This is a genomic window from Funiculus sociatus GB2-C1, assembly GCF_039962115.1.
GTDB lineage: Bacteria > Cyanobacteriota > Cyanobacteriia > Cyanobacteriales > FACHB-T130 > Funiculus > Funiculus sociatus.
Genome location: NZ_JAMPKJ010000046.1, coordinates 1 through 49,322, shown reverse-complemented (window position 1 = coordinate 49,322; position 49,322 = coordinate 1). Strand labels below are relative to the sequence as shown.

The following is a 49,322-nucleotide window of genomic DNA, read 5'->3' as shown; positions in this document are numbered from 1 at the left end:
AATTAATCCCAGAATTCAAGCTTAGCAACAAATCTCACCTCTTACACCTATTTTGCATTTTCTATCTTGATTAGCTATTCTTAACATTTTTACATAGCAAGTTCGGTAGAACCTATTATTAACTCTACTGGGGCGTAGAGTTGAACCTAGCTTTGTATCTCAAACTACGGAATTTTGGTTTTTTGATTGCCTAAAATTAACCTCATGAACTATAGCTGGTTCATGACTCGATAAAATCTGTCCCTTTGAATAGGCACAATTTCCCCTCGCTCTCCCTTTGTGGAAGGTTGGAAGTTCTTGTGGGGGTATTTATTGTGAGTTGCCAAAATAAAGATACCGCTCATACTAATAACTAAAACACAATTAATTTTTATGTAACTTTTCTAACAGTTTTTCCGAGCAGCTATAGCTAAATATAAAACTACAATACTGTAATCAGCGGGGTAAAGTTATGGTCAGCACTGTAGGCGAAAAGACCATTGTACTCGGCGCATGTCCTCACGATTGTCCCGATACCTGTGCCATGCTCATAACGGTGGAGGATGGTAGAGCCACATCAGTAAGCGGCAACCCAGACCATCCTTTTACACGGGGTACTCTCTGTGGCAAAGTCAGCGACTACCTTGACCGAGTTTACAGCCCAGACCGAGTGCTTTACCCGATGCGACGAATCGGCCCCAAAGGTAGCGGTCAATTTGAGCGTATTAGTTGGGACGCTGCCCTAGACGAGATTACCAGCCGTTTCCAAGAAATTATTGCTGAGTATGGAGCCGAGGCTATCCTACCATGCAGCTATCTGGGTCACGAAGGACTTCTCAACGGTTTGACTGTTGGTGATGCCTTCTTCAACAGGCTAGGTGCTTCCATCAGCGAACGCACCTTCTGCATTTCTGGAACTAGCACCGCTTGGCTGATGACTTATGGTGCAACGCACGGTACTGACCCAGACACCTTTTCCCACTCTAAATACATTATTTTGTGGGGTTGCAATGTACTCTCCACCAACGTGCATTTGTGGCCGTTTATCAAGGAAGCAAGGCAAAACGGGGCTAAGTTAGTTGTAATTGACCCAGTTCGGACAAAAACTGCAACGCAAGCAGATTGGCATATTCCGATTCGTCCCGGTACAGATGGTGCCTTTGCCCTAGGCCTGATGCACGTTATCATCAGCGAAAATTTAATTGATGCGGACTATGTAGAAAATTACACCGTTGGGTTTGCAGAACTTAAGGAAAGAGTTAGCGAATTTCCACCAGAACGAGTTGCTGAAATTACGGGTATTCCTGCTGAAGACATCGTGACTCTTGCTAGGGAATACGCCACAACGCAGCCATCCGTTATTCGCCTGGGAGTTGCGCTGGAGAAGCAAGCAGGAGGCGGCCAGGGGATACGGGCAATTTGCTGTTTGCCTGCCTTAGTAGGTGCGTGGCGATACTTGGGGGGTGGTATGCTACAGGCTCCCATGTGGCCTTTCCCCATTCGCTGGGAGGTGGTGCATCGCCCTGAGTTTATCAAATCGGGTACGCGAGTTGTTAATCAGTGGCAGATTGGTCAAACTTTAACTGGAGAACTGAATCCACCCATCAAGGCTTTATTTGTCTACAACTGCAACCCAGTTACTCAAGCAGCGGAACAGGACAAAATCGTGGCAGGTTTGTCTCGCGAGGATTTGTTTACTGTCGTGAGCGAGCAGTTTATGACAGATACCGCTGATTATGCAGACATTTTGCTGCCTGCTACTACTCAAGTTGAGAATTTGGATTTGATGTTTTCATGGGGACACACCTATGTAACTTTAAATATGCCAGCGATCGCGCCTTTAGGAGAAGCCATCCCAAATATCGAACTTTTCCGGCGCTTGGCAACTCGTATGGGGTTTGAGGAAGAGTGCTTTAAACTTAGCGATGAACAGATGGCAATGGAGGTTTTGGACTGGTCTGCACCTGCGCTAGATGGCATTGATATGGATTTGCTGAAAACTAAAGGGTTTGCCAAGTTGAAAATCGACTTGGTTCCTCACGCCGCTGGAAACTTCCCTACCCCTTCCGGGAAATGCGAGTTCCTGTCATCTATGGCTGTGGACAGCAACTATGTGTTACCGGCATTTCGCCAAGGCTGTGAAGAATTTCAACCTGGAACGCCAGTAGACCCGTTGCCTACTTATACTCCGCAGCGGGAGTCACCGATTAGCAATCCGACGCTAAAAGAGCGTTATCCTCTAAGTTTGTTATCAGCTAAACCGCATCAGTTTATTAATTCCTGCTTCGCCAATTTGCCTAAGCACCGCAAACTACAGAGAGAACCAAGGGTAATTGTCCATCCATCCGATGCCGCGGCTCGTGGTATCGTCGAGGGGCAGTTAGTGAAAGTGTTCAACGACCGGGGAGCGTTTCAGGTTCCGGCTCATGTTAGCGACATTACGCGACCGGGTGTAGTAGTTGCGCCTCTAGGTTACTGGCGCAAGCTTTCTCACGCAGCGAATACTGTAAATGCGGCAACTTCATCTGCTTTTGCTGATTTGGGTCGAGTGGCGGCGGTGGGAGATTCTTTGGTCGAAGTTGTGAGTGTTAACTGAGTTGTTTAACTTTATGCTGTCTTAGCCTATCTGCTTAGGTAGTTCACGCAAGTGCTTCAATCACTGCCTTAGCTACACTAGCACTCGATTGGGGATTCTGACCTGTAATTAGCTTGCCATCTACAACTACATAGTCACTCCACATAGATGCCTTTTCAAACTTAGCACCGAGTTCCTGTAACCGCGATTCGAGTAAGAAAGGCATCAAGTGAGCTAACTTAACTTCCTCTTCTTCTTCGTTGGTAAAACCAGTGACTTTTCGCCCTTTTACAATCGGCGTACCATCTGATTGCGTTGCTTGCACAAATGCAGCAGGGCCATGACAAACCGCCGCTACCACCTTTTGAGCATCGAAAAACTGGCTGACCACCCGACCCACTTCAGGAATAGGTAAGTCATACATTGTCCCGTGTCCGCCAGGGAAAAAGACTGCATCGTAGTCGTCAACGTTTACGCTATTCAATGGTTCCGTATACTGTAGAGCTTGCAGTGCATCACCATGAGCTTCAGCTGGCTCAGATGTAGACAAGCTACGGGGATCAATTGGTGCCATCCCGCCTAGAGGACTGGCAACTGTGACTGTATATGTGTGTTGGCGAAATAATTGAAAGGGAATCGCGAACTCTTCTAACCACAATCCTGTTGGATGGTCAGCATCAATTTGTTTGTGGTTTGTCACAATTATCAGGATATTTTTCTGGTCGCTCATAAAAGCTGCTCTTGATAGGGAGATCAGGTTGCTGTCAATTATAAAGCCTTGACCTTCTTCTGGGCGTATGCCTGAGAAGTGTTAATTAAAAGCAGGTGATTTTTTCTATCTGGTGCAATATCTACCGCAAGCAAGCTACTGACTGCTAGTTCTCATCCTTGCCTAAAAGTAGACAGGAATTTTTAATCGCTCACCCTAGATACTTTAATATCAGTCTGTAACCTGTGTCACAAATATAGCCTTATTCTGTCACCATGAAGGTGCATTTATCATCACAACTATCAGCCAGTAATTATCACAACTTACCGATTGAAACGATCACACTATTTAGAGAGAGAAACGCGCGATATTAGAGAATAGTAGATTTATAGCTTTTTGTGAGGTTAGCCTGATGTTTTATGAGGTTTTATGAGGTTTATATTTTTCACATCAATTATTTCGCCCAATTCTTGGGAACTAATTTGCTAAAAGCTAAAAATCGATGAGTTTTTCTGGTTGCTTTCTTATGAACTAGGCGTCAATATTTTAATAAGGGTTTCCCTCTTAACCACTTGAATGAAAAGAATTACCCAATAGCCTATTTAAAAGATTGACAGCGTAAGCGTGTATTTATTTCAAAAGTTACTAATTCAGTCAGGGGAAGAGCAATGTTTAGTCTCACAAAGGCAATGATTGGTACTTGCGTTGAATGCCTCCAAGCAGGTTATTGTCAGGCTTACGGAAATCTCAAACCAGATTATGTTGACCTGATTAGTTGGGTCGCAAATATGGCGCTGGAAAACATTGCTACTAGCAACGCCTTGTATCACAACGTTGAACACACTATCCTTGTGACTTTAGTAGGACAAGAAATTTTGCAAGGAAAGCACCAAAGTGAAGGAAGTGTTTCCTGTGAGGATTGGTTGCATACAATAATTTCTTTGCTGTGTCATGACATTGGCTATGTTAAGCGTGTCTGTCGTCAAGACCAACTTAATGAGAGGTTGTATGCTAAGGGAATAAAAGGTGAGATAATTTCTTTACCACTCGGTTCCACCGATGCAAGCCTAACTCCTTATCATGTAGACCGGGGGAAATTGTTTGTTGAGGAGTGTTTTTCGGGTCATCCACTGATTGATGTGGAAGTGATTAAGCACAACATTGAGTTGACCCGTTTTCCAGTCCCCCCTGATGAGGAACATCAGGACACTGTTAACTATCCCGGTCTAGTTCGCGCTGCTGATTTAATCGGTCAGCTTTCAGACCCGCAATACTTGCAAAAAATTACAGCGCTGTTCTACGAGTTTGAAGAAACTGGTGTCAATAAAAATTTGGGCTATCATCATCCAGAGGACTTGCGTTTAGGTTTCCCAAATTTTTTCTGGAATGTTGTTTATCGTTATATACAACAAGGGGTACGCTACTTGGAGGTAACGCCCTCTGGTAGACAAATCATTACTAACCTTATGGAGAATGTGTCTGTAGTAGAAGATGAAATTCTTGGGAATACTCTCAAAGTACCAGTGGGCAAGCCTTATACGAGTTTCCCCAACTTGAAGAAAGTCTCTCGTGACACAATTGGGTATGAGGCTAATCAACTAGCAACTAACCAAGGGTCGGTTGCTATTAATAAATTAGTTTCCTCAAAAAGCGTGTTTGTGAATGCTAGGTAGAACTTACGCTTTAGTAAGCGCTGTTGTTGAATTTGAGAATGATAGGATTGAATAATCCCTTATTATTTACTCAAGGCAGTTTTTTAACTGCTGTTGAATTTGGGCTATGTTCAAGTTACGCCCGATAAATACCAGCTGATTGCTTTTCTGAGAAGACCACTTATCAGTTTTCAACTCAATTCGTTTGCCGCACAGTTGGAAGATGTGACGTAAACTGCTTTCCTTAAACCAGAGTAACCCTTTGGCGCGAAAGACATCATCGGGCAATTGGTCAGTTAAAAGGTATTGAAATTTCTCTAAGAGGAAAGGGCGATCGCTTTGAAAAGAAAATGACATGAAACCATCATTTTCTAAGTGGTGGGAATGATCGTGATGATGATCGTGGTGATGATGATGGTGGCTGGATTCCTCTTTAGCTGCATAAGATTCCGCTTGGGAAAATCCCACATCTAAAATTAGTGGCAGAGGAACTTGTCCGTAGGAGGTTCGCAAAACTCTCGCGCCTACTTTCACTGTGCGAATGTATTCTTCTAATTCCTTGACTTTCTCTTCTGGAACCAAATCGGTTTTATTTAGCAGAATGATGTCCCCATAAGAAACTTGATTGAGGGCGGCATCGCTTTCAAAATGCACCGGTGTAAAGGTTTCAACATCCACCAAAGTTAAGATAGAATCAATCCTGGTTAAATCCCGCAAATCTGTACTAATAAAGGTTAAGGCAATCGGTAATGGATCGGCGACTCCGGTTGTTTCAACAATTAAGTAGTCGATGCGATCGCTTCTTTCCATCACCTTGTGAACTGCATCGAGTAATCCATCGTTAATCGTGCAGCAAATACAGCCATTAGTTAATTCCATCATGGTTTCATCAACCGAAATCAACAACTGGCTGTCAATATTAATATCGCCAAACTCATTCACTAAAACTGCCACCTTCAAGTCTTGGCGATTTTGTAAAATATGGTTTAGCAGCGTTGTCTTTCCACTACCCAAGAAGCCTGTAATAATCGTTACTGGCATTCCCCGTTTAGGAATATTCAGTATTGCGTCTGGTGTTGTTGCTGTGATATTTGTCATTACTCTTTCTTTGTTAATTGAGCTGATCGGACATTTGTAATTGATATTCCCAAGCCTTTTTCTGCATAGTTTGGAAAATGTTGTAAAAACCATTGGCGCGAGAAGGTGTCAAGCTTACGTTCAGCCCAGTATCTTGAATAAAATCTGGAGATACTTGTAACACTTCTGATGGACTTAGCCCATTAAGTCCTTCTATTAAAAGCGCCACTAGACCTTTTACTAAGTGGGAATCGGAATCTCCCTGAAACCAAATTTTCTCTTCATTTAGTGTGGCAGTTATGTAAACCTGAGAAACGCAACCAGGAACTTTATTTTCCGGAATTTTATTAGCTTCTGGAAATTCTTTTAGCCGCTTGGCGTACCAAATTAGTTGCTCATAGCGTCGCTTGGGATCGGCTTGGCGTTGAAAGCGTTCTACAATTCGTGCTAGGGAATTTGGTAACGGGGAAGCGGTGGATGACATGACAGAGGCTTTTGATAAAATTCTTATCTTACTTAAAAACTAGCCTGGGTAGCGTGGGGTAAAGGCGGAATTCGAGCAAGAATACCTTTTTTTAGTGCTTCTGGTCGTTCTTGTCGTGGGATGATACCTGTGGCACTGGTAAAGTATTTTTCGCTGAATTTAAGGATTTCTGCTGCACTCTCTAAAGGTGGTAAATCGCCAAACATGAGGGTAGCTTTATTGGGAGCAGAAAAGGCAATAGTACACGAGCGATCGCATCCACTTAGACACTCAACTTCTTGAATTGCAAACTCTGATTGTAAAGACCAATTTTCATACAAATCCGATAGCTGAGTCAGCAAATGATCGCCCCCAGTCTGGTTCATGTATTTTCGTTCGGTTGATGAAAATGAACAGGATTTGCAAACAAATAAAACGTGTTCAGTCATGGGAATAATATTATTGGAGAAACTAAACTGGGTGGAATATAGTGTTTCTCAGTTGCGTGAAGTACATCAGAATAACCTAACCCCCAACCCCTTCCCTACTAGGGAAGGGGAGTAAGAATCAAAGCCTATCTCCTTGTAGGAGATAGGTGAGAGTGTACCTCATCCAACCGAGAACCGCTATGTATCGCGGTTTGGACACTATCGCCACCTTGCTAGGGACATAGGAATGTCCCTACAGGTGTATCGCACCCAGCCCTCGAATTACTATAGACGATGCAGGAAAGCGATCGCATATTTTTATGATAATGATTATCATTATACCATTAAACTGATTTCGGGCAGGGGATTTTACAGTTTCGAGCGCAATAGATTGCTACATTGCCTCTAGCCGTTGACGCAGCTTACTACTCAGGGCATCAATTGCGGTGACGACTACCAACAGCACCAACATCATCGTCGTTGCCTTGTTGTATTCAAAGCCACGGATGTAGTTAACCAACTCAAAACCAATGCCACCCGCACCAACGACACCCAACACCGAGGCGGCGCGAATATTATACTCAAACATATACAAGGTATAGCCTAATCCCAAAGGCATCACTTGCGGCAAAATTCCATATTGGGCAATTTGCAGCCAAGAAGCACCAGCAACTTGCAAAGATTCGATAGAGCGTTGATCGACAGCTTCAATTGCTTCTTGATAAAATTTACCCAGATAGCCCACAGTGTAGATGCCTAATGCTAAAGTTCCGGCTGGTGCGCCTAGTCCGGTTGCGGCTACAAAAAGTAGTCCCAGAACAATTGAGGGAATAGAACGCACAGCATTTTGCAGAAAATTAGCCCAGAATCGTAACCAACCAGGTGCCAAATTTCGGGCGGAGAAAATCGCAACTGGCAAGGAAATAATTGCGCCGATAGTGGTTCCCCATAACGACATTTGAATTGTCTCAATTAGCCTCTGAATCGCCACATCTAAAACGTCAAAATTGGGAGGCCATAAACGGGTTATAAAATCAGTTACGTAGGGCCAGCTATCCTTAAGGAGTGCTAAATCTACTTTTAAGCCTTGCAACGCCCAAGCATATACCAAAACAATAATAATCAGTATAATTAGGCGATTAACCCAGGTGTAGCGTTTCCAGAAAGCCGCAAATTTCATAAATTTGTTTTTTAACCGCTCTAGGTAGCCAAGGAAAGCGCAAAGGTACGCGAATACCTGTGCGTACCTTTGCGTTTAATTTCTTTATCTTGAAAATTGGAATGGTAAATTTTCGCAGTCGCCATCGTGGACTATACGACCTGTATCAAGGATGATAGCTCTTTGGGCGTAGGCGGCGGCGATGCTCAAATCGTGCAGAACTACTACAATGGTCATTTGGCGATCGCGATGTAACTCGGCGAAGGTTTGCATCACTTGTTGGCAACCCATGATATCCAACCCGGCAATAGGTTCGTCTGCTAAGAGGATTTGTGGGGATTGGATAAGGGCGCGGGCGATCGCTACCCGTTGTTGCTGTCCGCCGCTGAGTTGACCAGTTTTTTGATAAGCCTGATCCTGCAACCCCAACTGACTCAGGAGTTCTAAAGCTTGACGGCGATCGCGTGGCTTAAATCCCCACAAGCTTTGCCAAGTTGACAACGTTCCCAAACGTCCCACAAGCACGTTTTCCAGGGCGGTGAGTTGCCGAATCAGCCCTCCGCCTTGAAAAATCATGCCTACGTCTCGCCGAATTCTAGGCAAGGTGCGGGGAGTCACCGCTACACCGTTGATGCGAATTTCTCCCCGCTGCACTGGAACTAACCCAACTAGCGATCGCAACAATGTGGACTTTCCCGCCCCATTGAGTCCTAGCAAAGCGACAAATTCACCCTGCCCAATCTTGCAATTAATCCGGTTTAGAATCGGACGATTCAAAGATGCTGCATAGGGCGTTTCTAAGTCTTGGCATTCAATGGTCATTGCAGGATTGCTAATTGCTAATTGCTAGTTGCTAGTTGCTAATTGCTAATTGCTAATTGCTATTAACTATTAGCAATTAACAAATTTCTATGGTTCAAATCCAGCACGACTGAGAGCTTCGCGCATTGGTTGTAAATGCTGATTGCCGTTAACTCTAACTAATTCAGTAGAGTTATACAGGTTTTTTAGCAGTTGATTATTCGCTGGCTGATTCAACTTCAGCATGGCGTTGATGATTCTTTCCCGCATCGGGTTTGGTACGTCATCATCAATGGCGACACCGTGAGCAGGTACGCCAGAAATTCCATGAAGAACCCGCAGTTTTTTGGATTCTTCTGCGGTGATATATGGAGGGAAAAGGGCGTATTCTGAGACGGCGGCTACATCTGCCTGACCTCTGAGAACAGCTTGCAAAGCTCCGCTGTAGTTGTTACCGTATGAGATTTGTCCGAAGAAATTGTTTAAGCGATCGCGATTCGGCACCAATCCCTGTTTTACCATCTCACCGACTGGGAAAATAAACCCAGATCCAGAGGTGGGAGAAGTGAAAGCCATTTTTTTGCCCCGCAGTTGTCCCAGCGTCTGCTTAGCTGTTGCTTGGCTTTTCAGGGTGCTATTAGTCGGTACTACAAAAACAGATTTATAAGTGTGTCTTCCAGAATAATTTGGACGCACCTCAGCTAGGTACAATCTGGCATTTGCCAGCTGCTGAGCTTTCAAAGCGGGACGACTGCTTAAGAAGGCAACATCAGCTTTGTTGGCTCTCAAGGCTTCCACAGCAGATGTATCATCAGCAACAAATGCGTCAACTGGCATTCCCAGCTCTCTTGACAAAAACTGTGCTACAGCATTTGCCTTATTTTGTAAATCTGCGGTATCTCCTCGGCCGGGGAAAGCAATTGTCAAACGCCTAACACGACCCTGAGCAATGGGACTTTGCACTTGGTTGTTGGCGGAGTTGTCTGCCAACGCCTGTGGCACTTTTTCAACCGTGTTGATAGCCAAACCTGCCAGTGCTAATACCGCTACAGCACCTGCACCAAGTAAAATGTTCTTCTTCACGATTATTTTTAACGCTCCGTTGCAAAATAAAGACTATGCCACTGTTTATAGAGAAATAGTGGCAACAAGCACTTAGTAAAGTCTTAAACGTTTGACAACAAAAGTCAATAACTTTTAAGAAAAAAGTCAATAAGATTAAATATATTATTACGGTGCGATCGCTAAAAGATACCCACAGTATATATATCCCACAGATCGCCTACAGGCTAAAGCCTCGATGCTCCAAAAACTAAGTCCGCCTTGGCGGACTTAAAAAAGCAAAAGCCTGGGTCGGGAGGCTTTGTTTATGTAGCGCCACCCTTTAGGGCGAACGCACCATTTAAATCACGGCAATACAGTCAATTTCTACCAGTACATCTTTGGGGAGACGGGCTACTTCTACGCAAACACGGGCGGGAGCTGTTTCGGCATCAAAATATTTACCATAAACCGCATTCATCGCGGCAAAATCATTCATATCTTTGAGAAAAACGGTGGTTTTTACCACATTTTGCCAGCTAGCACCGCCAGCGGTGAGAATAGCTTCAAGATGAGCCATTACCTGTTCTGTTTGTTTAGCTACATCGTCGGTGTAGACAATATCGCCTATTCTGGGGTCGATGGCAATTTGACCAGCGACGAAGATCATTTGACCAGAAGCAGCGATCGCTTGATTATACGGCCCGACTGGTGCTGGTGCGTTTTCTGTACGAATTACTTTGCGAATCATTGCTATTTGTGTTGGTAACGATGTTTCCTGTTTGCGGGATTCTGTATCGGAGGCTTCCGGCTTGTAGCGTTCTCCATCGGGCATTATTGCATTGCTAAAGTCCGCATTCTGGATGTTCGCTCCATAAATGTTGGCATTAGTTAAGATTGCCTTTTTCAAGTTGGCTCCATCCAGGTTAGCCTTTATTAAATCTGCTTCTTGGAGTATTGCTCTCTCTAGATTTGCTCCTCGCAAACAGGTTTTTCTAAGGTTCGCCTCTGCCAGGTATACTCCAGCCAAATCCGCATCAGCTAAATTCAAGCTTGACAAATCGAGTTTACTTAGGCTTACTCCCCGGAGTTTAGCTCCCTGGAGATTTGCATTTTGCAAGTTTACATTAGTTAAGTCTGCCTGAGTTAAGTCTGCCTGAGTTAAGTCTGCTCCACTCAGATTTGCATTATTCAAGTTTGCACCACTTAAGGCAGCACCGCTGAGGTCTGCCCAACTTAGATTAAGTGAATTACCCTTCACCTTACTCAAATTTGCACCTGTTAGAGATGCCCTACTTAGGCTGGCGTTATTCAGATGCGCCTTGGTTAGAATTGCTCCACTCAAGTCAGCACCATTTAAATTTGCGCTCGATAGGTCTATGTCAATCAGTTCGGCATCTTTGAGGTCTACTCCTCTTAGATTTACCGAATGAAATTGTCTTTGTCCTGATGCGTATCTTTCTAAAAGTTCTTCAGCGTCCATTGTTGGTTTAGCAATTATCGCGCACTTGCATCAGTTTATAGCTTTGTTTCAGTCACAATAAGCCCTGGCGATTAGAAATCGCGGCTTCACAAACTAAGTCTGCCTGCGGAGACTATAAGACAAATCAAAGGTTTTGAAACCCGCGCAGGCGGGTTAAGTCTCGTATAGACGCGGTTTCAACCGCCCAGTTAAAACTAACTAGCAAAGTGAACTTATTTCGCCAACACACCATTGAGGAAAATATCAGCCAAACCTTCAGCCATTTCCTGCATTGCTTTAGGAGAAGAACTACCTCCCATCAGCGTATCTTGGCTAAAACCTGCAATTGTGAACATTCCTAAGAAAACTTGGGCGACAATTCTGGGATTTGTGCGACGATAAATCCCTTTATCCATTGCTGTTTGAAAAAAAGCTTCAGCAACGTCTGTCATTTTGACAATAACTTCAACTTGGATGCGATCGCGTAACTCTGGATGAAACTGCGCTTCCGTAAAACAAACCCGCAGCATATCTGCATTTTCATGCAAATTCATCATCCGGCGGTGCATCACTTGAGCCACAGCTTTATAGCTGCCCATTTCGCTCAATTCTGTCAACAAATCCGTGAGAATTTCCACCCAGCCTTGCGTCGCCACCTCAATCAAAATGGCTTTTTTAGTCGGAAAATGACGAAACAGCGTACCTTCGGCAACCCCAGCGGCGGCGGCGAGATCGCGAGTCGTTGTCCCCTCATATCCCTGACGGGCAAACAACCGCTGGGCTGCGCTCAAAATCTTGGTGTGCGTATCGTCCTCTGTACGAGCGACTTGCTTGGTCGCCCCTACGGATTTCCGGTTAAAAATTCCCATATTGAGAAGAATTAGATTAATGGATTGCCACTTACACGTTAATGCTATTGTGCAATGCACAGTTGCGCGATCGCTCAAAGCTTCACACATTGTTAACAGCACGCAATCCACGTTAAAGTCAATATCTTGGAATTAGCGCTGCTTGATTTTTGTACCGTATGAGCCAGTTTTGTCGATTCCTGTTTATCCCAATCCCAAAAACCGAGCAACTATTACGGGAGGCTATGAAACCAGTCCCCAAATGGTCAACACAACGCCACTGTCCGGCTCTTTTGGCATTTTTGCTAGTTTTTCTCCTCTCGTGGGGAATGCTCCCAGAGGCGGCTTTGGCTCGTACCCAGACACCTCCATCTACTGCTCAATCTATCCAGCCCTACCTAGATCGCGTCATCGAGAAGGTGACTGAATTTAAGCTGGATAATGGTCTGAAGTTTATTGTGCTGGAACGGCACGAAGCGCCTGTAGTTTCGTTTTTCACCTACGCTGATGTCGGCGGTGCTAACGAACCCGATGGTCAAACGGGTGTGGCTCACTTTCTAGAGCATTTGGCTTTTAAGGGAACTACGCGCATCGGAACGCGAAATTACCAGCAAGAAAAGCCGCTTTTAGACCGCTTGGATGAGTTGGCTAAACAAATTCGGGCAGCCAAAGCTGCTAAAAAGGAGGCAGAGGTAGCATCTTTAGAAGCTGAGTTTGCCAAAGTTGAGGCTGAGGCTACTAAATTTGCCAAGCAAAATGAGCTGGGTCAAATTGTAGAGCAAGCTGGAGGCGTGGGGCTGAATGCAGCAACGTCTACAGATGCCACAATGTACTTCTTCAGCTTTCCTGCTAACAAGCTGGAACTGTGGATGTCACTGGAGTCGGAGCGGTTTTTAGATCCAGTTTTTCGGGAGTTTTATAAAGAGCAGCAGGTAATTCTGGAAGAACGACGGCTGCGGACTGATAATTCTCCGATTGGTCAAATGATTGAAGCTTTTATTGACAAAGCTTTCAAAGTGCATCCTTATCGTCGTCCGGTGATTGGCTACAACGAAGATATCCGCAATCTCACCCGCGAGGATGTGCAGAAGTTTTTCGATACCTACTACGTCCCCAATAATTTGACAATCGGGATTGTGGGAGATGTTGACCCAGCGGAAGTTAAACGGCTGGCTCAGACTTACTTTGGACGCTACAAGGCTGCGCCTGCGCCGCCGAAGTTAACAGCGGTGGAACCAAAGCAAACCCAAGCGCAGGAAGTGACTTTGCGGCTACCATCTCAGCCTTGGTATCTGGAAGGTTATCATCGTCCAGCAATGAGTCATCCTGATAATGCGATTTATGAAATTATCGGGCGTTTGCTGAGCGATGGGCGCACATCTCGCCTGTATAGGTCTTTGGTGGAAGAACAGCAAGTAGCTCTGGCGGCTCAGGGTTTCAGTGGCTTTCCGGGGGATAAGTACCCGAATTTGATGCTGTTCTACGCGCTTACAGCTCCCGGTCATACGGTTGACGAGGTGCAGCAGTCTTTGAGTAAGGAGATTGAGCGGCTTAAATCGGAACCTGTTTCAGCTAAAGAGTTGGAGAGGGTGAAGACTCAGGCTAGAGCTGAGTTGTTGCGATCGCTCGATTCTAATATGGGCATGGCTACTTCTCTGGTGGAGTATGAGGTGAAGACTGGTTCTTGGCGAAATCTGTTTAAGCAGCTAGATGCGATCGCTTCTGTGACACCTGGAGATATTCAGCGGGTGGCGCGGGAAACTTTCCAGTCGGAAAATCGCACTGTTGGGCGCATTTTGCCTAAAGAAGGATAAACCGCAGAGACACTGAGAGTGCAGAGGAAGAGGAAAAATTAGTATGCAGTGGTTTGGGCATTTGAGGGGTAAGGAAGGAAGAAGGAAACATTATTTCGTGTTTCTTTTTTCTTTTGCTTTTTTACTTTTTTCTTTTTTGTTGCCAGCTGTGGCGGACACGGCGCGGCATTACACTGAGTTGAAGTTTTCGCCTGTACCAGAAGTTAAGGTGCCGGAATATACCCGGTATCAGATGGACAATGGGATGATTGTTTATTTGATGCAGGATCGGGAGCTTCCTTTGGTTAGCGGTACGGCGTTGATTCGCACGGGCGATCGCTTGGAACCTGGTGAGAAGGTCGGTTTGGCTGGTTTGGTCGGGGAAGTATTACGAACTGGGGGAACTGCGAAGCACTCTGGTAATGAGTTAAATGAGCTGTTGGAACAAAGAGCAGCTTCCGTGGAAACTAGCATTGATACTACTGTTGGTTCTGCTAACTTTAGTTCCCTCAGTGAAGATTTGAATGAGGTGTTTAGTTTATTCGCTGAGGTGATTAAAGAGCCAGTTTTCGCCCAAGAAAAGCTGGCTTTAGCTAAGACTCAGCGGCGTGGTGAAATTGCCCGTCGCAATGACGATCCTGGTGATATTGCTTCTCGCGAATTTCAGAAGTTAATCTACGGCGATAGTAGTCCTTATGCTCGCACTGTTGAGTATCAGACTCTGGATAATATCACCCGCGAGGATTTGGTAAGTTTCTACCAGAAATATTTCTTACCCAGTAATGTGATTCTGGGTATTGTGGGGGATTTTGATAAGTCTGCGATGCGCCAGTTGATTGAGGAAAAGTTTGGCAACTGGAAGCCGTCGGGAGTTAAACAGGAACCACCAATACCAAGTGCATCTCAAGCGAAGAAGGGCGGGATTTTTATGGTGAATCAGCCGCAGCTGACCCAGAGTAATGTTCTCATGGGTCATCTGGGCGGTCAGCTGAATAGTCCTGATTTTGCGGCGCTGGAAGTTCTCAATGGGGTATTAAATGGTTTTGGGGGACGGCTGTTTAACGAAGTGCGATCGCGTCAAGGTTTAGCATACTCGGTCTACGGTTATTGGAGTCCCCAATTTGACTATCCTGGTACGTTTCTGGCTGGCGGACAAACTCGATCTGATGCTACTGTGCCTTTTATTAAGGGTGTTCTAGCTGAAATTGAACGCATCCGCACGTCTGCCATTACTCCAGCAGAACTTGCTTATGCCAAAGAATCAGAACTCAATTCTTTTGTCTTCAAGTTCCAAGATCCCAGCCAAACTTTATCGCGGTTGATGCGATACGAATATTACGGCTACCCGCCAGATTTTATCTTCCGCTATCGGAAAGCTTTGGAAGCAACAACGATTGAGGATGTGCAGCAAGTTGCTCAAAAATACCTCCAGCCAGAGAACATTGTTACTCTGGTAGTTGGAAATGCTGCCGAAATTAATCCGCCTCTGACAAGTCTTACACCAAATGTCACGTCGGTAGATATTTCGATTCCAACGCCAAAGAGCAGTAATCGTTGAGTTAAAAAGCATAAATGCAGAATCCAGAAGAAATATTTTCCCTTCTGAATTCTGCATTCTAAAACTACTCGCAATACTTTTGAGTTAACCTTTAAAAATATAGCGCCTACTTCATGAGTAGACGCTAAAACATAGGAATGTTTAACTCAGCCCGATCGCTTTCTTACAAGCGACAACAATATGCAATCGGCAATTGATGCACTAAATTATTGAATCTTCCCGACTGATCTGACGCTCAATGGTTTCAATCGCAGCATTGAGTCCTGCCAATCTCGCCTCTAGATCATTTCGCATCGATTTCAGGAATCGAAGTTTGCGTTCCTGATAGGCTTTACTGGAAACAGGTTCAGATCCCCAGCAGGTACTACCCCAAAACGGAAACATAGCGTTCATCCTTAAGAGAAATGTAAATATACTTCTATCTTGACCAAATTTTTTAGCAGTGGGATAGCCGGGAGTGCAGTGATTACCGTATCTCCAACCAAAAAGAGCGCAATCTCATTTACGATCGCATCCCTACACAAGTCAGCGAAAGAATGCGATCGCTCAATCTATGATGTCTCTCGCCGCACTCCACTTTGGTTGAAAGGGCATTGATTGAGTTGAATCATTGATGCCTATTTAATCTACATCTTAAGGACTAAGATATAGCCATAAACATAGCCATTTAGCTGGAAAACTAAACGATGTCTGACCAGTATTCAATTGCCCAAGCTCGCGATCGCTTTGCTGAAATTATTCACGATGCAGAAAATGGTAAGTCTGTTCAGATTATGCGACAAGGCAAGCCTGTAGCTGTCGTGTTATCGCTTGACGAATATCAACGCCTAACCTCCCAGAAGGTAGGATTTGGTGGGGATTTAGCCCAATTTCGTCAGAAGTACCAGATCCAGAAATTGGATATCGATCTGGATGCAGTATTCAACGATGTTCGCGATCGCTCCCCAGGTCGAGAGGTCAGCTTTTGAGCAATCCTCAATTTTTATTGGATACCAACATCTTGTCCGAACCTTTGCGTCCAATCCCAAACCCTCGCGTGATGGAGTTGTTGGTTATGTATAGCGGTTTGACTGCAACAGCTACGGTTGTATTTCATGAGATGCTCTATGGCTGCTATCGTCTACCTAATTCTCGAAAACGTCAAGCCATAGAAGCTTATCTTAGAGAAGAAGTTGAAGCGAAGTTGCTACTTTTGCCTTACAGCACAGACGCCGCCAAATGGCACGCTTTTGAGAGAGCAAGATTAGTCGGGTTAGGCAAAACTCCATCTTATGTTGACACCCAGATTGCAGCGATCGCTGTTGTCAATAATCTTGTTTTGGTTACAAATAACGAGACAGATTATGCTGATTTTCAGGGAATTCAGATAGAGAACTGGTTTGTCAACTTGTGACGTTTACATTAACTTATTAAACGTCCGAATCTGATAAATTGAGATCGCATCTAAACCAAGGAGAGGAAAAGAATGCGATCGCTCTAATCAGGTAAGTAGTCAGAATCAAGGGTTTCTTCGGGAGTAAAGGGAGTTTCAACCGGAAACCTCTCAATTTCTAGCCCCGTTTCAGCAGATGCTAATTCCCTCGCATCCTGATAGCACTCGTTAAATATCTCCGTAAAGTACGGTTGCAAACTTGGGCTTTCTTTAAATGCTTTTTTGAGTCTCTGGCGATGCTCAACGATGCTTGCTAGCCAACTGGAGGAGCGTTTCTCCGATTGATAGCTGTACTTGAGAAGATGTATCAATAAAATTTTGAGGTTGCTGTAAACTGCGCGTTTCTCACTCCTTCCCATATCTTCAATTTCTTCTAGCAAGTTAGCGACATCAAGCACCGAGAGTTGTCCTTCTTGCAAGAGTCTAGCGGTTGTTTCCAACCAGAGATAATAGTCCTGTTCATATAGGGTGGAGAGATTGTTGGCAGCTGTCGGTAAGGATGATGTCATATAGAAATACTTCAGTTAGCTCTGCTCTTGAATCTGTTTTAGCGCTTCCTTAGCCGCTTGTCGAACACTTTCATCTTCATCTTGGCAGGCTTCTTGGAGAGCAGCAATGACCTCTACTCTAGGATCAACTTTGATTAATTCATGAGCCGCACTAGAACGCACAACATAAGATTCATCTTGCAGAGCATCAATTAAAGCAAAGGCCACTTCTTCGGCTTCAGGAGAAATTTTTACTAGAGATTCGATAATACTCTTACGAGCGAGATGAGAATTAGATCCTTGTGCTTTAGTAGTGTTTTTTATTGCTTCAGCTAGTGCATGAATAGCAACTTCCGCGGCAGAACCAATATCTCCTAGGGCATGAGCAGCGTAGCCACGTACAAAGTTATCCTCATCGCTCAGAGCTTCAATAAGAGCGGGAATTACAACTTCTATATCTGAACCGATTTTTCCCAAAGCACGGGCAGAAGCTGAGCGAACCAAGTCATACTCATCCTTCAATGTTTCCAGCAGAACGGGAACAGCATCTCTTGCTCCTGAACCAATTTCTTCTAAGGACGATGCAGCACCATAGCGTGTATTTTTTGATTGTTCGTTCTTCAGTGCTTCGATAAGAGCTGGAACAGCATCCGAACCAATTCCTCCCAAGGCAGAGGCAATCATGTCAGTGTTGAACCGTAACTCCTCATCCTCAAACATTGCGATTAAGGCAGGGATGGCTTCTTTTGCCCCTAGACCAATTTTTCCCAGAGCAGTAACAGTATCTCGGCGTACACTTGCGTCTGGATCTTCTAATGCGTTAATTAAGACAGGAACAGCAGGCTTTGCGGCTGCACCAATTTCTCCTAAAGCAGCGACAACTTTTTGACGAAAATATGGAGGATTTTCACTCTTGAGCAACTTCTTGAGTAACTTAACGAGAGCAGGAACAGCAGGCTCCGCTGACGAGCCAATTTTTTCCAAGGCAGAGACAACGCCGAAGAAAGACCTTCCATCGTCTAGAGCTTTAATGAGTGCGGGAACAGCAGCTTTAGCTTCTGAACCAATCTCTGCCAAAGCATAAGCCGCTGGTTCTTGTACGTACCACTCTCCAAGCCTTAAAGCATCAATCAATGGGAGAACCGCTGCTTGACCAATTTTTCCCAATGCAGATGCAGCTACCCTCGCACTTATTTGCTCTTTTTGCTTAAGGAGTTCAATTAAATCTGGTATTGCTGCCTCTGCTACTGAACCTATATCGCCTAACGCTTGTGCGGCTTTCCGATGGACATGACGCTTCTGATCTTTCAAAAGCTCAACTAGGGTTGGAATTGCTGCTTGACCAATTTGGGCTAGTGCAGGAGCAGCATTGCTACGACGATTCTCACTTTCCCTCTTCAACCGCTTAGCTAATGCAGGAATTGCTTCTTCTGCTGCCGAACCAAATCTTCCTAGTGCAAAACCAGCGCAGTCACAAACAAATTCATCCTCATCCTCTAAAGCTTGACTTAGTACAAAAATCACATCTTTGGTTGCTAAACCAATATTTCCAAGAGCAGAAGCAGCATTTCCACGAACTCTCTCGTCCTCATCCTCTAAAGCTTTAATTAGTGCAGGGACTGCTTTTTGAGCTGGCATTCCAATCTTTTCTAGAGCTTCAGCAGCAGCATAACGATCTTCAACATCTGGGAGCGAGAGATGAGAAATCAAACGCTGGATGCGTTGGTTCAGCTGCTCTTGCTTAAGAGTTTCTGAATTCAAGATCAAAGGCTGCGTTGAAGAATTAATCAATCCAATCCACTCTTTTACGGACTGTGGACGATCTTCTGGTTTCACCTCTAGTCCTTTGAGAATAGCAGAGTTAACCTGCTCACTGATATGTTGGTTGATCTCTTTGGGTGGCTTCAGTGGATAGCCATAAATCGCTCTAGATATGGCACTTTCAGGTTCTTGTCCTGTTAGCAATTTGTACAAAGTTGCTGCTAACGAGTAAACATCCGTGTACGAACCTCGTTTAGCACGTCTCTCATACTGTTCAGGTGGAGAATAAAAATCTGTCCGATGTTCTGTGTGAGTCTGTGTTAAATCAGGAGTAAACTCGCGGGCTATTCCGAAGTCAATAAGAACGGCTTCATCCTTTCCTGCCCGCACCATAATGTTTCGTGGCTTTACATCTCGATGTAATAAACCATTTCCATGAACAGTTATGAGAGCATCACCAACTTGTCTAATGTATTTTAAAGCTTCAGATTCAGCCAATACTCCTCTGTAAGCTAAATCTTCTCCCTCTATGTACTCCATCACCATCCCCCAGGTCATCCCTTCTGTGATGAGTTCGTGAACTCTTACCACGTGGGGATGCTGACACTTTTGCAGTCTTAGCGCTTCGTTCGCAAAATCTTGCTGCCACTTATCAAAGTCAGGGCTGTTTGGATCTATATCTTTAAGTGTTTTGATGACAACTAAGTCACCGTTTTTATGCCTAGCAAGATAAGTTATGCCAAAACCACCCCCACCAATTTTTTGCTCAATGGTGTATTTGCCGTTTTGCAAAATATGTCCTGGAGTCCACATGATTGACTATCTAGAGATGTCTAATTAGGTGAGAACAACTGCCAGAGCAGTTCACTACTTACGTCTTTTTACACTATGGAAAGAATAAAAATGGCGCTCACTTCAGCAACTAACTGCCAACATAGCCATTCTTCATAAAGTTATCTCCATTTATCATTACCTTTTTAATTTTGCGCCTGCTGAAACGCTTCTATCTTTTCCTTACCCCCAGGAAGGTCAGAGCCGACGACATAAAAATCTTGTGGGTAGATCCAGTGGGTGCCTAGAGGGCCATGAATTTGAATTCCGGTCATGACGGCGTAGTTAAACACAGAGCGATCCAAAGTGTTTAAGAGGGCTTCGACATCGTCGGAAATAATTTGAGACGCCAATTTTGTAACTTCTATCAAATCGGGTTTGTCGCCATAGGTAAGGGATGAAAGAATTTTCTGCCGGATAATTGTTTGTTCAATATCCTGCATATCCATTTCTAGTTTCAGATGACCAGATGCCAATTCTTTGACGACTGTTTCTAATGCTCCGCAGGCGTGGGAAACTTTTTGAACGCCATCTCGATAAACCTTACCAATCTCGCCATGTCTAGAAATAGCGATATGGGGCATGGCATAGAAGGTAAAACGACGGATACCATCAACGATAGGCGTATGGTCAGTCGCAGCGGCTAACCCAGTTTTCCCCATCATGACGAACCCGGCTAAGCTGCAACAATTAAAAGTTTTCCCCCAGTATCGAATCACTTCAATGAATAGAGGTTCGGCGACTTCATCCCGACAAATTGCTATCATTCCCATCGTGTTTTCGTCACAAAAACCGTAGGAACTCAAGCTTTGGAAAGTCTTTCTCATGTACTTGCTCATGGGGACTGCCCCTGGAAAGTGAGTTTGCAGCGTTTCATGAAATGCTGGAAACACGTTAGGGTCATATCCGTTGAGCGTTTGGGGGATAGTTTCGCCAAGCTGGTTGACGTGATGGGTCATCTCTTAATTTCTCCTAAAGAGCTTGCGAAATCCGTCATTGAGTAGCTTAAACTTAACTTCACACCCGTCCTTGAGGATTCGGGCAATATTATTGGTTTTAACACTAGATGAGTGAGAAAGCTTCTGCCCTTGCGGTTAAAAAGGTGAGCAAAGCCCCCTGATATCAAATGATACCCATAATAAAAGAACTCCAAGAAAGCTCTGCGGTTCCGGCTCCCCGGTGACCTTGCTCTGTTGGGGGTGGGGTTCTTTGATTGTGACCAATTAGACGGATTTGATATGACAAACCCCTCCTGAAGACGGATCGCTTGCATGACTTCAAACACCCCAGCTGATGCGATCGCGTCTTATCTTCTTATCTGGCTTACTTCGATTCCAATCGCGCGGTTAAGGCTTTGTCGATGCGATCGCGTGTTTCTGCTAAATGGGCTTTCGTATAGGTATCGAGTTTGTCTTGCTTCCTCAGTGAAGCATCTAGCGATTTTCTCAGTTGTCGCAGTTCATACCATGCTAGGGTACGAGCATCTTCTGGCACAGCAGAAGTCCGCAACACCATTTCTAGCAAAATCTCCAAATGTTCGCGCTGCAAGGAACGGCGCAGGCTGGAAATATTCTCCTGTTTACCATCTTGTACCTCTGTCCAAATACTATTTTGCAGAGTTTCAAACAGTTCCGGTAATGTCAGCGCTTCTCCGGGCTTCGATTTGAGTTCAATGTCGCGCAGACGATTTAGGCGATCGCTACCTAAAAGACTTTGCAACACTCGACTTTGCTGCGACAGCAAGTTTTCATGAATTGGATAATCTAGTCGCAAAATCGGGATCGGATTTCCCCAGTGTCTCCAGCGCGACGGCGCTAACTGATTCAGCAGCTGCGGCGAAAAATTGAAAGCGTCTGCTGCAAATACATATTTTCCTATATTTGTCAATGCTTGACGTTGTTTTTCTAACGGCACGGGTGTAAACGGCAAACGTCCGTTCGGAGTCCCGGCGCGATCGCGACTGAACGACTGACCGCCAACGTATTGCGCCAACAGATTCGCGTTGTTGAAATAGTAGTTAAGTACGGTGTTGAACAACACCCGCATTTCTGTATAGTCACCACTGGACGGAGAACGCTTATTTAAACGCTCCCACATAGTACGAGCGTTGTCCATCTGCCACTGCGAGTAAAGTAGCACGTTGCCGCTTAAATCCCAAAGATTTGCACCCGGATCGAGATCCAAGATATCTTCATCGGTAGCATAAGCATATTCCGGTTTCGACGATTGTCCGGCAATTTGGTCTAGAAACCGTCTCTCGGCTATAGAACTTATTGCCCCACTGGGTTTATAGCCATACTCAATTGCCCATTCATCGTAAGGCCCAATATTAGCCGGGTAATAGTCGCCTTGCTTGGTGCCTTGGGGGGCAAGGTTTACCGGAACGTAGTCCATCACGGAACTAACCATTCCTCTAGTGCGGGTAATTTCTGTATTGTTTAATTCCTCCGGCCCATTTAAAGTGCTGCCGTGGAAGTTGTGCCGCAACCCTAGAGTATGTCCGACTTCGTGGGCAATGAGGTGACGCAAATATTGATTCACGTATTCTTTCATCTCGTTGCTTGTGGGCGAGACATTGTGGAAAAGGGATAATGCGATCGCTCCCATCGCTGTCTGCATTGTAGATTCCATCCCATAGCAGATATCCTGGTCTTGCAGAAGTTGCAAGAATTTGGAATTGCGACTTGTGTCTCGCCTGCCCAAATTACTTCCCTCTCCCTGTACAGGAGAGGCGTTGGAGGTGAGGTTACATATATTTCCTTGTCCGAACAACCCCATTTCCTGCGACTGCGTAGGTTCTATTAAATTGCGATATCTTTGCTTAATAGAGCGCAACATATTAGCATCCACAATAATATCTGCATCTAAGATTTCCCCAGTCAGGGGGTTAACCCGTGATGGGCCTCTGGCAGAAAATCCATCCAAAGAATTAATCCAGCGAATCGTGTTGTAACGCACATCACCCGGACTCCAGGTGGCATTATCAGGCATCTGCCGCACTTCAATCGCATCCTTAAATCCTGCTTTCTCAAAAGCTTTGTTCCACATTAGAATGCCTTCGCGGACAGCATCGCGGTATTCCAACGGCACAGTGTTCTCAATCCAGAAAACAATCGGTTTCTTGGGTGGGGCCAGGGGTGCTTTTGGGTCTTGCTTTTCCAGATGCCAGCGATGGATATAACGAACAAAAGGCTCTCTAAAATTGTCGTTAGAAAAGTCTTTGTAAGCTGTGATAAAGTAGCCAATTCTGTCGTCAGCTAAACGGGGAATATAGCCGTTATTTTCTGGTAGCTGGGACAAACTGTAATGTACTTTGATGCTGAGCGCACGGCTATCAGGTAGGGTGTCTAAATTGGGCGGTAGATCCTGGCCATTTGCAGACGAGAAGCCGTAAATTGAGGAAACTTCTATATTTAGGGGGAAGGCTTTCACGGTGTCGAAAGACGACTTGCTGCTGTCGAGTCGGTAGGGACTGCCCAAAAATTCCTTTAAAATTGGGGTCAATCCAGGCAAATCTGCAAGTAGTAAGTCACTCAGATCGATGAGTAGAGTTTTGCGTTGCGGGTGGGTGCTTTTGATGTCTAGGGAGTAGAGGACGGAATCGCTAAATGCTCGATCTAGCGATCGCTCTTGCGGATCGCCGGGAGTGGTGCGAAAATTCACATTGCGAATAACAAACTGTAAATTATTGTTTACGTGGCGAAAGTAGAATAAAAAATCATTCAGCGGTAGTCCGCTGTAAATCCCTCGTTCACCGATACCGGATTCCATCGTCACAGTTCCAAGGAAGTTTTTATTTAGCTGTTCCGGCTTTATTTCTAGATAAACTTTTCCTTTTTCCTTGTTGCGGTAAAGGGTGAACATCCCCTCTAACTTCTCGGTATCTTTTACGATTTCATCGAACCCCGATGAAGCTGGCTTTTTGGGGTCTTTGGGTTTTGACCCTGTCTGACTAGCCTCTGGCTTGTTGATATCTTTAAGAAGTCGCAACTGCTTGTTGGTATCTTTAACTATCCATAAGTAGGGTTGCTGTTCTGGCTGTTCTTGGCTATCCTTGATTACCCATACGTAGGAATTGGGAATCAAGTCAGAAGGCTGAGTCTTGGGGACGCGATCGCCTAACGAAACCTCCATAGGTAACGGCTGCGCGGCTAGCTGTGGCTCAGCAAACAATAATCCTTGTAGAGCAAATATAAATATTGGCAATCTTCTCATTTTCTCGGTCATCTAATTACGGCTATTAATTTACACAATCTTCAAACTCTTTTTCCGCATACTTACTTTAGCTTTACATTAAATATATTATTCTGGCATTAGTATGATTACTTAAATATTTCCCTCTGGTGTTACTAGCTATATAGCAATCCTAAATGATTCGTGAAGGCGAGATCCCCGACTTCTTTAAGAAGTCGGGGATCTGAACCCCAGACATCTCACAACTCAAATAGGATGGCTATATTGCATTAGCAATTTCCGCACCAGTCCTTTTCCATTGACACAATTTAATTTTGATAATAAAACTTACATCTGCTCTTGAAACTGTTCATCCGAACCGATGACAGTCTTGTGCTTATACCGCTGTTTTTCAAGGCTGCGCGTGCAAGCTTAGACTGCTTGTAATACCTCAATATCTGAAATTAAAAAAGAGAATTATGCTATTAAACCGCAGCATTGTCAAACAATTATTGCTGTTCTTTACACCATTAGTAACTAGCTTAAGCGTCGCCGCCTCGCCTAGTTTAGCTGCTACTCTTGCCTTTTCCAGCGGGACGTTAGTCATTAATAACTACAGCCAAAATCCTGACGTTGCTAAGACTTCCACTGATACTAATACTTGAGTAAATGCAAAACATGGTTCAGTGGATGCTTTTGCTGATGCTGAAGCAATTTTTTCGGACGAGCCACTTTTCTCATTTAATACATCTCTAAGCGAATTTTCCGGAACAGGTAGAATATACAGAGGTAATGCTAAAAGTCAGGTGGGAATTGTCGAGGAATTTTTGATAAGAAAGAATTAATTTTTTTCTTTTAATTTTATCGCTTATTTAATTTTATTAACCTCAACTGATACTTCTCCCAGTGAGGTTACACGTGCTGATAGAAAAATATCTTTTTCCTTGTTCTATATCACAAACCGTAAGCAGCCTGTCCTCTTAGATTCTTTTAGCATATTGGCTGGTTTAAGAAATCTATCAGATAAGTTTTTTAGTACCGAAAAAAAAACATACGTCAGCTTTGATTTAGAAGATAAGGTTCTGGATAATAGTTTAGAAGGAGAAAAACTTGTTAGTGGTTCTGTTGTGGGTAATTATTCGCGTAATTTCGCTAACAAAACCCGTTTAAAGTTAATAGGAAACCAGCTAAATTATGCCGAAGTTAAAGCTCCTGAACCTTCCGGCAATCTAGCTTTAAGCTGCGTCGGGTTGCTAAGTATGGTGGGAATTAGGTCAAAACGGAGAAAGCAAGTTTCCGAAAGAGATGCTTTGCGATCGCAGGCTAATTAAACTCACGCAACTCACAACCTGTCAAGGTTTCAGCGGTTATAATTCCTTTTTAGTGTTTTAATTATCATTTTCTAAAAAAATGATAACCATTGCCTATGGAGGGAACAGCAGGGAAGACATCATTTTGGCGGTTCATGGAGCCTGGTAAGAAAGATTAGGATGAAGCTCCCCATTGTCCTTGAATGATGCAAAATATCAGTTTAAATAGAGATAGAAATTTCGATACAGCGTTGGGTTACAAGCATGAGAGTGTGGCTGGTTAGTTTTGTGGTGCTGTTTGGCTTGGCAGAAATGTACCAGTGGGCAAAACAGTTTACGCTGCCGTTACCCGTGTATATTTTGGGTGGGGCATTTTTAGCGATCGCATCCAACTTGGACAAACGCGGTCTCCTTCCGTTCCAGCAGACAGAGGACCCTACACTGGCTGCAATTAAAAACGAAACACCGCCAGTGGTATCTCCAGTCAATAGCCAATCTCAGCCAAATTCTACGACGCGATCGCGTCAATCAGTTTCTTTCAAAATTGAGAAGACAGCGAGAGATGCCATAAAAAGCAGCCGCCAGTCAACAAAGTGATAACTTCTGATTAGTATAATTTTAAAATTTACAGCGTTCCTGAGTACAACAATAAAAAGCAGCCACCATTCAATAAAGCGGTGATAACTGCACTGATAATCACCCCTTTCATCAATCCCCATCGTTGTTGCCGTTTCAGCCAAAAAACAAGTGGAATTACATACAAAGTTTGAAATAAGCCAATGTAAAAGACTGAAATAAACGCAATTGGTTGAAAAAAATATAAATCGCCAAATCTTCCCGCTATGTATGCAATTAATGCCACTATAGCAATTACTGTAATATGTATTACCAATAGTAGTAAGAAACCTAAAACTATCTGTAAACCTTCATTTCTTGGTCGCATTTGCTTTTATTTAAAATAGTGTTTGTTTCTGTTTCAAAAATGTTAATACTCGCTTCTAGAGTTAGGTACTTGATACATTCAGGCTAAACGGTTATTAACTAAGTGATGCCCAGCGCTACCCTCGCGGTAAAACATATTAAAAGTATCAAATGGAATAATCCTACCATCAGGATGCACAATGTGAATGCAGGAACGCTTCACAGAACGGACATCGAAGTTAAAGGAGTCGAGAAATTGTACAATCATTACCCGAAATATATTTTCGTAGGTAATACTTTCTGGAACAGGTAACATCGGTAAACAACACAGCAATTGTTTTAAAGATGTTGCCGAAGATGCGGGTGAATGGCTAGTGGAAAATAAATCAAAAATATTACGCTTCAGCTCATCATTCTGCTCGTAAAGAACAGAATTGGGCATCATTTTCACAAAGGTATTTGGCTCAAAAAGCCCAGTTAAGGGTATCACTTTGCCCTTAACTTTTAGCGCATAAGCCATCGCTAAACAGTCTGGATGACAAGGAACTGGGAGAATATCTTCTGGTTTGAAATAGGGACTCTGCTGTAAAATTGAGCGGCGGACTTCTGTAAGAGTGTAGCGATCGCGTTCATGCTCAAATCCTTCCAAACGTCCTGCTGCTTGGATTGGTTGAAAGGTGACACCCCGGACGCATTTCTGCTGCAAGGCGTATTCAATAATTTTGCCGATTTCGCCGTCATTTAGCCCTTTTTTGAGGGTAACGACCAGCGTTGTTGAGATGTTAAACTCATTGAGGTGAGCGATCGCATTCTGACGAACTTCTCGCAAATCTGCCCCGCGCAACTCCTCCAACGCCGCAGCCTCAAAGCTATCAAATTGCAGATAAACTTCAATTCCAGGCATATATTGGCTTAAGCGCTCGCAAAAATTTCGGTCTTTAGCAATTCTGACACCATTGGTATTAATCATTAAGTGTCGAATTGGCTTACTTTTGGCAATATCCAGAATTTTAAAAAACTCTGGATGAATCGTTGGTTCACCTCCGCTAATTTGGACAATTTGAGGTTCTCCCTCATTCGCCACTACCGCATCTAACATCATTTCAATTTGCTCTAAACTGCGGTGGCGACGATATTGATTAGAATTTTGAAAAATCTCTTCTGTACCTGAATCGGCATAACAAATTGGACAGGAAAGATTGCATCTGTCCGTCACTTCTACTAAAGTCAAACAACTATGCTGTTCGTGATCTGGGCAAAGTCCGCAGTCATAAGGACAGCCATATTTTATTGGGGTATTAAATTTGAGCGGCATATCCCCAGGCTTGATAAATTCCAGGGATTGTTTGTAATATTCAATATCATCGGCAATTAAAACTTCTTGATGTCCGTGAGTTGGACAGTGTTTAACCAAATAAACACAATCGTCTCGAAAGATAATCTTTGCTTCGACTTTGACGAGACATTTAGAGCAAACGCTGTTAGTCAAGGCATAGAAAAGATAGTTTCGAGTAGGCATATAATATAATTTAAAGAGTTTTTTCTGGTTCTTAGGGTGGATGGGGAGAGAACTTGGAAGAAAATGTTTAACCTACCAAGTATTCGCAGTCCGATTAAAATGGAACATTTGGGGAATACTACGGTGATAATATAACAGTCCCAGCAAACAAGCAATCTGAATAGCACTTAGCCCGAAGATGGGATGAAAATCTGGCTTAAGGAAATCAATTAGCAGGCGAAAGCTTAGATATGCCACCATATAGAACTTAAATAAATCGCCTTCTTGCCGATGGTAGCGGCTGCGGATTTTTAAAAATATAATTAAAATAAACAAAAATATAATTTCATAAATTTGAGTGGGATGTCGAAGAATGCGATCGCCAAAATCGACCCCCCAAGGTAAATTAGTGGCAATGCCATAAGTGCGATCGCTTAATCCTGTCAAAAAACAACCAATACGTCCTACCGCTGTTCCCACAATCAACGGATAAACAAAAACATCCCCTGTTGAGCGATTTACACCGATAATTTTTTTGGTTATTTCCACACCAATCAGTCCGCCCAAAAGCGCTCCTACAACAGTTTTGCCCTGAAGTAAAAGTAAAAATAATTGTTGCCAATTTGAAAAAAGTAAATCAATATGCTGTAGTAAAACCAGCAGCTTCGCACCAACTAGCGCCCCCACTAAGCCACCGACAATTACCGAACTGCGTTGCGTGGGTGCGATAGAATCTTTTCGAGAATTTTTGATTAATAAACGGAAAGCGATCGCATAAGCCAAAGACTCAAACAAAATATGAGGATGAATCCTCACCGACCCCAGCCACAAATAAACCGGAAAAGTCATAATTTTTGGCTAATGGCTAATGACTAATGGCTAATTGTTACAAGCCATTACCTATTTCCAATATTTCGCTTTAGCTGATCTAGCTCATCGTCCATTTCCCAACGCTTAAATTTATCGTCTAATAAGTCTGGCCCACTTTTGATATTGCCCTTGTAACTTTGACTCCAGCCAGTCGTTGCTGAGCGCTGCTGAGTTTGAGTATTCGCACGCGCCGCCTCAGCTTGGACTGCTTTAGTGTGAACTTCCTGTCGGCGCTGCTGGATCTGACGCTGTAGCTGCTTCGCTTGCTCTTTGCGCTGTTTCAGCCCTTGCATCTGTCCCCAAAGCTGATTTCCTTGACGTAGCAAAGCGGCTTCTCGCTCTTGAGCAGGCTCGGCTAAATCAAGCCTGTTAGCCGCTTTTGCCTTTTCAATCCGAATATGCCAGCGCTGGACTTCTTGTGCAGTTGAGAGAATTTCATCCTGTAATTTCTGTTCTTGCAGATTCAGGTCTGCGATCAGCCTTAGGGCATCTTCTTCTTGTTCCCGCAGCTGTTCCTCTAGCGCCTGTAACTCTAGATGGGGATTATTTCGCAAAAATTCTTCTAATCGGGTTTCCAGAAATCGGTTGAAATCGTCAAATAGACCCACTGCAAAAACTCCCACGCTTCTCAGTTAAAAAGGCAATCATGTAAAAGGCTCTCATGCAAAAAAGAATTATGCACTTTTTCTTTTGCAATTAGCTATTAGCCATTAGCAATATACTAATTCAAAACTTCTGCCCTACATAAATTGAGCGAACTTCTCCATTGCGTCGGATGATGGCTTCCTGATTGTCTACGGAGACCAAAGTCCAGCCACTGGAGCCAATATTTTCCCCCACTTGGAGACGCTTGGTAACGCCATTGATACTAAATAGGGCAGCCGAGCGATTGCCCAATTCCAGAACTCCTACAAGCGTGTGTATAGCCTCTGCTACTGATGTAGGCGCGGTGGCGGCTGAGAGTTCCGGTAGTGCTGAGGGCGGCGGTGGTGGCGGAAGTTGAGGTTGAGGTATTGTGGCAGCCACCGGAGGTTTAGGGGCAGGCGCAGGACGCATCGGGGGCGCAGACTTGGCTGGCGCTGCCAAACGCATTGGCGGCGGTGTCAAACGCATTGGCGATGTCAGGCTGACTGGCGGCACCAGACGGGCTTGAGGTTTAGGGCGGGCTGGCGGTGCCGGACGGACTGACGGTACAGGAAGGATTTGCGGCACCGGACGGATTGGACGGCTTGGCAGTGCCGGAGCGAGCTGGGGACGTCCTAGGGGCGCAATACTTTGTAACCCTAAGCCTGTCCCTGATGTACCCAGATGGTTTGAGGGGGATGGATAGATGGGGATATAGACTCTTTCCATAACCGAGGATCGGTTAGCTCCTCCAGCATTGCCAGGGACATCAGAAACCGACGGCAGATTATTTGTCGGTGGCACGTTAGCCCTTGTCGCATTTTGTTTGTTGGCTTCTGCCTTGCGCTCGATTGATTCGAGCGATCGCTCCATATAGTTAACAAATTGCTCATCTACCTTAGGCTGAGCCTCTTGGGTTACTTGTGCAGCCGGTATTTCACGCGAAAATAGCCACTTGAGTCTATCCTGAGAAGCCGCCCATAGCAGCACAGTCACCAAGACCGATGCCAAGGCAAATCCGAACAGCAATTTATCAAAAGATTGACTCTTACCACTCTTTTCGCTCTCTTCGGGTTCAACATCCTCCACCCTGACATCAATCGCGACAGGCATTTGCACAATACTACGCGGTGTGTTGTCTTGCTGCCGTGGTGGTAGGAGATCGTGAGGCGGTACCCACGTTGGGGGCAGAGTTGCTTGCGGAACTTTTACAGGCTGTAACGAGACATATTCTGTGGACGGCTGTTCTGGAGGCGATACGCTTCCGCCCTCCAGCACCCGGTCGATGTCTGCAAACAAATCGTCCATTAAATGATCGGCATAGGCTTCAACCGACCAGGGTTTGATAGAACTGGAATTGGCTAATGCCTCTGATTCCCTCTGGTTATTGCTGACATCCTGAGACATGGATTGCTGCTCACTTTCGTGCCTAGACTGAATTAACGATAAGCCTTAAAGCAATTAATAGCGCTTACGTTGGTGAAAAATTTCTTTATTTGGGAGATCCTACCCTAAGGCAGTCAGTTGTAGATGTTCCCTGACTCACCAGTTTCGCCCAAGGCTAACTTAGAAAGTTTATACCAATTTTTGATTGGGTGACTAGAAATTGGCGAATTAAGTCATTAGTTATTGGTTATGGAAACGTTCCCAGGTTGGGTAGGGATTCTCGGTAGAATAAATTCCTGTACCAAGAATCCCTACCGCAACGGGCGACCTCAAATGGGTACATTTCAAGGGACTACTGTCCCCTAGCCAAACTCATTTGTCTTGAACGCAGTTCCAGATATATCAGCAAAGCGTTGATATCAGCGGGGTTTACGCCGCCAATTCGCGCCGCTTGACCAATAGTTAGGGGTTTCACCTGCGAGAGCTTTTCGCGAGACTCTTTCGAGAGAGTTTCAATTGCCGCATAATCTAGATCCGGCGGCAACTGGCGGTTAGCGTGACGGCTTACTTGGTCAATTTGGTACTGCTGACGCTGGAGATAGCCAGAGTATTTGATATCAATTTCTGCGCCTTCTCTTTCGGGTTGGTCTAGACTGGGGTTTCCGAGTCCGTAGCGATCTAAGTCAACATAGTGGAAACCTGGACGGCGCAGCAACTCAGCTAGGGTAATTGAGCCTTTGATGGTTTGTCCGGCGTTGGATGCGATCGCAATCCCAATCTCCTCATGTTCCTTCACCCGCGTCGAGTGTAACCGTTCCTTCTCCGCCACAATATTTGCTTGCTTGTCTTGGAACAACGAGAATCGACGATCATCAATTAAGCCAATTTCCCTTCCCAACGGTGTGAGACGCTGATCCGCATTATCCGAGCGCAGTAATAATCTATACTCAGAGCGCGAAGTTAGCACTCGATAAGGTTCCCGCAAATCTTTGGTACACAAGTCATCAACCAACGTACCGATGTAACTTTGTTCGCGGGGGAAAACTATCATTTCCTGATGCTGCACATACCGTGACGCATTAATTCCCGCCACAATTCCCTGAGCAGCAGCTTCTTCATAACCTGTTGTTCCGTTGATTTGCCCAGCCGAGAACAATCCCTCAATCTTCTTTGTCATTAGTGTGGGATAACACTGAGTCGCGGGTAAATAATCATACTCCACAGCATAGGCTGGACGCAGCATCACGCAATTTTCCAAACCGGGGAGACTTCGCAACATTTGTAACTGCAAATTTTCCGGCAAACCCGTAGAAAACCCTTGGATATACAGTTCTGGAATATCCCGCCCTTCCGGTTCAATAAAAATCTGGTGGCTTTCCTTATCGGCAAAGCGGACAATCTTATCTTCAATACTCGGACAATAACGCGGCCCCTTGGCATCCACCCAGCCGCCGTATACTGGCGACAAGTGCAGATTTTCGCGAATTATCCGATGAGTTTCAGGTGTCGTCCGGGTAAGATAACAAGGCATTTGCTCCCGTTCCACCCAAACTGCCGGGTCAAAGCTGAACCACCGCACCTCCTCATCACCAGGCTGGGGTTCCAGATTAGTATAATCTAGCGATCGCTTATCAACCCGTGCCGGGGTTCCCGTCTTCAGTCGCCCAGTTTCAAAACCCAATTTATTCAACGTTTCCGTCAACCCAACGGCGGCAAATTCCCCCGCCCGTCCCGCTGACATCGACTTATTACCAACCCAAATTTTACCGCCCAAAAACGTTCCAGTTGTCAGCACCACCGCCTTACACTGGAACCCAACGCCAAAGTAAGTTTCGACACCAATAACTTCATCATTGGCACCAAGCACCAAATCTGTGACCATACTTTCGCGAATTGTCAAGTTTTCCTGGTTCTCGACAATCCCCTTCATCACAGCCGCATATTCCCGCTTATCGGTCTGCGCCCGCAATGCCCAAACCGCAGGGCCTCTGGAGTTGTTCAGCACCCGCTTTTGTAAGTAGGTGCGGTCTGCCATTTTGCCAATTTCCCCGCCCAGCGCATCGACTTCATGAGTTAGCTGTGACTTAGCGGGCCCTCCCACGGCTGGGTTACAAGGTTGCCAAGCAATTTTGTCTAGGTTGAGTGTCAGCAGCAGCGTCCGACAGCCGAGGCGTGCTGTAGCAAGCGCAGCTTCGCATCCGGCGTGTCCGGCACCAACAACAATTACATCAAAAGCATCTTGAAATTCAACAGTCGAATTGATGGCCATTCCTCAACCTAAGCAGTAATTACTTATATTCAATCCTAGCGAAGTTATAGTCTTGGTTGCATGGCATTTCAGCAACCCATTCCCAAACAGGTCGGAACGTAGAAGTTTTCTGGCACGACTCGATGATTTACGATATCGGGTTATCAGCTTAACCATACTATTTTTGCAAATTGCGTTTAAAAATGAACTGTTCGCCATGACCTCTGGACAGTATATCTGCTGTAAGTTTTAACAGACAAATTTAACCCTCACTGGAGCAGTAAAATGAAGTTTGTTTTAGCTTCTAACATTTTAGAACACCCCGGATTTCCAGATTTTATCAGTGCTGCCATCGCTGCTTATCCTGATATCAATTTTTTGGTGGCTGGCGACTTATTAAATATTTTTCCCGAACCAGGCGAAAATTTAGAAGGCTCTATTTTTTACCAGTTGTACGGTGATTTAATATTTGAAGGAATGGATAACTTGGTAAACAGCCATTTTCGTGATATTCATAATTCTCTATTTATTGAACCCTTAAGAAATATGTTTTTATTAACAGGTAATCGGTTTCCGGAAGCAAAAAATATAGCTTGGCAACGATACAAAAAACTTTTTGCCAACTTAGAGGCATCACTTGAGAATAGCCACCTATACTTCATTCCTGGCAATATGGATTACCCATCTCTCAGCGGAGATTTGACAATCAATTCGCCCCGGCTTCACCAAATTGATAATGACGTTTTTGAAAAAGACGGCATTCGTATAGGTGGAATAGGCGGTGTTCCTAACACTGTTCATCCCTTCAAGGGGGTTGTTGAAATTTCACCTTACGAAATGGCTGAATCCGAATACGAGAAAAGACTTAATCAACTTTGGGGAGTAGATATTTTAATTACTCACGTTTCCCCGGAAGAATTTCCTGTACTAAGAAATTTTTTAATAGAAAGCCCCTTGCAACTGCTGATTTGCCGCGCCCCATTCAACTTTCGACACAAGAGCGATTATCGAGGCAAACTTGAATTTCAGGCTATTGGTGATAAATATGTTATTAAGGTTCGTCCATTCGATTACCCTGAAAACAAGGCATATGTAATTGATATTGTGCCTGGAAAAATTACTCCTCTATTGCTTGAGGTTTTCAGTTGGCGAGCTTCTATGTCTGGAGTTTAATTGAATGGAAATACTGCCAGTGAGTGGCTGCTCCCCTTAATATATTGCCTAGTCGCCCAACGCCAACTTGCTAGACAATTCTTTTAAAGAAAATGCTCTAAGTTAACTCTTGTATGCTTTCCCCAACCGAAGCCAAGCTGAAAAGCGATCGCTATCTCAAAACCTTCAGTGCAACTATAGCGACAGGCAATAAATTATAAGTAAAACTTATCGTATTTTCGGGTTAGCAGGGTGATCGCGATCGCTGCTAGGTGCCAAAAGTGGTATTTCATGGTAATTTCAATCTCTAGATGGGTTCAAGGCGATCGCTTCAATGCTTAGCTTTCACCTCGTCAAAGCTATAAGTTATATCATGCCAGACACCAAAATAAAGCGGAATGGTATAAATAACGATAAATAACAAGTTTCTTTCAAGAGAAGGCCTATATAAAGAAAAAAGAAAATTTGTGAAGTATTTTTTCCTTTCTGATGGATGGACTGTAGGTAGGGTGTGGGAGTTCGGCGGCTTGTGGAACGAAAATTCCTGGCGACGAAAACCCGAAATTCAGCAAACGAACCTTTGCATCTTCGAGCAAGGGGAAAAACTATGGCTGTACCGGGTGGAAGAAGCTGTTCTCATGGTCGAAGTCAGACCCCTAGATGATGCCTCGTCTGACTCAGCCAGTAAGAATATTGGTCAAGTTGTGTTAAAACGCCTCATCAGCGCCGAGGATGCCATTGAGCGATTGAACACAGCATTGACTCCGCAGTAATTTAGTTGCAAAGACGTTCAGGGAGAAGCACCGCACCCGAAAAAGTACAATAAACAGCGAGATTCTAACTGCCAACCTGCTTGCATTGGATTCTAACAATAGTTACACTTCTTTAAATGGTAATTAACCTCGGTCTTCCGGGCTAGGGATGGCGTGAACCTGATATGAGAATACAAACTGTTGAATCATATCTGCCGAGGTAAAACGTAAATTACGCAGAACTCTCAGGTTCTTTTGAAAAGCGACATCGCTCTTCGAGAGCGCCAAGAGTAGCCCAGATAAACTTTCATTTTCAGCAAAAGCTGGCGCTGCTGTCCCAACATCTTGCTGAAGAGTTTCTTTGCAAGGCTTGTGGCAAAAAAAGGCGAAATCCAGCACATTAAAAAAGAAGCGTCGTAGACACTTAATCTATCTGAGGAGGAGCGTAGTCAATGGGACTACCCTGGTACCGAGTACATACAGTTGTTCTGAATGATCCAGGACGATTGATTGCAGTACACCTAATGCACACTGCCCTCGTGGCAGGCTGGGCTGGTTCGATGGCTTTGTACGAACTAGCAATTTTTGACCCCAGCGACCCCATACTTAACCCCATGTGGCGGCAGGGTATGTTTGTGATGCCCTTCATGGCTCGCCTGGGTGTAACCCAATCCTGGGGTGGTTGGAGCATCACTGGTGGCCCAGCAAACAACCCTGGTTTCTGGTCATTTGAAGGCGTTGCTGCCGCTCATATCGTTCTTTCCGGTCTGCTGTTCCTAGCTGCCTGCTGGCACTGGGTTTACTGGGATTTGGAACTCTTTAGAGATCCGCGCACTGGCGAACCAGCTCTTGACTTGCCAAAAATGTTTGGCATTCACCTGTTCTTGTCTGGTCTTCTCTGCTTTGGTTTCGGTGCATTCCACCTTTCGGGGCTATTTGGCCCTGGTATGTGGGTTTCTGACCCCTACGGTTTAACTGGCAGCGTCCAACCTGTGGCACCGGAATGGGGGCCTGCTGGGTTTAACCCGTTCAACGCTGGCGGCGTGGTCGCGCACCATATCGCGGCGGGTGTTGTTGGCATCATCGCTGGTTTGTTCCACCTAAGTGTTCGACCACCAGAGCGACTTTACAAAGCGCTACGAATGGGGAACATTGAAACCGTACTTTCAAGCAGTATTGCCGCCGTATTTTTTGCCGCCTTCGTGGTGGCGGGTACGATGTGGTACGGCAGTGCCACTACTCCGATTGAACTATTTGGCCCTACCCGCTATCAGTGGGACAGCGGTTATTTCCAGCAGGAAATTGACCGTCGGATTCAAGAATCTGTGGCTGAAGGGAATAGTGCTACTGAAGCTTGGTCAGAAATTCCTGAGAAGCTGGCTTTCTACGATTATGTGGGTAACAGCCCCGCTAAGGGTGGCTTGTTCCGCACAGGTCAAATGAATAAGGGAGATGGCATAGCTCAAGCTTGGCTAGGTCATCCGCTATTCAAAGATTCAGAAGGTAGGGAATTGACAGTGCGTCGTTTGCCCAACTTCTTTGAAACATTCCCAGTGATTTTGACCGATAAAGACGGTGTGCTTCGCGCCGATATTCCGTTCCGTCGGGCAGAATCGAAAAATAGCTTTGAGCAAGTTGGTGTAACTGCTACCTTCTACGGTGGCGCTTTGGCAGGGAAAACTTTTGATGACCCAGCCAAAGTTAAGCAGTTTGCTCGGAAAGCTCAATTGGGTGAGCCGTTTGAATTTGACCGCGAAACCCTGAATTCTGACGGTGTGTTCCGCACCAGTCCTCGTGGCTGGTTCACCTTCGGACACGCTGTATTTGCTCTGTTGTTCTTCTTCGGTCACTTGTGGCATGGTTCTCGGACTCTGTTCCGCGACGTGTTTGCCGGGGTCGAGGCAGATTTGGAAGAGCAGGTCGAGTGGGGTCTGTTCCAGAAACTGGGTGACAAGAGTACCCGTAAGAAGGAAGTAGTCTAGTAAGGTAAAAGGAAAAAGGCAAAAATAAAGATTCTTTTTATTTTTGCCTTTTTCCTTTTTACTTTTGACTTAGTTGGTAGACTGGTAGTAAAGCTGATAATCAGGAAATTGTGACATGGAAGCTGCTGCTTATATCTTGGTTTTAGCCCTGGCATTGGGTACGCTATTCTTTGCGATCGCATTTCGCGAACCGCCTCGGATTCAAAAGTAAGCGATCGCGTTTGATGAGTGCGATCGTCACAACTTAATATAATTTGGGAGATCCACTGAGCCGCAATTGTCCCAACCGTCGTATTTCACGACAGTTGAAGACAAACAACGGCTCAGTTTCTCCCATTTTAGGTATTTTAACTCTTTCAAATCCAAGTTTATTGCTTCCTCACGCTCATCTACCCAGCCAGCGAGGACTCTTAAAAATGCAATGTCCTTTATGTCAGCACACCGATAGCCGCGTCCTTGAGTCGCGTTCCACAGAAGCTGGACAAAGTATCCGGCGACGGCGCGAGTGTTTGAAGTGCAATCATCGTTTCACCACTTACGAACGCATTGAATTTGTTCCGATTACCGTCATTAAGCGGGGAGGTCAACGGGACTCTTTTGACCGTTCCAAGTTAGTGCGGGGAATTGTTCGCGCTTGCGAAAAAACGGGTATTCCTCAAGGACAGCTAGAAGTTTTGGTCGATGAGATTGAAGCTGAATTACAACAACGCATCATCAGAGAAGTCACCAGTCAAGAAATTGGTGAATTGGTTCTCCAGCGTCTGCAAACTCTCAGCGAAGTCGCCTATGTCCGCTTTGCATCTGTCTATCGGAAATTTCAAGGTATCCGCGATTTTGTAGATACTTTGAATCACCTCGAAAGTTACAGCAGTCGCCAGTCAGAAGCCTCTGAAGTCACAAATACTGCCGCAAATAATCAACTTTCCTTACTTGAGTTTGATGAAACCGAAAACCAAGCTTCTTTGGTGATTGGTCATTAGTAATTGCCTAATAGCTTTTGAATACTTCGTGACTGACCATTGACAAAAATGCTATGGTATGAGTTAGATATGCGGTAGTTACAGCCGAACATTTTTGAACTCAAATTTATCTAGCTTGAGTCCGGGCGACATTGTAATTGGTAAAGTCATCAGTTTGGAGCCGGGAGGCGCTTTAATTGACATTGGCGCTCCAACAGCTATTTTTCTCCCAATTCGGGAAATGTCAATTAATGAAATTGACTCTCCAGAAGAAGTCTTGCAGGTAAATGAAGCCCGCGAATTCTTGATTATAAATAACTACGATATAGAGGGGAATTTGATGCTTTCCCTCTCCCTTCGACAGCTAGAGAAAAAGCTGGCTTGGGAACGAGTGCGTCAAATGCAAGCCGAAAACGCCACGGTGTACGCGAGAGTTATTGAAGCTCAGCGATACAGCATATTGGTAGAGATTGAAGGGTTGTGCGGCACAATTTACAATTATTACCTTTGTAGCCGTAAACTCAACGAACAGTTAATTGGAGAAGAACTGTTTATAAAGATTTTGAAGGTGGATGAACACCTTAACCGTCTGCTTGTCAGCTATAGTGGAGCCTTGGCTCTTGACGAGCAGATAAAGCATCTGAAAGTAGGTCAAGTAGTTGTCGGTACGGTTGCTATAGTTAAGCCTTTTGGTGCATGGATTGATATTGGGGACATTTGCGGTCTGCTACGTATTCCTGAAATTTCCCATGCTCATTTAGATACGCCTCATAGTGTTTTCAAGGTCAATGACGAAGTGAAGGCAATGATTCTTGATGTGGATACTGAAAGGAGTTTGATATCACTCTCAACAAAAGCACTGGAACCAGAACCAGGGGATATGCTGAAAAATCCTCAGAAAGTCTATGAAAAGGCTGAGGAAATGGCGGCAAAGTACCAAATTAGTTATTAGACTTCTTACAAAAGCCCTGAACTAAAATTTGGGGCTTCGTAGCTAAAGTCATCGTCACGATTCCTGGCTAAATGTTTATTTCAAGAGCCATGAATGCAAGAAGTCTATTAGTCATGTGTGTTGGGTTTCCTATCTCAACCCAACGGGAGCAGATTCAAGGTTATTAGTCATTCGGCTGATAATTAATCAATAATAACGTTAGAAGGAGTCCATTTTGGGTTATAATGGTCTGTCTGGACACTCACTCGTATCTAAAAATCTCATACAATAAGGTTGGCGAGAGAGCAATGTAGGTGTAAACAGCACGAGGCTTTCCGTGCGCGTACATCCGCAGGAGGCACAGTTAATACGGAGATAACTACCAGGAAACATTCGCATGGTCAATCAGAAAACAACCGCTACAGCAGATATTGGCTTTTCTCACGAAGATTTTGCGGCCCTACTCGATAAATATGACTATCACTTTAATCCCGGTGATATAGTCGCCGGAACCGTGTTCAGTTTGGAGCCAAGGGGCGCTCTGATTGACATTGGCGCTAAAACAGCTGCTTATATTCCGATTCAGGAAATGTCAATCAACCGTGTTGACGCTCCCGAAGAGGTGTTGCAGTCGAACGAGACGCGGGAATTCTTTATTCTGACTGACGAGAATGAAGATGGACAGCTAACTCTTTCTATCCGACGCATTGAGTATATGCGTGCATGGGAGCGGGTAAGGCAGTTGCAGACAGAAGATGCTACAGTGCGATCGCTTGTCTTTGCGACAAATAGAGGTGGCGCGCTGGTGCGGATTGAAGGCTTGCGCGGTTTTATCCCTGGTTCTCACATCAGCACTCGCAAACCTAAAGAAGATTTGGTAGGAGAAGAACTACCGCTAAAATTTTTAGAGGTAGACGAAGACCGCAACCGTCTGGTGTTATCGCATCGACGGGCGCTGGTTGAGCGTAAGATGAACCGCTTGGAAGTCGGCGAAGTCGTTATCGGTGCAGTCCGAGGCATCAAGCCTTACGGTGCATTCATCGATATTGGCGGTGTCAGCGGTCTATTGCACATTTCGGAGATTTCCCACGACCACATCGACACTCCACACAGTGTCTTCAATGTCAATGATGAAGTGAAAGTGATGATCATTGACTTGGATGCTGAACGAGGACGCATTTCGCTGTCCACCAAGCAGCTAGAGCCAGAGCCTGGGGACATGATCAAGAACCGCGATCGCGTCTATGATATGGCTGAAGAAATGGCAGCTAAGTATCGAGAGCAGATGCGAGCTAAGCAACAAGGTGCAACTGCCGTGGCTGCTCCTACGGACGATGACGTTCCTGCTGCTATCGACGACGACGACGTTCCTTCTGCTATGGAGGACGCCGAAGTTCCTCCTGCTATTGAAGACGACGCTCCTGTTGCTATGGAGGACGACGCTCCTGCTGCTATGGAGGACGCCGACGTTCCTGCTGCTACTGAGGACGAAGCTCCTGCTGCTATTATGGAGGACGCCGAAGTTCCTACTGCTACTGACGACGCTCCTGCTGCTATGGAGGACGACGTTCCTGCTGCTATTGAGGACGCCGTTCCTGAAGATGAGCTGCAACCAGCTACACAAGAAGATTAATTTTGTTAGTAGTCAACAGTTTGTTGCTTGTTAGAACTGACTAATGACGCCTGACTAATGACCAATGACCAAAGAGGGAAATTCCCTCTTTTTTTATGGGAGTTTTTTGTGAATTTGGAGGGGCAAATGGTAACAATTCGCTGTAAGGATGCCACATTTGAGAATATCCAGGCTGTGATTTTTGACAAAGACGGCACCCTGGAAGATTCCGAGTCATTTTTAAGAAACCTTGGACAAAAGCGATCGCGTATCATTGATGCCCAAATTCCCGGTATTGGAGATCCCTTGTTAATGGCATTTGGCATCAATGGGGATAAACTCGATCCTACCGGGTTAATGGCTGTTGGCAGTTCTCTGGAAAATGAAATAGCCGCCGCCGCGTATATTGCTGAAACTGGACGGGGGTGGTTGGAGTCAAGAGCGATCGCTCGTCGCGCCTTTGAAGAATCCGACCAATTTCTTAAAGATGCTGCGCCTTCCCCTCTATTTGTCGGTTCTCTGGAAGTGTTGCAATTTCTCTTCTTAGCTGGCTTAAAATTAGGCATTCTCTCAGCTGCCACCACTTCACGAGTTAAAGCATTTGTCAAGCGACATCAGCTGAGCGATTACATCCAGCTAGAGATGGGAGGTGATGAAGATTACAGTAAACCAGATCCAGCATTATTTTTGCAAGCTTGCCAGAGACTGGGAGTAGAACCGGGTGCGACTTTGATGGTGGGAGATTCTGCGGGTGATATCCAGATGGCGCGAGAAGCGGGTGCTGCGGGTTGTATTGGTATTTGTTGGGGAAAACCAGAGGCGGTGCATCTAGAAACAGCAGATGTAGCAATTTCGCAACTTGATGAAATTCAAATTTTAGCTAATAGCTAATCCAATCATGGCTAATTTGGAAGAACTGCTGTGAGCAATTAGCCATGATTTGATTAGTTATCAGACAATTCCCCAAAGCGATCGCGATAACGAGCAAGTAGGTTTTCCATTTCAGCAAGCTGTTGTTGAGCTTCTTCCCGCTGTTGGCGTTCTTGTTCAGCGCGAAGACGTTCTTGTTCAGCGCGTTCCTCCGCCTCCTGTCGTCTTTGAGTTTCCTGCTGTAACGCCTGCGCTAGCTCATCGGGAATCAACAACTTTTCCCCAGTATCTTCTCGATAAAAACCGATAATTTTCCCTTCTACTGCTAAACGCAATTGTAAGGGTTCGCTGCGATTATCTGTAATTGGCTCATAAATTTCGCCTCGCAAACGATAGCCGCGCAACTTTTCTTCTATCCATTCGCCTCTGGGGTCAAATTGCCAGTATTCTTTGACTTCCAACTGCTCGTATAAAGTTTTTTTCAAACTTTCATCTTGTTGTCTTGTTCCGGGGGAAGTCATCTCGAAAATTACAACTGGAACTTGACCTTCTTCCCATATTTTATAGTTATCTCGTCCCCCTGGTGCCACATCGAAAATCACCATCACATCCGGAGCTACTCGTAGTTTAGGAAAGCCTTGCGAATAGTAAAGAAACTGGTCTGCTAGCACAGTCGCTTGACGAAGAGCTAGATATTGTTTCAAAACTTCCAACGTTGTCAAAATTGCGTATAGATGATCGTAGGTTTCTGCCAATGGTTCACCGTCTGAACTAGGGTAGAATATTTCGGCGGATTGGGTTTTGGGTAATATAGCTGTCATGGTCGCACCGTGAGGCATGATTAATTTATTTTAATTTACCAAAGCGTAAACGATTATTGTAATACTATGTTTTTTTCTGTGGCTTCCAGAAAAAAGTACGCGGTCGCGCTCACCAAAGGTAAATAAAAATACTGAATATTTACAAAATTAATAATTTTCTATGTCGTGCTAAAACTGTGTAACAAATGTAAGACAGTGCAGCTACATTCAATTAACTGTGATAATTACCTTATTACTAACAGCTTTTTTATTATTAGCAATATTTAATACAGTAAAAGCTCAATCTATAATCTCAGCCTTAGATGGCTCTAGGATGATTGTCACTCCAAATGGAAACACCATTGATATTACTGGCGGCATATTTTAAAAATAAAGAGAATTTATTTCCCAGCTTTCAGGAATTTGGAAGATCACCAAATTAGATAAATACCCTTTTTAGAAAACCAAATATTGGCAACATTTTAGTAACTCGGCAACTTTGCTGCTTGAGCCTAAGAGTATTTTTTGTAAGCTGTGCAGTGTCAAGGGTTTTCATTCAGATGGGCGATATTGCGATCGCATCCAGAGTAGGGCAATATAATTCACAAGAAGTCCCCAGCGCGATCGCTGCTTTAATGAATTCTAGTAATGGCAGCCTGAAAGTCGCCCTGTCAGACAACGCTGGCACTAATGACCAACAAATCAATTTCAGTCCACAGTTGTTTGATAAAGATGAGTTCCAGCAACAGCTAACTACCTTGGTTCGCTTTTGGATTGGGGAAGAATATCTCCCGCTGCTGAAATTGGGCGTGACAACCGTTGACGGGAAAACTGTAGGCATCGTTGAAGTAAAAAAATCTCCTACTCCAGTCTTCATCAAAAATTCACAAAGCTAAGATTTTTTTTATATTTGGGAGAGAGAAGGCACTCGCGCCCTTAGCCCATCTGAAGCTGGGCCTTACATCCAGCTAAATCGGCAATTGTGAAAAAATCATAATTGAGGCAAATCTTTAAACAGTAATAGTCACCCTTAGAGCGATCGCATCTAAATCAGGTTATGATCGCAGGTTAAAATAGCTGAACTTATCTCGCCAACTCCGTCAGCAACAGCCACTATCCCAGGGAGGAATTGCCGTTGTCTCGTCGCTACCTGTTTACCTCTGAATCTGTTACCGAAGGCCATCCTGATAAAATCTGCGATCAGATTTCCGACACCATTTTAGATGCGCTACTCGCCCAAGACCCCAAGAGTCGCGTCGCCGCTGAAGTCGTCGTCAACACTGGCTTAGTGCTAATTACTGGTGAAATCACCAGCAAAGCGCAAGTCAATTACGTTGATATTGCCCGGAAAAAAATTGCCGACATTGGCTACACCGATGCCGATAACGGCTTCTCTGCCAACAGTTGTGCAGTTTTAGTGGCTCTGGATGAACAATCTCCAGACATTGCCCAAGGCGTTACTACCGCCCAAGAAACCCGCGAAGAAGCAAGTGATGACGAATTAGACAAAATTGGTGCTGGTGACCAAGGCTTGATGTTCGGCTTCGCCTGCAACGAAACGCCAGAACTGATGCCATTGCCCATCAGTCTCTCTCACCGTATTTCTCGCCGCCTTGCTGCGGTGAGAAAAACCGGGCAGTTGCCTTACCTGCGTCCCGATGGCAAAACTCAAGTCACTGTCATCTACGAAGATGGCAAACCTGTAGGCATTGATACTATCCTGGTTTCCACCCAGCACACAGCCACCATTGGCGACATCACAGAACAAGATGCCGTCCAAGCCAAAATCAAAGAAGACCTTTGGAGTACGGTGGTACTACCCGTTTTTGCCGATATGGAAATCCAGCCAGACGAGGAAACTCGCTTTTTGGTCAATCCTACTGGCAAATTCGTCATCGGTGGCCCCCAGGGAGACTCTGGTCTGACTGGTCGTAAAATCATTGTTGACACCTACGGCGGCTACTCCCGTCACGGCGGCGGTGCTTTCTCTGGCAAAGATCCCACAAAAGTAGACCGTAGTGCAGCTTATGCTTGTCGCTATGCAGCTAAAAATATTGTGGCGGCGGGGTTAGCTGAAAAATGTGAAGTCCAGCTGAGTTATGCTATCGGGGTCGCTCGACCCGTGAGCATTATGGTGGAAACCTTCGGTACTGGGAAGGTGGACGATGACGTGTTGCTGGAATTGGTGAAACAGCATTTTGAACTGCGTCCAGCGGGAATTATCCAAAAATTCAGTTTGTGTCACCTTCCTGGTGAACGCGGCGGTCGTTTCTTCCAAGATGTTGCTGCTTACGGTCACTTTGGACGCACTGATTTAGACTTACCTTGGGAGCGCACCGATAAGGCTGCACTGTTGAAGGAAGCAGCCAGTCAGCCGCTTTCGGCTTCTGTATAGTTGGAAATTTGGGATTTTAGATTTTGAAGGGTTCTTCAAAATCTAAAATCTATCAAGTTGAGAAAAGGTAAAAGGTAGATTTGTTATTCAAATTTACTTTTTACCTTATTACTATTTAATTTCTCTATTTATAGTTACTCAAATGCAGGGATGGCAGCAACAGCTAAAGAAACTGAAAAAAGAAACCTACGCTATCTATTTAGCTTGTAAGGACACAAGAGTGCCTTGGTATGCGAGGTTGTTGGCTGGTTTCGTTGTTGCTTATGCCTTTAGCCCGATAGATTTGATTCCCGATTTTATCCCAATTATCGGCTATCTTGACGATATTATTATCGTGCCAGTGGGAATTTGGCTGGTACTGAAAATGATTCCGCCGACGGTGATGGCTGAGTGTCGGGAAAAAGCAGCTGCTGCGATCGCATCCGATAAACCCACAAATTGGAGCGTTGCTGTTATTATTGTGGCAATCTGGTTTTTGCTGGGGATTGCGATCGCGCTTTGGGTAGCACGCACCCTGAAAAGGTAAGAAGAATCCCACCCTCAACCCCCGATTGGTCAACGGGAAGGGGCTAAGATGTTTTTTTTAGCTAAAGCTTAGTAACGAATTTGCAGAGTGACGGCTGCTTGTACTTCCTGTTCACCACCTACAATTGGGGTATCTGCTAGTTTACTAGGACTTGCTTGTGCATTCTCAGTTGCGATCGCTCGTTGCAATGGCAGAGGCGGATTGGCATCATTAATTTGAATGCTCACAATTTCCCGCTGGTTGAGATTTAAGGCAGTGAGAAGGGCATCAGCTTGCTTTCTGGCATCTTCAGCAGCTTCCTTGATGGCTTCTTTTTGTGCTTGAGCGATCGCGCTTTCTGAAGCTACTAGACTTATACCATTAATCTGCGTTGCACCCACCTTAACAGCGTCATCTAACAGCGTCCCAGCTTTCTGAGTTTCAATCCGAAAGCTAACGTTATTAGTTCCCGAATATCCCTCTATCTTCTGCTGACCATCTTTATAACTATAAACTGGGTTGAGGCTGATACCAGTCGTTTCCAGCTTTTCCACTTCTTTGCGCGACTTCAGCAACGCCACCACCGCAGATGATTTTTCAGCTACCTGCTGTTGCACCTCCTGGGTAGTTTTACCCTGAACCTGAACGCCAAGATTTACTTTCGTCATGGTTGCGGGGATGTTAACATCTCCTTTTCCAGAGACGGTGAGGGTTCTCGGTAATTTATCCGCAGTCGGAACAGCTTGACAGGCGCTTAGACTAAGTACACCCAAAGTTAAAAAGACAATTTTTAACCGATTCCAGCCACTAGAGGAGAGAGAAAGTTTCATAATTAAGAACACAATTGATAGCGTGCTCCTAATCTGGCATTGAATCAGAGAGTAGTAGTTTAGGTTACATTTTTGGAAACTTAATAGTGCTGGGATTGAAAGCTTCGGTTCATCCCCTTCTAGCGGTTACGATATCAGTAACAGTAGCCATCCCTATGTCTAAACAAGAGTATCCTGTTAAGTGCAAATATAAGCCTAGAGGCTAGAAGAACCAAGCCTGCTAACGCAACAATTTTATATTAGCCTGCGTTAACAGGCTTTGTTTGTTTAGCCGTGACTTTAGTCGTGGGACATTTTTACTAAAATTGGATGTTTGTCATTGGTATGCCGAACATCTCCTCTAAGATTTTTTCTTGGATGCTTTGACTCATACTAACTAAACAAGCTGGCCCCCGCAGAAAGTCTTTAATGGTAATTTTTTTATCCCGAAAGTTTTTAACAAAATCCCGAATTTCTTCGATGATTTGCATTTCTTGCTCAACCTGAGCCAACATCTGTGCTAGGGGGTCAATTCCTGCTCGTGTCGCTTGCCGATATTCAGAAACAAGCGCCCCTTCTGGAGTAGTTTTCACCAATCTCAATTCCATTTTGAGGTTTTCATATTGATTTTTTAAAATTAAGTTATGTTGTTCCAGGCTTTGGCATTTTCGGCTCAAATCATCTTCACTTAAATTATCAAGACTCTCTCCCGCTTTATATTGCTGCTCAATCTCTAGCAGTCTCGCCAAATCCCCATCTTGATAGGCTCTGTTAACTTCTTTCATAATTTCCGTGTGGCGCATCTGAGTTTCACTGTCAGCGACCTTATCGGGGTGAAATATTTCTGCTAATTTCAAAAAGGTTTGCCGAATTTTTCTAGAGTCCTCAGTTCTGGCGGTTTCCTGTTGAACAGGGGTCTGATGTTGATGGTAGCTATCTGTATCGTCGCGGGAGTTATCTTCGGAATCGTGGGGTTCAAATAGTTCGTCTAATTCAGGATCATCATCAGATTCGAGAGATTTTGGGCTAATTATCCCCGCCATCTGGAGATTGAGATAAACTTTCAGGATATCTTGCCGAGTTTGCACCCCAAACTTCCTGGTGCTGAGGATTTCATCGAACAGGGCGTGAATTTCTTGCTCAATAGAGGTTAGCTTCTTGAACGCAGGAGTACCCCGATGAAAAATCTCAGTAGCCACTGAGCGCATCTGTTCGACAAAGTTGTTCAGTTCGGTTCGTTTTCGCTTAATTTGCTTCAAGAGCCATTGATGCTCTTTCTCCAAAGCCTCAGTGCGAAAGTGGAGTTCCGAGCGCGCCAATATAGCGCTTGATGAGGGGTTGGGGGTTTGCGGTGCTTGTTTCTTCCGTGGCATTAGACTCTAGGGAATAGTCACAACTTTGTAGATTTTAACTGCCTATACCTGTCGGAAAGGGTGACAGAGAAATTTTTAAGCTAAGAAAAGCTGACAAAATCGATGATTGTGATTCTTGGCTGACAGCAGATTCAGGTTGATTGGCTAACGCTTCTGGAATGGGTTCAGTAGCGAGCTTGTACGCTTGCCAATTTCAATCAGCGTTAGCAGCTTGTGACAAGCACTTATCCATCGGGAAACCTCTACCTATAATGGCGTGAAATCCGCTGTGTGTATGATTGTTGGTTCCATTTGTACTGAGCGACAATAAGGATAGATTGAATGTGGAGAATCGATTTTGTCCTTACCAACTGCGATCGCTAATTCCACCATTTCCAATGACGTTATTTTATCAGAGCCAAGCACCCACAAGGCGCGTTTGTGGATGCCAGAGCGAGTTATATTCACCCCTGCTGCTCTAGATGAACCTTGGGGACAGCAAATCTTATCACGAGTGCGATCGCTCAATCTACCTGTGGAAGAACTTCCTCGCAACCGCCTCACCGGACTGCGGGGGGAAAATGAGCGTGAAACTTACGACATTTCTAAGCGCACCCTGGCAGTTGTAACCGCACCTCCAAGCAGCTTCAAACTCAGTCCCATTCCACCTTCTGCCGATTGGCAGTTCCACATTGCTGAGGGTTGTCCTGCCCATTGTCAATATTGTTATCTAGCAGGTAGCCTTAGCGGGCCACCCGTAATTCGAGTATTTGCCAACCTGCCGCAGATTTTAGATAACTTAGTTAGCTACGAACGTCCCTCTGAGGTGACAACGTTTGAGGTAAGTTGCTACACCGACCCGCTTGGCATTGAACATCTTACAGGTAGTTTAGCCGAGTGCATTCGCTACTTTGGTACTCGCGAAAATGCTCAGCTACGTTGGGTATCTAAGTTTGACGGTGTTTCCGAGTTACTTTCTTTGCCTCATAACGGTCGCACTCGTTGTCGAATCAGCGTGAATGCAGCTTTGATTTCCGGTAAATTTGAGGGCGGTACCGCATCTGTTACTTCCCGGCTGCAAGCATTGCGACGATTAGCTTTGCCTCACTCTCAAGGAGGTGGAGGTTATCCGGTTGGTTTGGTGATTGCGCCAATTATGCCAATTGAAGATTGGGAGTTGCACTACACTCGCTTGTTTGATGATATAAGTGCTGCTTTAGATTTCGACTGCGACTTGACGTTTGAGCTAATTTCTCACCGATTCACTCCCGGCTCGAAGGAGGTGCTGATGCAGTGGTATCCTCATAACAAGCTGGATATGGATGAAGAAAACCGTAGTGTCAAGCGTAATAAATTTGGTGGGATTAAGTACGTTTATGACGCTGACACAATGAAGAAACTCCGCCGCTTTTTTGAGAGCCAGATTGCTAAGCGTTTTCCTGTTGCCAAGATTCTCTACTGGACATAAGCAGCTAAGGTATAGCAATCCTCTTTGATTTGTGAAAGCTACTTTTTTAAACGAACCGCTGAGGTAAAAGAGGACTTAGAGTAAGAGAAAAAAGAGAGTTCATAAATGAATTAGGATTGCAATAGAGGTGAAGCCTCTATTAAGGATAGCTAGGAAGCGAAAAGTATCGTTATTTGCTACATATAGCAATTCTAAATGATTCGTGAACCCCTGTAGGGACACGGCAGTGCCGTGTCCCTACACCAGGGGGAATACTCGTTCACAACTTAAATAGGATTGCTATAGTTGGTCAAAGAAGGGATTAACTATTCTAATTTCCCAGCTAAGAGGCTTCTGAACCTTTCAAATTTCGCCGTTTTTTCGAGAAATATTGCTGATGATATTCCTCTGCTAGGTAGAACTCGTTAGCTGGTTGAATAAACGTCACAATCTGCTTGTCATAGCTGCCCGATTGTTGTAACTTTTCCTTAGAAGCTGTGGCAGCTTTCTCTTGCTCTGGCGTATGGAAGAAAATCACAGAACGGTACTGTTCACCGGGAGCATCCCGGTTTTGCAAGAATATCAAACAGATAGGAGTTCGTTGAGGTAAGCGCAACGTAGTTTGAGCATTTGACTCACATTTTTGGCTAACCACTGCGCTCCAGAAAT

At 44.8% G+C, this 49,322-nt stretch carries 46 protein-coding genes; 21 read left to right on the top strand and 25 right to left on the bottom strand.

Annotated features, from left to right (window positions below; genetic code table 11):
• Window positions 1-451: 451 nt before the first annotated feature.
• Window positions 452-2,575: a molybdopterin-containing oxidoreductase family protein gene (locus NDI42_RS19690; RefSeq protein WP_190457293.1), complete on the top strand. Its 2,124-nt coding sequence runs from the start codon at window positions 452-454 to the stop codon at window positions 2,573-2,575.
• A 43-nt stretch (window positions 2,576-2,618) separates the two neighbouring features.
• Here NDI42_RS19690 and NDI42_RS19685 read toward each other — a convergent pair whose 3' ends face one another.
• On the bottom strand, window positions 2,619-3,284 hold the full coding sequence (locus tag NDI42_RS19685; RefSeq protein ID WP_190457291.1) for a type 1 glutamine amidotransferase domain-containing protein: 666 nt from the start codon (window positions 3,282-3,284) through the stop codon (window positions 2,619-2,621).
• 647 nt (window positions 3,285-3,931) lie between these two features.
• Here NDI42_RS19685 and NDI42_RS19680 point away from each other — a divergent pair.
• The gene (locus tag NDI42_RS19680; protein WP_242017713.1) at window positions 3,932-4,936 is read left to right on the top strand and encodes an Npun_R2479 family HD domain-containing metalloprotein; all 1,005 of its coding nucleotides are present in this window, start codon (window positions 3,932-3,934) and stop codon (window positions 4,934-4,936) included.
• Window positions 4,937-5,002: 66 nt separating this feature from the next.
• Here the strand turns inward: NDI42_RS19680 and NDI42_RS19675 are convergent, their stop codons facing one another.
• From NDI42_RS19675 to NDI42_RS19640, 8 genes are all read right to left on the bottom strand, one after another.
• Window positions 5,003-6,013 (bottom strand): CobW family GTP-binding protein, encoded by a 1,011-nt coding sequence (locus tag NDI42_RS19675; RefSeq protein ID WP_190457289.1) that lies wholly within the window; start codon window positions 6,011-6,013, stop codon window positions 5,003-5,005.
• Window positions 6,014-6,026: 13 nt separating this feature from the next.
• The gene (locus NDI42_RS19670) at window positions 6,027-6,476 is read right to left on the bottom strand and encodes a SufE family protein (RefSeq protein ID WP_190457286.1); all 450 of its coding nucleotides are present in this window, start codon (window positions 6,474-6,476) and stop codon (window positions 6,027-6,029) included.
• A 32-nt stretch (window positions 6,477-6,508) separates the two neighbouring features.
• Window positions 6,509-6,904: a DUF1636 family protein gene (locus tag NDI42_RS19665; RefSeq protein WP_190457284.1), complete on the bottom strand. Its 396-nt coding sequence runs from the start codon at window positions 6,902-6,904 to the stop codon at window positions 6,509-6,511.
• 373 nt (window positions 6,905-7,277) lie between these two features.
• On the bottom strand, window positions 7,278-8,063 hold the full coding sequence (gene phnE, locus NDI42_RS19660) for a phosphonate ABC transporter, permease protein PhnE (protein ID WP_190457282.1): 786 nt from the start codon (window positions 8,061-8,063) through the stop codon (window positions 7,278-7,280).
• Window positions 8,064-8,147: 84 nt separating this feature from the next.
• Window positions 8,148-8,864, bottom strand: coding sequence for a phosphonate ABC transporter ATP-binding protein (locus NDI42_RS19655; protein WP_190421342.1), 717 nt, complete (start codon window positions 8,862-8,864; stop codon window positions 8,148-8,150).
• An 87-nt stretch (window positions 8,865-8,951) separates the two neighbouring features.
• The gene (locus NDI42_RS19650; protein WP_190457303.1) at window positions 8,952-9,932 is read right to left on the bottom strand and encodes a phosphate/phosphite/phosphonate ABC transporter substrate-binding protein; all 981 of its coding nucleotides are present in this window, start codon (window positions 9,930-9,932) and stop codon (window positions 8,952-8,954) included.
• Window positions 9,933-10,245: 313 nt separating this feature from the next.
• Window positions 10,246-11,367 carry a Rid family detoxifying hydrolase gene (locus NDI42_RS19645; protein WP_190457280.1) on the bottom strand — a complete coding sequence of 374 codons (1,122 nt, stop codon included), beginning with the start codon at window positions 11,365-11,367 and terminating at the stop codon, window positions 10,246-10,248.
• A gap of 212 nt (window positions 11,368-11,579) precedes the next feature.
• Window positions 11,580-12,215, bottom strand: a complete 636-nt coding sequence (locus NDI42_RS19640; protein WP_190441615.1) for a TetR/AcrR family transcriptional regulator — start codon at window positions 12,213-12,215, stop codon at window positions 11,580-11,582.
• Between the two features lie 224 nt (window positions 12,216-12,439).
• Between NDI42_RS19640 and NDI42_RS19635 the strand changes: the two genes are divergently transcribed.
• Together NDI42_RS19635 and NDI42_RS19630 are read left to right on the top strand one after the other, a co-directional pair.
• Window positions 12,440-14,008, top strand: coding sequence for an insulinase family protein (locus tag NDI42_RS19635; RefSeq protein ID WP_190457278.1), 1,569 nt, complete (start codon window positions 12,440-12,442; stop codon window positions 14,006-14,008).
• A 43-nt stretch (window positions 14,009-14,051) separates the two neighbouring features.
• The gene (locus NDI42_RS19630; protein ID WP_190457277.1) at window positions 14,052-15,545 is read left to right on the top strand and encodes an insulinase family protein; all 1,494 of its coding nucleotides are present in this window, start codon (window positions 14,052-14,054) and stop codon (window positions 15,543-15,545) included.
• 201 nt (window positions 15,546-15,746) lie between these two features.
• Here NDI42_RS19630 and NDI42_RS19625 read toward each other — a convergent pair whose 3' ends face one another.
• Window positions 15,747-15,929 carry a hypothetical protein gene (locus NDI42_RS19625; protein ID WP_190457275.1) on the bottom strand — a complete coding sequence of 61 codons (183 nt, stop codon included), beginning with the start codon at window positions 15,927-15,929 and terminating at the stop codon, window positions 15,747-15,749.
• 302 nt (window positions 15,930-16,231) lie between these two features.
• Between NDI42_RS19625 and NDI42_RS19620 the strand changes: the two genes are divergently transcribed.
• Window positions 16,232-16,513, top strand: a complete 282-nt coding sequence (locus NDI42_RS19620) for a type II toxin-antitoxin system Phd/YefM family antitoxin (RefSeq protein ID WP_190457273.1) — start codon at window positions 16,232-16,234, stop codon at window positions 16,511-16,513.
• Entirely contained in the window at window positions 16,510-16,938 is a 429-nt protein-coding gene (locus NDI42_RS19615; RefSeq protein ID WP_190457271.1) for a type II toxin-antitoxin system VapC family toxin, read from the top strand. The genes NDI42_RS19620 and NDI42_RS19615 overlap by 4 nt, the downstream gene beginning before the upstream one ends.
• Window positions 16,939-17,021: 83 nt before the next feature.
• Here the strand turns inward: NDI42_RS19615 and NDI42_RS19610 are convergent, their stop codons facing one another.
• From NDI42_RS19610 to NDI42_RS19595, 4 genes are all read right to left on the bottom strand, one after another.
• Complete coding sequence (locus NDI42_RS19610; RefSeq protein WP_190457269.1) at window positions 17,022-17,486, bottom strand: DUF29 domain-containing protein; 465 nt, start codon at window positions 17,484-17,486, stop codon at window positions 17,022-17,024.
• 15 nt (window positions 17,487-17,501) lie between these two features.
• The gene (locus tag NDI42_RS19605) at window positions 17,502-20,039 is read right to left on the bottom strand and encodes a HEAT repeat domain-containing protein (protein WP_190457267.1); all 2,538 of its coding nucleotides are present in this window, start codon (window positions 20,037-20,039) and stop codon (window positions 17,502-17,504) included.
• A gap of 164 nt (window positions 20,040-20,203) precedes the next feature.
• Entirely contained in the window at window positions 20,204-21,016 is an 813-nt protein-coding gene (locus NDI42_RS19600; protein WP_190457264.1) for a hypothetical protein, read from the bottom strand.
• Window positions 21,017-21,380: 364 nt separating this feature from the next.
• A complete protein-coding gene (locus NDI42_RS19595) occupies window positions 21,381-24,272 on the bottom strand; it encodes a zinc-dependent metalloprotease (protein ID WP_190457301.1) in 2,892 nt (963 codons plus the stop codon).
• Between the two features lie 437 nt (window positions 24,273-24,709).
• On the opposite strand from NDI42_RS19595, the gene NDI42_RS19590 reads away from it, so the two are divergent.
• The 3 genes from NDI42_RS19590 (at window position 24,710) to NDI42_RS19580 (ending at window position 26,137) form a co-directional block, all read left to right on the top strand.
• On the top strand, window positions 24,710-24,895 hold the full coding sequence (locus tag NDI42_RS19590) for a hypothetical protein (protein ID WP_190457263.1): 186 nt from the start codon (window positions 24,710-24,712) through the stop codon (window positions 24,893-24,895).
• Between the two features lie 279 nt (window positions 24,896-25,174).
• Window positions 25,175-25,561, top strand: a complete 387-nt coding sequence (locus NDI42_RS19585) for a hypothetical protein (protein ID WP_190457261.1) — start codon at window positions 25,175-25,177, stop codon at window positions 25,559-25,561.
• Window positions 25,562-25,804: 243 nt separating this feature from the next.
• Entirely contained in the window at window positions 25,805-26,137 is a 333-nt protein-coding gene (locus NDI42_RS19580; protein WP_190457259.1) for a hypothetical protein, read from the top strand.
• A gap of 28 nt (window positions 26,138-26,165) precedes the next feature.
• On the opposite strand, the gene NDI42_RS19575 is transcribed toward NDI42_RS19580, so the two are convergent.
• From NDI42_RS19575 to mnmG, 6 genes are all read right to left on the bottom strand, one after another.
• Window positions 26,166-26,483 carry a hypothetical protein gene (locus NDI42_RS19575; protein ID WP_190457257.1) on the bottom strand — a complete coding sequence of 106 codons (318 nt, stop codon included), beginning with the start codon at window positions 26,481-26,483 and terminating at the stop codon, window positions 26,166-26,168.
• 78 nt (window positions 26,484-26,561) lie between these two features.
• Window positions 26,562-27,980 carry a radical SAM protein gene (locus tag NDI42_RS19570; RefSeq protein ID WP_190457255.1) on the bottom strand — a complete coding sequence of 473 codons (1,419 nt, stop codon included), beginning with the start codon at window positions 27,978-27,980 and terminating at the stop codon, window positions 26,562-26,564.
• Between the two features lie 72 nt (window positions 27,981-28,052).
• Entirely contained in the window at window positions 28,053-28,808 is a 756-nt protein-coding gene (locus NDI42_RS19565; RefSeq protein ID WP_190457253.1) for a prolipoprotein diacylglyceryl transferase, read from the bottom strand.
• Between the two features lie 47 nt (window positions 28,809-28,855).
• Window positions 28,856-29,437 (bottom strand): TIGR04376 family protein, encoded by a 582-nt coding sequence (locus NDI42_RS19560; protein ID WP_190457251.1) that lies wholly within the window; start codon window positions 29,435-29,437, stop codon window positions 28,856-28,858.
• A gap of 118 nt (window positions 29,438-29,555) precedes the next feature.
• A complete protein-coding gene (locus tag NDI42_RS19555) occupies window positions 29,556-30,860 on the bottom strand; it encodes a hypothetical protein (protein ID WP_190457249.1) in 1,305 nt (434 codons plus the stop codon).
• Between the two features lie 331 nt (window positions 30,861-31,191).
• Window positions 31,192-33,108 (bottom strand): tRNA uridine-5-carboxymethylaminomethyl(34) synthesis enzyme MnmG, encoded by a 1,917-nt coding sequence (mnmG, locus tag NDI42_RS19550; RefSeq protein ID WP_190457247.1) that lies wholly within the window; start codon window positions 33,106-33,108, stop codon window positions 31,192-31,194.
• Window positions 33,109-33,372: 264 nt separating this feature from the next.
• Between mnmG and NDI42_RS19545 the strand changes: the two genes are divergently transcribed.
• Both NDI42_RS19545 and NDI42_RS19540 read left to right on the top strand, forming a co-directional pair.
• Entirely contained in the window at window positions 33,373-34,260 is an 888-nt protein-coding gene (locus NDI42_RS19545) for a hypothetical protein (RefSeq protein WP_190457244.1), read from the top strand.
• A 446-nt stretch (window positions 34,261-34,706) separates the two neighbouring features.
• The gene (locus tag NDI42_RS19540) at window positions 34,707-35,012 is read left to right on the top strand and encodes a hypothetical protein (RefSeq protein ID WP_190457242.1); all 306 of its coding nucleotides are present in this window, start codon (window positions 34,707-34,709) and stop codon (window positions 35,010-35,012) included.
• Between the two features lie 123 nt (window positions 35,013-35,135).
• Here NDI42_RS19540 and NDI42_RS19535 read toward each other — a convergent pair whose 3' ends face one another.
• Window positions 35,136-35,390 (bottom strand): hypothetical protein, encoded by a 255-nt coding sequence (locus NDI42_RS19535; protein ID WP_348231458.1) that lies wholly within the window; start codon window positions 35,388-35,390, stop codon window positions 35,136-35,138.
• A 53-nt stretch (window positions 35,391-35,443) separates the two neighbouring features.
• Here NDI42_RS19535 and psbB point away from each other — a divergent pair, with 53 nt between their 5' ends.
• From psbB to NDI42_RS19505, 6 genes are all read left to right on the top strand, one after another.
• Window positions 35,444-36,973: a photosystem II chlorophyll-binding protein CP47 gene (psbB, locus tag NDI42_RS19530; protein WP_190457240.1), complete on the top strand. Its 1,530-nt coding sequence runs from the start codon at window positions 35,444-35,446 to the stop codon at window positions 36,971-36,973.
• A gap of 115 nt (window positions 36,974-37,088) precedes the next feature.
• On the top strand, window positions 37,089-37,184 hold the full coding sequence (locus tag NDI42_RS19525; protein WP_190420256.1) for a photosystem II reaction center protein T: 96 nt from the start codon (window positions 37,089-37,091) through the stop codon (window positions 37,182-37,184).
• Between the two features lie 205 nt (window positions 37,185-37,389).
• Window positions 37,390-37,953 (top strand): transcriptional regulator NrdR, encoded by a 564-nt coding sequence (gene nrdR, locus NDI42_RS19520; protein ID WP_190457238.1) that lies wholly within the window; start codon window positions 37,390-37,392, stop codon window positions 37,951-37,953.
• Window positions 37,954-38,047: 94 nt separating this feature from the next.
• Window positions 38,048-38,884 carry a S1 RNA-binding domain-containing protein gene (locus NDI42_RS19515; RefSeq protein WP_199311269.1) on the top strand — a complete coding sequence of 279 codons (837 nt, stop codon included), beginning with the start codon at window positions 38,048-38,050 and terminating at the stop codon, window positions 38,882-38,884.
• Window positions 38,885-39,260: 376 nt separating this feature from the next.
• The gene (locus NDI42_RS19510; RefSeq protein ID WP_190457236.1) at window positions 39,261-40,496 is read left to right on the top strand and encodes a 30S ribosomal protein S1; all 1,236 of its coding nucleotides are present in this window, start codon (window positions 39,261-39,263) and stop codon (window positions 40,494-40,496) included.
• A gap of 126 nt (window positions 40,497-40,622) precedes the next feature.
• Window positions 40,623-41,366, top strand: coding sequence for an HAD family hydrolase (locus NDI42_RS19505; protein WP_190457234.1), 744 nt, complete (start codon window positions 40,623-40,625; stop codon window positions 41,364-41,366).
• A gap of 53 nt (window positions 41,367-41,419) precedes the next feature.
• On the opposite strand, the gene NDI42_RS19500 is transcribed toward NDI42_RS19505, so the two are convergent.
• The gene (locus NDI42_RS19500) at window positions 41,420-42,166 is read right to left on the bottom strand and encodes a Uma2 family endonuclease (protein ID WP_190457297.1); all 747 of its coding nucleotides are present in this window, start codon (window positions 42,164-42,166) and stop codon (window positions 41,420-41,422) included.
• 518 nt (window positions 42,167-42,684) lie between these two features.
• Between NDI42_RS19500 and NDI42_RS19495 the strand changes: the two genes are divergently transcribed.
• From NDI42_RS19495 to NDI42_RS19485, 3 genes are all read left to right on the top strand, one after another.
• Complete coding sequence (locus NDI42_RS19495) at window positions 42,685-43,041, top strand: hypothetical protein (RefSeq protein ID WP_190457232.1); 357 nt, start codon at window positions 42,685-42,687, stop codon at window positions 43,039-43,041.
• A 239-nt stretch (window positions 43,042-43,280) separates the two neighbouring features.
• A complete protein-coding gene (gene metK, locus NDI42_RS19490; protein WP_190457230.1) occupies window positions 43,281-44,540 on the top strand; it encodes a methionine adenosyltransferase in 1,260 nt (419 codons plus the stop codon).
• 220 nt (window positions 44,541-44,760) lie between these two features.
• Window positions 44,761-45,066: a YkvA family protein gene (locus NDI42_RS19485; protein ID WP_348231457.1), complete on the top strand. Its 306-nt coding sequence runs from the start codon at window positions 44,761-44,763 to the stop codon at window positions 45,064-45,066.
• 68 nt (window positions 45,067-45,134) lie between these two features.
• On the opposite strand, the gene NDI42_RS19480 is transcribed toward NDI42_RS19485, so the two are convergent.
• Window positions 45,135-45,875, bottom strand: coding sequence for an SIMPL domain-containing protein (locus tag NDI42_RS19480; protein ID WP_190457228.1), 741 nt, complete (start codon window positions 45,873-45,875; stop codon window positions 45,135-45,137).
• A gap of 299 nt (window positions 45,876-46,174) precedes the next feature.
• Window positions 46,175-47,227, bottom strand: coding sequence for a J domain-containing protein (locus tag NDI42_RS19475; RefSeq protein WP_190457226.1), 1,053 nt, complete (start codon window positions 47,225-47,227; stop codon window positions 46,175-46,177).
• Between the two features lie 424 nt (window positions 47,228-47,651).
• Here NDI42_RS19475 and NDI42_RS19470 point away from each other — a divergent pair, with 424 nt between their 5' ends.
• The gene (locus tag NDI42_RS19470) at window positions 47,652-48,674 is read left to right on the top strand and encodes a spore photoproduct lyase family protein (RefSeq protein ID WP_190457295.1); all 1,023 of its coding nucleotides are present in this window, start codon (window positions 47,652-47,654) and stop codon (window positions 48,672-48,674) included.
• A 322-nt stretch (window positions 48,675-48,996) separates the two neighbouring features.
• Here NDI42_RS19470 and NDI42_RS19465 read toward each other — a convergent pair.
• A partial coding sequence (locus NDI42_RS19465; protein WP_190457224.1) for a peptide-methionine (S)-S-oxide reductase occupies window positions 48,997-49,322 on the bottom strand: 326 nt, incomplete at its 5' end.

What these genes read in the sequence shown, in the direction of transcription:
- mnmG (WP_190457247.1), bottom strand. Translation starts at nt 33,108, where the DNA reads ATGGCCATCAATTCGACTGTTGAATTTCAAGATGCTTTTGATGTAATT.
- NDI42_RS19555 (WP_190457249.1), bottom strand. Translation starts at nt 30,860, where the DNA reads ATGTCTCAGGATGTCAGCAATAACCAGAGGGAATCAGAGGCATTAGCC.
- NDI42_RS19525 (WP_190420256.1), top strand. Translation starts at nt 37,089, where the DNA reads ATGGAAGCTGCTGCTTATATCTTGGTTTTAGCCCTGGCATTGGGTACG.
- NDI42_RS19590 (WP_190457263.1), top strand. Translation starts at nt 24,710, where the DNA reads ATGCTATTAAACCGCAGCATTGTCAAACAATTATTGCTGTTCTTTACA.
- NDI42_RS19685 (WP_190457291.1), bottom strand. Translation starts at nt 3,284, where the DNA reads ATGAGCGACCAGAAAAATATCCTGATAATTGTGACAAACCACAAACAA.
- NDI42_RS19470 (WP_190457295.1), top strand. Translation starts at nt 47,652, where the DNA reads ATGCCAGAGCGAGTTATATTCACCCCTGCTGCTCTAGATGAACCTTGG.
- NDI42_RS19625 (WP_190457275.1), bottom strand. Translation starts at nt 15,929, where the DNA reads ATGTTTCCGTTTTGGGGTAGTACCTGCTGGGGATCTGAACCTGTTTCC.
- NDI42_RS19610 (WP_190457269.1), bottom strand. Translation starts at nt 17,486, where the DNA reads ATGACATCATCCTTACCGACAGCTGCCAACAATCTCTCCACCCTATAT.
- NDI42_RS19595 (WP_190457301.1), bottom strand. Translation starts at nt 24,272, where the DNA reads ATGAGAAGATTGCCAATATTTATATTTGCTCTACAAGGATTATTGTTT.
- NDI42_RS19480 (WP_190457228.1), bottom strand. Translation starts at nt 45,875, where the DNA reads ATGAAACTTTCTCTCTCCTCTAGTGGCTGGAATCGGTTAAAAATTGTC.
- NDI42_RS19570 (WP_190457255.1), bottom strand. Translation starts at nt 27,980, where the DNA reads ATGCCTACTCGAAACTATCTTTTCTATGCCTTGACTAACAGCGTTTGC.
- NDI42_RS19655 (WP_190421342.1), bottom strand. Translation starts at nt 8,864, where the DNA reads ATGACCATTGAATGCCAAGACTTAGAAACGCCCTATGCAGCATCTTTG.
- phnE (WP_190457282.1), bottom strand. Translation starts at nt 8,063, where the DNA reads ATGAAATTTGCGGCTTTCTGGAAACGCTACACCTGGGTTAATCGCCTA.
- NDI42_RS19580 (WP_190457259.1), top strand. Translation starts at nt 25,805, where the DNA reads ATGAGAGTGTGGCTGGTTAGTTTTGTGGTGCTGTTTGGCTTGGCAGAA.
- NDI42_RS19510 (WP_190457236.1), top strand. Translation starts at nt 39,261, where the DNA reads ATGGTCAATCAGAAAACAACCGCTACAGCAGATATTGGCTTTTCTCAC.
- NDI42_RS19640 (WP_190441615.1), bottom strand. Translation starts at nt 12,215, where the DNA reads ATGGGAATTTTTAACCGGAAATCCGTAGGGGCGACCAAGCAAGTCGCT.
- psbB (WP_190457240.1), top strand. Translation starts at nt 35,444, where the DNA reads ATGGGACTACCCTGGTACCGAGTACATACAGTTGTTCTGAATGATCCA.
- NDI42_RS19630 (WP_190457277.1), top strand. Translation starts at nt 14,052, where the DNA reads ATGCAGTGGTTTGGGCATTTGAGGGGTAAGGAAGGAAGAAGGAAACAT.
- NDI42_RS19575 (WP_190457257.1), bottom strand. Translation starts at nt 26,483, where the DNA reads ATGCGACCAAGAAATGAAGGTTTACAGATAGTTTTAGGTTTCTTACTA.
- NDI42_RS19635 (WP_190457278.1), top strand. Translation starts at nt 12,440, where the DNA reads ATGAAACCAGTCCCCAAATGGTCAACACAACGCCACTGTCCGGCTCTT.
- NDI42_RS19690 (WP_190457293.1), top strand. Translation starts at nt 452, where the DNA reads ATGGTCAGCACTGTAGGCGAAAAGACCATTGTACTCGGCGCATGTCCT.
- NDI42_RS19675 (WP_190457289.1), bottom strand. Translation starts at nt 6,013, where the DNA reads ATGACAAATATCACAGCAACAACACCAGACGCAATACTGAATATTCCT.
- NDI42_RS19665 (WP_190457284.1), bottom strand. Translation starts at nt 6,904, where the DNA reads ATGACTGAACACGTTTTATTTGTTTGCAAATCCTGTTCATTTTCATCA.
- NDI42_RS19605 (WP_190457267.1), bottom strand. Translation starts at nt 20,039, where the DNA reads ATGTGGACTCCAGGACATATTTTGCAAAACGGCAAATACACCATTGAG.
- NDI42_RS19645 (WP_190457280.1), bottom strand. Translation starts at nt 11,367, where the DNA reads ATGGACGCTGAAGAACTTTTAGAAAGATACGCATCAGGACAAAGACAA.
- NDI42_RS19670 (WP_190457286.1), bottom strand. Translation starts at nt 6,476, where the DNA reads ATGTCATCCACCGCTTCCCCGTTACCAAATTCCCTAGCACGAATTGTA.
- NDI42_RS19475 (WP_190457226.1), bottom strand. Translation starts at nt 47,227, where the DNA reads ATGCCACGGAAGAAACAAGCACCGCAAACCCCCAACCCCTCATCAAGC.
- NDI42_RS19620 (WP_190457273.1), top strand. Translation starts at nt 16,232, where the DNA reads ATGTCTGACCAGTATTCAATTGCCCAAGCTCGCGATCGCTTTGCTGAA.
- nrdR (WP_190457238.1), top strand. Translation starts at nt 37,390, where the DNA reads ATGCAATGTCCTTTATGTCAGCACACCGATAGCCGCGTCCTTGAGTCG.
- NDI42_RS19600 (WP_190457264.1), bottom strand. Translation starts at nt 21,016, where the DNA reads ATGACCCATCACGTCAACCAGCTTGGCGAAACTATCCCCCAAACGCTC.
- NDI42_RS19545 (WP_190457244.1), top strand. Translation starts at nt 33,373, where the DNA reads ATGAAGTTTGTTTTAGCTTCTAACATTTTAGAACACCCCGGATTTCCA.
- NDI42_RS19680 (WP_242017713.1), top strand. Translation starts at nt 3,932, where the DNA reads ATGTTTAGTCTCACAAAGGCAATGATTGGTACTTGCGTTGAATGCCTC.
- NDI42_RS19505 (WP_190457234.1), top strand. Translation starts at nt 40,623, where the DNA reads ATGGTAACAATTCGCTGTAAGGATGCCACATTTGAGAATATCCAGGCT.
- NDI42_RS19500 (WP_190457297.1), bottom strand. Translation starts at nt 42,166, where the DNA reads ATGACAGCTATATTACCCAAAACCCAATCCGCCGAAATATTCTACCCT.
- NDI42_RS19565 (WP_190457253.1), bottom strand. Translation starts at nt 28,808, where the DNA reads ATGACTTTTCCGGTTTATTTGTGGCTGGGGTCGGTGAGGATTCATCCT.